Origin of the sequence: Klebsiella sp. DY2415 (assembly GCF_026314315.1) — a bacterium.
In the GTDB taxonomy this organism is placed as follows: domain Bacteria; phylum Pseudomonadota; class Gammaproteobacteria; order Enterobacterales; family Enterobacteriaceae; genus Klebsiella; species Klebsiella ornithinolytica.
In genome coordinates this window covers 1-57671 of the sequence record NZ_CP111116.1, presented here as the reverse complement: position 1 = coordinate 57671, position 57671 = coordinate 1, and the positions used below count along the sequence as shown (strand labels likewise).

Genomic DNA, 57671 nt, shown 5'->3' with positions numbered 1-57671 from the left:
TGAGCAACTGGGCATGTTGTGCGTCGACCGTTTCCGGCGTGACATTCAGGCGTAAGGCAACAAAACTCAGACCTAACTGCTCAAGATAAGAGGCATCCGCCTGGTTCTGCGATACAGCAAACGGCGCACCGAATAACATCGGAGTGACAGCCACTTTCTGTTCTGTCTGAAGGCGGTAATTATTAACACCCTGAATAATATTGGTGGTCAGACTGAGGAGAATGACTGCTCCCATACAGATATATCCCAGCGCAATGACACGCGTAGTACTGAGTCGGGCACCATGTTCCATGTGTTATTTCTCCACGACTTTATTTGATCCACTGCCGGAAACAGGAATCCGGAACATCATGAAAAAAGCCTTTAAGAAGGGAGGTCGGCAGATACCAGTAAATCAAATCGCGTAACCATGAACTGCCCCGCCCTTTTTTCAGTTTCTTGATACCCCAGAAAACCAGTGCCGCTGCAGCCATACCAAATATGAACTTGCTGCTCCAGAAACCCCAGCCGAGACAAATAACGGCCGGGATAAGTTCATCGAGATATAAACCAAACCAGCGGCTCTGGTTAGTCAGTGTTTCCGGGAAACGGTATTTCTTTAATTCGTCTCCCGTCATCACGTATTTCCTGTCAGTAGCCGGCTACAGACATACCGATGGTAATGAAGGTTGAAATGATGGCGAAGCCGAACAGGAACTTCACGTTTTTGGTCATCATATACATGATGCCGCCCGCGATAACCTCTGCCAGTACCACCCATTTGACGACGCTGGATGACTTACCAAACGTACCTTTGACAGTGGTATCACCGGATTTCATCAGGTCAGTCGTGGTGGTGGCCATCGCTACATCCGGGAAGAATGCCGCCAGAGCGGCTACCGGCAGCACAGCCTTGGTCACTTTCAGGGCTGACTTTTTGTTGAAAACACGTGACAGAAAAGACGGTTTGGTTTCTTCAGAGAAAGTATTTCCCTGAATACTTAATACAGCATTCATATTAATTTCCTTTAAAGAGAATGTTTTAAGTAAAAACCCACATCAATTTAGACTAAGTTAAATGTTATTTGACCTCCTCTTGCTTCTCCGTAAAGAGATAGTTTGGGAAACGTTTTAAATGATCTTTAAGGCGCATAGCTGCCTCAGTCGATTTGGTTCTTCCACTACGATTCTTGGCACTGACTAAAGTTGCATGAATGTCATCATCAAGATAAACGGAAACAAGCGTTCTGTTCCCCCCATCGGAATGTTTAAATGACATAAAACCCTCCAACAGAAATTTTGTTAAACCGAATCATTACACAAAAAAATTAATGAAAAAAGGTGCAGTATAGCCCCAATTTAATTTACATTATTTTAACATGACAAATTCATAAACATTTTCGGTAAAAAAATATACTTTCCTTGTCCTGTAACAATCGGCAACAAACTCACTAAACGAAGGATATATAACTGCCACTTTCGCCTTTGAACGCTCTATTCTTTTCTTTACCGTTCTTTCTGGGATATCTAAGTACCTTGATATATCACTATAACTAAACCCAAGAACATAAAATGATAATGGGACAATATTCAAATCAGTTATCTCTACCATGACTTTATCAAGATCACAAAGAGCATCTGCGTCTACACTTTTAAACTTCCTACTTGATAATGGTGCAACAATTAATAAGTTAACCTGCCAAAAAATATAAATCTCATCATCTTGAGTATTAATACACTCCATCCGAACCTGGAAATTAGATGAACCACAAGAAAATATCTTACTTAATACACACCCCCGACCTAACGCCATGCAGTCAAGTTCTAACTGGTATAGCATTAGTTCCAATTCAATAAATGAACCAGAAAAACTATTTCCATCGCCCTCTGCTTTGAAAAAATCATAAAGATGCTTGAAAGAGATGTTTGAGTAAAGTATGTCGCGTTGTTGATTTCTTACGCAAACTGAGACAGGAGAAGAATGATACAGCGCTTTTATGTGAAAAAGGGCATCTCTCACCGATTGACTTAAGGCGTTATCGCTACTACGATCCATCGCACACATAGGTGCCTCCTTCGAAGGTTCTATGGATAGTTGGTGTAGGGAGCTGATACCTCTCTACACCAATGTTTCACAAATTTTAAACTACGTTTAAATTATAAATCTCACTTCCTACAAAGTCATCAAATTAAAGCAGATCTTTATACTGAAATAACTATCAAGAAAAGAACAATAATTTTTACGATAACAATAAAAACATAATTACCAGCTAACAAGATGCATCATACGAAAAGTCTTATTCTATTCCTCGCCTTCACTCTCATCTTCAGGGAAAAATCGGTGCATGATTTCCTGAACATCCTCCTGGATATTTTGAACCATTCCCTTCCATTGCCACCGGGGATCGTCTTTAACATGGGGACTCAGGCACTCAATACCCAGAACTTTATTCACTGAAAACTGAGTCTTTATGACACTTTCAAGCAAGGCCTTATTAAAGGCCATTTGATTAAAGCCTGACTCCTTGCGCTCCAGTTGTGCTTCATATACACGCAACCCGAGTTCAAGTAACATGGATGCAATGCTTGAATAGCTGATATCTTTCTCCTTTGCACCTTCTGCACGCCTCTGAACGGCAATTGCATTGATTTTCTCAGAAACATTATCATTAACGTACACCTGAATTTTAGCCATATACCCTCTTATTTATACCCGGAGACTTAAGACATATACAACATATTGAAGAAGCGGTTTTCTGCACGATTCACCATTAGATTCATCACAACAGAATGATGAATCCCCTCACGAATCACTGTTCGATTTTTGACGAATCTAATATAGATTCACGATACTTGTAAACACATGTTTTTAGAAAAATTAGTCTCTACTGAATCGCGTGCAATTCATTAACGAATCGCTTCAGATTCATAAGCGAATCGCTTTAGCACATTAAATAATGTGCTGCACATTATTTTTTCCTTAACTCACTGTTTCAAATGCCAAATCTGCAAAATATTAATTTTGCGTGGGGTGTGGTCATTTTGTGGTGAGGAGTGCATATATGTTGAGTCTCGGTCTGGGATGGGTTAAGGTTATTCCGGGATTTGGTCACGGAGGGGAATTCATGAAGGGAGTTGCGTTTAGTATCGTCCTGTCTTTAATACCATTGTCATCAATGGCAGCAGACTGCTTTGATATGGCAGGCAGGGATTACAAAATTGATCCGGATCTCCTGCGGGCTATATCATGGCAAGAATCACGTTTTAAAATTGATGCGATTGGGCGTAATCCTGTTACGGGCTATGGATCAGGGCTGATGCAAATTGACTCGCAGCATTTCAACGAACTGTCGCGATATGGAATAAAACCGGATCATCTTCTTAGCGATGCTTGTCTTAACATCTACACCGGAGCCTATTATCTGGCTCAGGCGTTTAAAAAGTGGGGCGTTTCTTGGGATGCTGTCGGGGCATACAATGCAGGCTTCAAAAAGACCCCACGCCAGGCAGCAAGACGTTACGAGTATGCGAAGAAGATCCATTACTACTACACGGCTATCAAAGCAAGCAAACGAACTTCTTTAAAAGATCAGAAAATCGCCATGAACTAAAAAGCCTTCTGATATAAGAAGGCTTGAATTTCTTAAAAATCTACGGCATCTATACTTGGATAATAATCGGCATCACTATCAAAATGAAAAAGCAGATACCCGCCCTCCCGATGCATTAGTATGAGATTTTTGCGTAAAAATTTTGACACCCCACCTCTTTTTAGCGCCAGAAGATGGCGTTTGAAATCATACATCCTTATAACACAACCATAAGGTGTATCATGTATCCACTCTAAGTAACTATCACAAGTCAGATAATTTGTTGTTGATGAAAGCACCTGAAGTACTCTGATATCACTTTCTTCCATATGTGAAATACTGACACAGACAGCTTTAAATTCAAACATAAGTATTCCCACCATCAAAACGCCGGACAGTTGCCCGGCGCTTATCATTAGCCTTTAAGAGTGCGGAATTTCTCCGCAATTAACCACAATGCCTTATTGAGTTTGACATCACCATCGATTGCTTTTACTGGCCGGGTTGTTGTTCTTTTCCCTTTTTCAGTTCGGCCCGGCAAACCGCCTTTAATCAGATTTTCCTGTACCCTTTGGTATGTCGTCCAGATGTCATCTTTTTTATCTTCATAACGGCGAGGATGAATTATCTGTTCAATGCTGACTGGCGCTTTATTTTCATCATCGTATCGGTAGGTTAATGCAGCTTGTCCAAACAGACGCTGTTCTTCTTTGGTTAATGTAATAGACTTCATGACATCAACGCCTTCAGTAATTTTATCGAAAATGCCCAGAACTTCGTAAGCACCTTCTATGACCCTCCCAACAATATCACCTTTATGAGGTACACGAATCTCGCCAAACGACGTACCGCATACAAGGCCATTTGTGCATACAAAACGGAACATACCCGGTATCATTTGATAGCTGGACGATCCATCATGCGAGTTAAGAAGAATAATTTCGGGTACTTCTGCTCCTTTATTGGCCCCTTCACGGCGAAGTCTTACCATATGCTTAGTATGCCCCCGTTTATCCTCATCCCTTACTCGTGACTGACAGGCAAAAAATGGCTGGAATCCTTCTTCACGTAATTTATCCAGCAGTGTAATGGTTGGAATATAGGTATAGCGATCACTACGTGAATTATGCTTTTCTTCTGAAAACACAGAAGGTACTACCTTGACCAATTCATCGTTAGTCAGTGGGCGTTCCTGACGAATGGAATGAGTAAGTCCAAATCGGGATGCTAATCGCATAATATTCTCCTTCACCTGTTTAATTTTTTAACCATCACCCGTTGAGTTGCCGGGGCCGCGGTTTTGACTTTGTGCGGGGACCTGCGGAACCTGCCCCCTGGATAAAACCTTCACCCGTTTGAGAGCCGTTCGCCGCGAGGGCGTAAACGAGCACGGGCGACAGCAGCTGTCCAGGGCGCGGTTTACCGTGTGCCATTTACCCTGGACGGATGATGGCGACTGTGCTTGTCTCAGCCCCGGCGAATGGACTCAAACGGGTGATACGGCACCAGGGGAAAGGAGCAGGCACCCGCCGCAACGACGAAGAGCGCGGGCGCGAAACGGCGTTGCCCTGCAGAGTGCCGGCAGTCCTTCGCCGGCACGGTGAAAGCGGCGCGGCCGGAACGGTCGCAGCAAGCGCTGCCGTTGACCCTGACCTCAGACATCAGACACTAGCCGTCAGGCCCGAAACCGCCTGCGGGTTCGGCGGAGCCCGGCAGGTGCGAAGCAGCTGCCCTGGCGGAGTGTGGCTCGACGACTGGACAGCGCAGCTGGCCGGGAGCCGAAGGTGTCCAGTGTGGGTATGCTTTTAAAACCTTTAAGGTTTAAAAAGAGGCATCACAGCAGGGAGAAGAAGAGGAAGCAGGCAGACAGCAGGCAGCAAACAGGGAAGACGCGGAAAGGAAAAAGGGGCTACCGGCGAACCGGCAACCCCTTCATAAAGGCGCTTCAGGCATGACAGACATCATCTCCCCTTAATGGCGGGGGTTTCCCCCCGCCGGGGTTAGCTACTTAGCGGATTCGTAAGCCATAAAAGCCGCCACCTCCCTGTTCGTGTCCCTGTACCGGATTTCACAGAGTGATTTCCGGGTGAGGTAAGTGAATATCAACAGTGTGAGGCACACTATTAATACACACCCGAGCAGAGTGTTTCGCGGCAGTTTCATGGCCTTCTTCTCCTTGCCTCGCGGCATCTAAGAGGCTATCCTGATGTTGTCTAGGCATACAGGTGGCCTCGTGGGTTAATGAAAATTAACTACGGGGCTTTCTGCTTTCTGCCACACAACACGGTAACAAACTACCTTTACGTCATGAGGCAAAAAGCCTCAAGCGCCGATGTCATTATACCCTGTCGTCTCTCATCCACCCAGGACTAACAGTCTGATAACTGAATATATCCTCAAACACCTCCTGACTCGTTTTCTCTCTGTAAACCCAGCGCCTGCCGGATTTCAGCCGCCCGTTGTTCACTACCGGCGTTCTCTCCGGCGCGATACACCAGACTGATTAAGGACAGTAACTCCTCCCTGTCTTCTGAAGTCAGCTTGACCTCCAGACGGCACAATATTTTTCCGGTCACCGCATGGCGAAATACCGTTCCCACATCCTTCCGATCAAACTTCCGACTGACAATACTCATCAGAACTCCCTGTCGCTGTTTCCTGCAGACCAGTCCCTGATTTGTTCATCCAGCGCCTGAATATGCTGATCGACATATTCAACCAGCCGCTCTGTTTCTGTTTCCAGCCAGCCACTCAGCCCGTCCCATTCGCAGCTCATTTCTTTAAGTCGGGAAGAGATGGTATGCAGTTTATTGCGCTGGCTGCGGGCCACCTTCAGCTCCGTTTTGCAGGGGTTATTTCTCATCGTTTTCTCTCCCGCAACTCAAGTTTGTTGGGAACCAGCCAGCGTTCACGTTCCAGAATGTGCTCCCCGGATCCCCTGACGATAAAACTGATTTCATGCATCACCTCATACAGTGGTGCATGACTGTAACGCAGCCAGACCAGCTCCCTGAGTGAAGCGAATCTCGTCTGCCAGCGCCAGAAGGCCGGTTCTAACTCACTCGCGTCAAACTCATCGGCCCACCGGCGGTACCAGCTGATGACCGTTTCCGGAGACTGAAAATTCAGCTCCGTGACGGCCTGTCCCAGCAGGTTCTGACGCAGTAACCAGGATTGCTCGACCTGACGGGCTTCACGGCGCATTTTTCGGGTGAAGGCAATGTCCTGACGTTTCAGCCTGCGTATTGTCCGGGTATGAAGGACTTCCGGAAAAAGTTCAGCCTGCACATCCATTGTCAGCGGCAGCGGACAGTATTCCCCGTGGCTGGAGATAAGCATATCCAGCGCCCCTTCCACCTGTTTCAGGCTGGAAAGGCGGTCTTTTGGATCACGGTGAAGGCCAGGGATGCGGCGGGCAACGTCACTGTTAATACGGCTGCAGCCTGTCAGCAGGTGCAGGAATGTCCGGACGTGTGGCATCGATGGCAGACGTGCGCCACGCTGGCGAGCCTCTTCCACCGTCATGATGGCCTGCAGCGCTGCCTGACGGGCTGGCTTCAGGGAGACAAGAGCACTGGATGACGGGATCATTGTGCGCCCTCCTGTGACAGCGTGTTGATGATGCTGGCAAACGAGTAGCCACCGGCGTCAAGACACTCGATGAGATCCAGAGTGTGGGTGATGAGTTCAGGGTTGAATGCATCCATCACGCGAACGACAGAGAACGGCTGGCCGTCACGGGTCACAAAGACCACTATCCAGCGAGGATTCAGCGCCCCCGGACTGCATACCGCCACATCAAAGTGACCATGAGGGGGGGTAAAACGGATCTGGACAGGAAAGAAGCCGCCAAATTCGCACCGGTACTCAGCATTCACGGACCAGCCGGACGGTGAGGTCAGATCGCGCATGACTGCGTGGCTCAGCTCCCGGCGGAAATCTTCACCGGCTGCGCGGTAGTCTTCCAGCTCGTCGGTGGACATAGTTTTCAGGACATCCAGAGTCAGAACAGTTTTCATTTTCAGTCTCCCTTTCGCCGCCCCCGAAGGGGCGGCTTCCGTGATCAGGCGGCGCAAGCCGGGTTGTTATGATCAGTGACGTCGTCGGAATCAGCGTTTGTATCGTTCTGACTCGTTGCCAGGCTGAGTTCAGACTTTGCAGCAAGCTGTTTCTGGTTGTCGGCACTGGTCATCCATTCCGGAACCCAACGGATTTTTGAGAGGAAGTGCTCTGCATGTTCAGCGGCATCCTTTTTCTTCATTTTCGCGGCGTCCAGTGCTGCGCCTGCCAGTCCGGCCTGAGAGAGTGCCTGTACAATGTGTGGCAGCTTCATGTGCGAGAAAAGGTTATCAGCCGTCGGTTTCCACCAGTCACGAAGGTCAAACTGAATGGCGTTTTCCACCCCATCCAGCGAACTCTGGTGTTTACGACCAAATTCATCCTTGCTCTGTACACCATCAATGGAACAGGCGGTGCAGAAAGCCATCAGCGCCATCAGGGTTGCGCCATCGAGCGTAAAGAAGGTGGTCATATCCTTTCGCCAGTTTTCCGGCAGCAGGGCTTCAAGGCGTTCTTTTTCTGCCTGGATGGCCTGAAACGCAACGCTGTTTTCACCGTCAGGTGCCTCACGGGTCAGCGCGTAATGCGACACACTCACGCTAATGCAGAACGGCTCTTTGACGGACGTCGTGGTATGGAAAACCGAGTTACACATTTTCCAGACCATCAGCGCGACAGCTTTCTGCGGCTGCTGCAACAGGGCCGCCTGAACCGCCAGTGTGCGTTCAGAAGAAAGGCGGGTCAGCAACGGGACACTGACGGCGTCCAGCGGATCGACTTTTTCAGGAGCCTGATCGGTGGATGCATCCTTCTCGTTTATTTTTTCATCGGCGCACAGTACTACGCCACGCTGCACCGTCACCTCATGACCATTCCAGGAAACCACCACACCGGAGGTCTGCTTATATTCATCCGTCCATGCCCGGTATTTTGCCCGGTGCGCGATGGTCTGCTGTTCTTCCCAGACGGCCTCCAGAGCCCCGGCCACGACGTCATCATTCACGCCGGCGTTCTCGTCTTCATACTTAGCTTCCAGAGCTTCCAGCTCCGCAAGGCGTTCTGATTCTGTCTCAGAATATTCAATCGGTGGAACAGACTGCAGACGCCAGATTTTAGTGTCCTTCCCGTAGTGAGAAATCGGGTCAAGACGACCATCACACCATGACCAGCCTTCCGCTTCGCGGAGGTGCTCCGCGATGTTCTGCAGTTTTTCCAGCAGGGCGGTATCGAGCGATGCACTTTTGACATAGCCACCGTTTTCGCTGCTGAAGAGATCAACCCGGATTTCTTCCGGATTGAATGCGGCCTGTCCCACAAAGCGGAATTTATCGCCGTTTGTGGAGACCTCTTCTGAGGTAATGAGGTTACGGATCGAGGAAACTGATACTTCATTATTCCAGGACCGTTTGCGGGCGGATTCCAGCACTTCCACCTGGCGTTTCTGATCGCTTTCGAGCGCCAGTGCCTGGCAGTGTTCGGTGGTGATTTCATCCTTCGCCAGCGCCTCCAGAATTTCGGGAGCCAGTTCGGTCAGCTTCAACATGCGCTGAACATGACGGGTACCGAACCCAAGCAAATCGCCAATCTGCGCGGGAGTTTTCCCCTGCTCTGCCAGCGTGCGGAACCCGGCGATCTGTTCAGACGGATGCATTGCCATCTGCTGTTCGTTTTCTGCCATTGATGCCGCAACAGCCAGTTCATCAGGTACCTTTTTCACCATCACCTGATATCCGGCATCGATACGTTTTTCACTTTGCAGGAGCTGCAGCGCTTTCAGGCGACGACCACCTGCAGCCACACCACAGCGACCGTCCGGGAGGTTATGCACGACCAGATTCTGCAACAGGCCAATGGCTTCAATGGAATCTGCCATTGAACTGACTTTCTCCGCCGGATAGGGAATGGTCCTCACGTTCAGGGGAGACTTCACCAGTGCAGACACTGGGACATACTCGACCTGTGCGGCATCGAGAGCCACTTTAAGCGCCTCAGCTTCGGCAGACTTAAGCGTTTTTTTGCTGGTTTTCGGTGCAGTTTTTACCTTAGACTCTGTTGCAGACATAATTGATACCTCTTAGCTATTGATGAATGTCTGCCGGACAGCCCACCTGTCCGGCCTTCTTCTTACTGCTTACTTCGTTTTGTGTACTCCGTAGTCCCGGATGTAACGGTTCATCAGGTCCTCGCCGCCCGGTTCAAAATTCCAGACGCGCCAGACCATGCTGCCGTCATCCTGATGACGGACAACAAGGCGAAAATGGGTCCCCAGGTCATCTTCAATCGCCACATTCTGATACTGCGCTGCGACAACCTGAGCCTGCTCGCGGGTAAACGTGCCATCCGGCAGGGATTCAAGCGGGGACAAAACGTTATGGTCCATGTGTTTCTCCTTTTCTGCCCCGCCTGAACGGGGCGTCTTCATTGTGGTTTAATAGGGCGCTTCATCATCCATTGGTGGGTACTCATCCGCTGGCGGCTGCGGCATCTGCTGAGATGGTGCAGTGCTCTGGCTGGCTTTTCGGCCGCTCTTCTGTTTCGGGGATTTTTGCGGAGCAGCAGGTTGGGCAGGCGTGGACGAATTCTGCGGCTGTGCGGGCGGTTGTGGCGCCGCATTCTGTTGCTGACCGCCGTCACGACGACCAAGCATTTGCATGGTGCCGTTGTTGTTCACCAGAACTTCGGTGACAGAACGGGTCATATTCTGATCATCCTGCCAGAAACGGGTCCGCATCTGACCCTCGATATAGACCTGAGCCCCCTTACGCAGGTATTCGCCGGCAATTTCGGCGAGCTTGCCGTACAGGACCACACGATGCCACTCGGTGTGTTCGCGCATTTCGCCGTCCTGCTTGTCACGCCATGTTTCTGATGTGGCCAGGGTGAAATTGGCTACTGCGCCACCGGATGGCAGATAACGCACATCGGGATCCTGACCAAGATGACCAACCAGAATGACTTTATTAACGCCACGTGCTGCCATAATAAATCTCCTTAATCCGTTGTTTTGCCTTTTAAAACCATCACCCGTTGAGTTGCCGGGGCCGCGGTTTTGACTTTGTGCGGGGACCTGCTGAACCTGCCCCCTGGTATTAACTTCACCCGTTTGAGAGCCGTTCGCCGCGAGGGCGTAAACGAGCACGGGCGACGGCAGCTGTCCAGGGCGCGGTTTACCGCGTGCCATTTACCCTGGACGGATGATGGCGACTGCGCTTGTCTCAGCCCCGGCGAATGGACTCAAACGGGTGATACGGCACCAGGGGAAAGGAGCAGGCACCCGCCGCAACGACGAAGAGCGCGGGCGCGAAACGGCGTTGCCCTGCAGAGTGCCGGCAGTCCTTCGCCGGCACGGTGAAAGCGGCGCGGCCGGAACGGTCGCAGCAAGCGCTGCCGTTGACCCTGACCTCAGACATCAGACACTAGCCGTCAGGCCCGAAACCGCCTGCGGGTTCGGCGGAGCCCGGCAGGTGCGAAGCAGCTGCCCTGGCGGAGTGTGGCTCGACGACTGGACAGCGCAGCTGGCCGGGAGCCGAAGGTGTCCAGTGTGGGTATGCTTTTAAAGCCTTTAAGGTTTAAAAAGAGGCATCACAGCAGGGAGGAGAAGAGGAAGCAGGCAGACAGCAGGCAGCAAACAGGGAAGACGCGGAAAGGAAATGCGGGCGGCGCGTCAGCGCGGCCCGGCTTTTCTGCGCCGCAGGCGCGCGGCCTTTCGAGGCGCGGCCAGACGGGGACAGATGCCCCCGCCGGCTTAACGTGTCATCAGACGGTTATTCTGAGGATGGCGGTCGCTACCTCTGTATACGTGAATGTTCCTCGCGGCAACGGCTCCCAGACGTCCGCCAGGGACTCCAGCGCCTTTTGCTGACGCGGCCCGTCCAGACATATGCCAGTCAGAATCCCGCCAGGTTCAAGCAGAGTTAATGCCCGCCGGATATGCCGGATATCATCACCGCGATGAAACGGCGGATTCATGATGATTCGGGTATACCGGCGATCCGGATGGTATTCGAGAAAATCCCCGCACCAGGTCCGGACCTCCGGGAAACGTGCCTGCAGGTGGCTGACTAATCCGGCGTGCAGCTCCACGGCGTCACACTTCGCCCGGGGGACTGCATCCCTGATCGCCTGCAGTATAGCGCCCGTTCCGGCGCTGGGTTCCAGAATGCGATCGGTTTCCCGGACATCAGCCAGCTCAACCAGCCGGCGACATTCCGGGGAGGGGGTAACAAAAAGCTGCGAGCTACCCTGAATTTCAGCGACAGGGGCGCGCCCCTCCAGTTTGTCCCGCATCGCCTGAATACGGTGTTTAAGGTCATGATGCATGAATATACTCCCTGACCTCCCCGGCAAGATGCCGGGGAGCCTTCCTGTCATTTTTTCGGAATTTCAACGGTTTTCATGTCTGTGATATACACATTCACGAGCGTACAGCCGTGCGTCATGCACCGGCGGAAGCGGTAAGCGCCGTGTGTTTCAGTTTCTGCAGCACCCCGCACGCCTTTATAATCAGCGGGTAATTTCGCCCACTCGGCCTTTGTCATTTCCCGGAACCCTTCCCCCGGATAGTTGACGATCGGTGGGCGCTTCGCCGCTTTCTTCGCGTCGCTGGCTTCCTCCGCTGTCGGGGCTTTGTAGTCCGTGATACGGTCGGGCGTGAGTTTCATCGTGCCGCTGTAGCCCAGAAAGCGATAACAGGGCGTTTCGACTGAACTCACCTCCCCCTGACTCCGGTTAACCCGGAGAATGGTTAACCATTCTCCCCGGCTCAGTACCTGCCCGCCTGGTTCAAATTCCTCTGTTCGGGTGACAACGCCACCGTTTTCATTGAGCATCGCGCGTTCGTAGGCCAGGCGGTTCTGGTAATGATTAACCCAGCGCTGTTGGTGGCTAATCGTGCGCTCATGACAGCGGATCGCAATATCCCGCGCCTGTTCAAAAGTAATGATCTCCTCAGTCAGGGCGGAATGGAGAGACATCGAACCCTCATACTGGCTTTTCTCTGCCGGGCGGGGGTATTTGTCGAGCGTGAAGCTGGCATAAATATGGTCATAATTACTGACCAGTAACGCCATATTCAGATCGAGCGTCTGCGCACGCCACATCGTCATATACTTTTCAGACCGGGCAATGTGCTTTTGGGACTTGCGTAATTCCGCCTCGATTTTTTTGATACGGCGGTAACGCACATCCGGACGCTCCTTGTATTTCGCGTGTTGCAGAGAGGCCTGCGCGCGCTGTTCCCAGTATTCCGCGCGCTCGAACAGCATCACCGCACGTTTCATGCTGTTCTCAATTTTCTGCGCATGCCGGCGCGCGCGGCGCTCGCTGTGGTGGCCAACAAGGATCGGCTGTCCCAGCGGGACAGCCGATGCCAGCGAATCAACATGCGCAAGCGCCTGCTCCGATTCAACCGCCCGCCGGTCACTGTAGTCACTGAACCGCCCGGCGCGCTGCTCCTGGCGATCAAACAGGGTGCTGTCCTCGTCCTCGATATCATCGGCGAGGGAAAGCAGGACATCCTCCCGCCCCGGCGTCCAGGCTGGCGCCACAAAGAGTTCCTGTTTGGGCGCCCAGCGAAAGCCTGCTTTGTTGATCAGAGAATACGTTTCCTCATCGAGCCGTAATGATGCGTAAAGTCGCAGTTTGTTGTCATCGGGTGAATAGGTTGCCCGGTAGGTCTGGCCTGCGGTGTTTTCCGTCATGATCTGTGCGGTAGTCGGTGCCATTGTGTTTTCTCCTTCCTGCAGTTGCCGCCCCTCGCGGGGCGGCTCACCTCATCAGTTAAATGCGCGTTTCAGTTCCAGCGTGCGGAGTACCTGCCCGAGGGCGGTATTTTTCATCGCGGGGATGTGGACACCGCGCCCTTTGCGGTGACTTCTGGCGATATGACGCCCGAAAGCTCTGAGAGCGGGATCAATCTCCGGTGCGGTGATATCTACGCGCAGAATGCGCGAATGACGACGGGGCTTTACAGCGCCTGCGGAAGATGAAAAAATAGAAACGATCATAGAGTTGACTCCTTATGGTAGTTAACGAAGCCGTAAAAACCGTTCGTGCGATTTTTACGGCGTGGGAGAAGCAGGGTTTACCCTGCTTTTTTCATATCTGCGGTTTGCTTCCCGCCTCTTCTTCCTCCTTCTGAATCTGATCGGTAATGTCTTCAGGTGCGCCCAGAAACCAGCCTTTGACGGGTTCACAGCGTTCAATAAACGCTTTTATCGCCCGTTTTCCGGTCGTGGCCTGCACCCGGGTAAACATCGGCAGATTTCCGCTGGCATTGCTTCCCAGAAATGCGATCCGATACGTTCGCAATGAAGGATCCTGCATTTTTCTTTTTCCTGATTTTTAAAGAACATCACCCGTTGAGTTGCCGGGGCCGCGGTTTTGACTTTGTGCGGGGACCTGCTGAACCTGCCCCCTGGTATTAACTTCACCCGTTTGAGAGCCGTTCGCCGCGAGGGCGTAAACGAGCACGGGCGACGGCAGCTGTCCAGGGCGCGGTTTACCGCGTGCCATTTACCCTGGACGGATGATGGCGACTGTGCTTGTCTCAGCCCCGGCGAATGGACTCAAACGGGTGATACGGCACCAGGGGAAAGGAGCAGGCACCCGCCGCAACGACGAAGAGCGCGGGCGCGAAACGGCGTTGCCCTGCAGAGTGCCGGCAGTCCTTCGCCGGCACGGTGAAAGCGGCGCGGCCGGAACGGTCGCAGCAAGCGCTGCCGTTGACCCTGACCTCAGACATCAGACACTAGCCGTCAGGCCCGAAACCGCCTGCGGGTTCGGCGGAGCCCGGCAGGTGCGACAGCAGCTGCCCTGGCGGAGTGTGGCTCGACGACTGGACAGCGCAGCTGGCCGGGAGCCGAAGGTGTCCAGTGTGGGTGTGCTTTTAAAGCCTTTAAGGTTTAAAAAGAGGCATCACAGCAGGGAGAAGAAGAGGAAGCAGACAGACAGCAGTGAGCAAACCGGAAAAGTAAAGATGCAGGCTGGAGAGAATATGTTTTTCATGCCGCCGGAAAGAAGCCATGATAAACCGGCGGCATACAAGACGGGGCGTCAGGAACGGAGCTTATTTTCCTTCCTGAACTGCGCAATGCTATACCAGACAGAAGCCAGGAAAGCGAAAACGGTGATCAGGACGCGTAATTCGTCACCCGGCTCTTTCCCCTGCAACATCAGCGTTATGATGATGCCGGCAACGATAATCCACGCAATGCCACTCCAGAGGCGCAGCTTATCCGCCACGACATTAAACAGAACAAAAGCAACGGCCAGGATAGCCCCCCACAGAGCCGGAACAGGCTGAAACGGAATAAAAAAAAGGTTAATACCGGTTAAAAGCGTCACGGCAGCAAACATCAGAGACATACGCACAGATTACCCTCCCTGGACACACTGAGTAAGAGAATCAATTCTGCTGATCATCGCCCGGTTTATTATATTCGGGCGCATTTGCGCGCGGCAGCTGCTGACTGTTCAGTCGATGTACGCAGAGCCGTTCACGGAAATATTCGCGCAGGTGTTCAGGCTGTTCCCGTTCAACAAGTTCCGGCATGACGGGCTTGTTCATGCGTTCCTGCCAGGCAACAGCAGCGGCCACCTTATCGACGGCAACTTTGTCCTGCTCCTCTTTTGAAAAAGAGGCAATATTCCACTGCGACATACGCAAATTCCGCAAAAGAAGAAAGGGTACGAAGATATTACGCTCTTAATTCTTAACTGGCGACCTGGTGAGGCCTGTACGCAGCGCCGCAGGCGTGGCGAACCGCCTCACCGGCAGGCGAAGCCTGCCAGGATTTTCGCGCGGCCGCACCGATCTGCGAAGCCGGGTAAGCTCCCCACAGATCGTGCCGTCTCAGACCTTAAACGGGGCGTCGGGCGCCCCGATGTAGTATCAGTCAAGAGCAGCGTAAATAGCTGCGCATTCGTCATGAGAGTCAATGAAATTCCACAGCTGCGATTCCCGCAGCATCAGGTGGCGTGTCAGGGCAGCATCACCGCGTTCATGGTGCAGCCAGATACGGCGGTTGATCGCCAGTGCCGTAATGATAACTCCGGCCGCATCCGCGCTGACGGACCGATCAAACCAGTTATCCGGGTTAGTCAGATGGAAACGGTCACCGTCAGGCATCATGTAGCCGCCGCCCTCCGGAATTCGGATGAAATGCCAGAAGCCTCCGCAGTAATCGGTGATGTGTTTCTCAGCGAGCGCATAGACCTGCATCTCTCCGGCCAGAAAATCGTTACCAAACAGATCCGGCAGGAACGAGAGACGGTCGGACTCCTCAACATTCAGCATGGTTTGACGGGCATGATACATAGCAACCTCCACAGGTTCATAAGATTGCGGCACCGGGTAGTGCCGTGCCGACACGACAGCCCGGCGGAAAGCGGAAGATGCAGGGGCGACACCGGAGGCCGCAGCGCAGAAAAAGCACGAAGCTGATCTGGACGGTTTTCGAGCGAAACCTGAGCGAGAAAACGACGGGAAGAACCGCGAGCATCATCAGTAACCTGCGACCGGGCGAGGATGGCGGCGCCAGCGAACCCTTGCATCTGCAGCGGCCGGGCTAAAGTGAAGGCACGGCACTACCCGAAGCGATGCAGGAGAAACAACATGAGGTCCCCAGTCACGGTTTTCGAGCGCAGGGAGAAAAGCGGAAGCTGGCATCGCGACGCGATAGCTGCGTATAAAGGCCGCAGACCGGAGGGAGGGGGCCGGACAAAGCGGAGCCGGCGGCAACGACAAGCCGGCGACGTCCTTATCCGGTGTTGATGGCATGGCGCCGGTTTATCAGCTGCCCGTCACCAGGCGGTCCGGGAGACCTCTCGTTCTGAGCTTACCGGCGATCTGGTTTATCACTGGCCACGGAGATACCAATATACATACCGCTTCCCCAGATAATCTGGGAGAGCACAAATATCCACTGAGGGACGTCAACAATCAACAGCGGAAGGAGAGCAACCGTCACGATTAAAATCAGGCGGCTACCGAATTGCCGGCGCACCGGTTCAGCGGCGTCAACCGGGACGCCTGCATATCGCAGAACCTGCCTTAAACCCGTATTCATAATCACTCCACTCAGAATAAATGCACTGTACTTCAGTATATTACATTTTATTAGATAACGATTCTCCGGACTGGCAGCGATCCTTCTGAAATTTCCCTGTTTTTGCAGGAACAGCAAATGGTTACAGACAACGGCAACAAGATGACTTGAAAAAAAAAGGCCTCCGCAAAATAATACTGTATATATATACAGTTTTAAGCGAGGGAAAAAACGATGAAGTTCATTCCTGCAGTATCAGAAGCCAGCATAGTAAAAATTCCTTTGTTCACAGAGCGATGCCCTGCGGGTTTTCCGTCACCGGCAGCAGACTACACTGAGTCTGAACTGGATCTGAATGAGTACTGCATTCACCGGCGCCACTCCACCTATTTTGTCAGGGCAATTGGCAACTCAATGACTGATATTGGCCTCTATTCCGGCGATCTGTTGGTCGTGGATAAAGCAGAACAGCCGCGGCACGGGGATATTGTTATCGCGGAAATTGAGGGTGAATTTACGGTAAAACGCCTGCTTCTGACGCCGCGGCCAGCCCTGCAGGCGATGAACCCGGACTTCCCTTCCCTGTACCCGGATCCGGAAACGCTGCAAATTTTCGGTGTGGTGACGGCCTTCATTCATAAAACCCGGGGGGCAGACTGATGTTCGCCCTGGCCGACGTCAACTCCTTCTACGCCAGTTGCGAGAAGGTTTTCAGGCCGGATTTGCGCGGCAAACCTGTCGTCGTTCTCAGTAACAACGATGGCTGCGTTATTGCCCGGAGTGCTGAAGCCAAACGGCTGGGTATAAAGATGGGAACCCCCTGGTTCCAGCTCAAAGAGGCGCAGTTTCCTGAAAAACTGTACGTTTTTTCCAGCAACTACGAGCTCTACGCGAGCCTGAGTAACCGTGTGGTCGCCCTGCTGGAAGAGCTGTCGCCCCGCGTCGAACAATACTCAATTGACGAATGTTTCCTGGATGCCCGGGGAATTGGCCACTGTATGGATCTGGAGGATTTTGGCAGGCAGCTGCGTGGGCATGTTCTCAGTGGAACCGGACTGACGATCGGTGTCGGCTTCGGCGCCACAAAAACACTGGCCAAATCGGCGCAGTGGGCGTCAAAGGAATGGCCACAATTCAGGGGGGTGCTGGCGCTGTCGCCCGAAAATCCACGCAGAACGGCAAAATTACTCAGCCTGCAGCCGGTGGAAGAAATCTGGGGCGTGGGGAACCGGATAGCGAAAAAGCTGCACGTTATGGGGATCACCACCGCCCTGCAGCTGTCGCTGACGAACCCCACATTTATCCGGAAAAACTTCAACGTAGTGCTGGAGCGCACGGTACGTGAGCTGAACGGCGAGAGTTGCATTTCCCTGGAGGAAGCGCCGCCGCCGAAACAGCAGATTGTCTGCAGTCGCAGCTTCGGGCAGCGGATCACCACCTACGAAGAAATGCGCCAGGCCGTCTGCCAGTATGCCGAGCGCGCGGCGGAAAAGTTGCGCGGTGAGCGACAGTACTGCCGGCATATCAGCACCTTCATCAAGACATCCCCTTTTGCGGTTAATGAGCCGTATTACGGTAACGTGGCCACGGAAAAACTGAACACCCCTACCCGTGACACCCGGGACATTATCGCGGCAGCGGTCAGGTCTCTGGACAGGATCTGGCTCGATGGCCACCGCTACGCAAAAGCGGGGATAATGCTCAATGATTTCAGTCCGAACGGCGTCGCGCAGCTGAATCTGTTCGATGACGTGCAGCCACGGCCGCACAGCGATGCGCTGATGAAGGTACTCGACGGCATTAATCATTCCGGACTCGGGAAAGTCTGGTTTGCCGGACGGGGTATTGCGCCGGACTGGCAGATGAAACGGGAGATGCTGTCACCGGCATATACCACCCGCTGGAAGGAGCTGCCGGTTGCCCGTTTCTGACCGTCGAAATGACAGACGGGACTTGCCGCCAGAGCTTACTTTACCGATCATACAGATGACTTGTCTCAGGAGGGAACCATGACAAACATCATTCTGTGTGATGTGACTGCCAGCGTCTGAGAACTTAAAAACGATCCGGTGGCCACCGCCAGTGCCGGCGGCGGCTACCCGGTCGCGATTATTGACCGCAACCGCCCTGTTTTTTATTGTGTGCCCGCGGCTCTGTATGAACAAATGCTCGATGCGCTGGACGAAAAAGACCTGGTGCAATTGTTGACATCCTCCCCGCCCTGAAGGGCGAGGATTCCTACAGCGTTCAGACCGGAGCCTGACTCGCCTCGGTGGGTTCCTGCTTCAGCGGGCGGCCTGACTGTATCATCCCTCCACAGGCAAGCACGGCATGTCCTGCCGCTAAAATGTTACGTGCTCCGTTGATATCGGCGTTCTCGGTATAGCCGCATACCTGACACACGAATTTACTTTGCGTTTGACGGTTTTCTTTCGCCGTATGACCACAGCAGGCACAACGCTGGCTTGTGTATGCCGGAGGTATCGCCAGTACCTGACCACCACGCCAGAGCTGCTTGTACTCAAGCTGTCTGCGCATTTCGTACCAGCCCTGATCCAGTATCGAAGGTTTAAGCCTGATTTGGCTCTGATGTTTCGTCCGGGCCGCTCTGCCGTACCTTTTGCCGATTTCGACATGTTACTGACCTTCAAGTCCTCAATGACGATCATCGCGTGGTTTTTGCTGATTTCACTGGTGACTTTGTGAAGGTAGTCGCGCCGGATATTGGCAATGTGTGAGTGCAGACGCTGGATTTTTTTCTTCTGTTTCTGCCAACTGGCACTGAATTTAACTTTGCGGCTTAACTGCAGTTGAAGCATAGCCAGCTTACGCTGGCTTGCTTTGAAGCTGTTGACTGGCTGGTATACGGTGCCATCAGAAAGCGTGGCAAGTTTCGTGACTCCGGCGTCCAAACCGACCATTGACGCTGCCTTATGAACCTGTTCAGGCACTTCGTATTCCGTCTGGATGCTAACGTACCATTTGCCGCATGACTGGATGACCGTGACGTTTTTAACTTCGCCGATGACTTCACGGCTATTGCGATAGCGTATCCAGCCCAACTTAGGAAGCGATATACGATTGTTGGTCTGATCGAGCTTCACGCCTTGCGGGCATCGTTTTGGCCGCGTTTCTTGAAACGAGGGAATGCTGCACGCTTCTGGAAGAAATTCTTGTAGCCGCGCTCCAGATCTTTGAGCGACTGCTGCAACGGCTGTGATGGCGTGTCTTTTAGCCACTGGGTATCAGGGTGTGATTTCCACTCAATGAGCCATGAAGCCATTTTGGTGTAGGAAACATATTTGTTCCCCGCTTCATGGTTTTCGTTTTGAAGCGCCAGCGCACGGTTAAAGACGAAGCGACAAGCCCCAGCGAAGCGCCGCATATCGCGCTCCTGCTGACCATTCGGTCTTAACTGGAATTTGAAGGCTTGAAGTCGTTTCATGAGGCTATTTTAACCGAAGTTAGTCGGAAAACCGCGCCTTATATCCCCGCCCTGAAGGTCGGGGTTTTACGGCGCACTGGATAACAGGGGCCTCCTTGCCGTCCCCCAAAAACAAACGGTATGTTTATGCGCTGTGATGATTCCCCCGGATTCTTTTCATGGTCCAGTGGTGTCTACAAAGTCAATTAATACGATAACGTGACGGACTTTCAATATGTTACCCACACGGTTATCCCCCGTTACTGTGGATAATCAATATATTGTGTCTCTGGCAGTTGCTTTTCCTACCATATGTTGTCCCTCCCCGTTCTATTTTGTGATCGGACAGTGTGAAAAACGACATCACAGTGGAGACGCTGCTGACGGGATGATGTTCATCCAGGGTCGTAAGATCGGCCGGTACTGGTTACCCGCCGGACGAAGGGCCGGCCAACGCGCAGCGTCGGTAGCTGGCTTTAAAAATGCCGGCGGAAATTTAAAGATTAAGCTGCATACTCTGCGAAATTTTGCAAATTTCACTCAACATGCTTCGTTCAGATCCCAATAGAGCTTTCACCATCGCCTGTAATAGCCGCCCTGCTGCGTGATTACTCCGCTCATCGGGTTGCTGGCGACAAGCCAATACCTGTTCGTGACAGGCATTGATTGAACCGTTATCCCTAACTAATAATGTGCCGACGATGCAGGTGGGACCGTGGTCCCAGGCAGATAACCTGACCGGCGATACAGGTGGAACCGTGGTCCCAGGCAGATAAGCTGACAGATGACGCAGGTGGGACCGTGGTCCCAGGCAGATAAGCTGACCGACGACGCAGGTGGGACCATGGTCCCAGGGAGATAACCTGACCGACGATGCAGGTGGGACCGTGGTCCCAGGGAGATAACCTGACCGGCGATACAGGTGGGACCGTGGTCCCAGGGAGATAACCTGACCGGCGATACAGGTGGGACCGTGGTCCCAGGGAGATAACCTGACCGGCGATGCAGGTGGGACCGTGGTCCCAGGCAGATAAGCTGACAGATGACGCAGGTGGGACCGTGGTCCCAGGCAGATAAGCTGACCGACGACGCAGGTGGGACCATGGTCCCAGGCAGATAAGCTGACAGATGACGCAGGTGGGACCGTGGTCCCAGGGAGATAACCTGACCGGCGATGCAGGTGGGACCGTGGTCCCAGGCAGATAAGCTGACAGATGACGCAGGTGGGACCGTGGTCCCAGGCAGATAAGCTGACCGACGACGCAGGTGGGACCATGGTCCCAGGCAGATAAGCTGACAGATGACGCAGGTGGGACCGTGGTCCCAGGGAGATAACCTGACCGGCGATACAGGTGGGACCGTGGTCCCAGGGAGATAACCTGACCGGCGATGCAGGTGGGACCGTGGTCCCAGGCAGATAAGCTGACAGATGACGCAGGTGGGACCGTGGTCCCAGGCAGATAAGCTGACCGACGACGCAGGTGGGACCATGGTCCCAGGCAGATAAGCTGACAGATGACGCAGGTGGGACCGTGGTCCCAGGGAGATAACCTGACCGGCGATACAGGTGGGACCGTGGTCCCAGGCAGATAAGCTGACCGACGATGCAGGTGGGACCGTGGTCCCAGAGAGAATATTCAGGCCAGTTATGTTTTCTGGCCTGTGAGAAAGGAAATGAAGTAAAGGGAGATCACCGTAGACTAATGCGTGTCCGCATCAGACTCCTGGTTTCTCAAGCTCCTTAAGAATGGCTTCTATTTTCTCTATACACTCCGCAGGAATGCGGGACTTATCCAGGTTAAGCACCATTTTATCGCCCTTATACAATGCTGTTGCCCCTGGAGCAAACTGATGACGTGAGTTCAGATTAACTCTTGATGCGGGAGATTGTTTCAGTACGGATGTTAAAAGACTAATGACCTCTTCAGCTTCAAAGATTAGTCCCGCTTTCTTCTGATCGTGGAGAGTCTCAGCCTGCTGCTTCAGTAATTCTTCTTTATCTGCAAAAGCCTTCTGAAGGGCTTCACCTGACCGGGCAGACAGTTCTCCAGGATGTGCAAACAGGGCAACAACGGATTTAGGCAGTTTGGCCGTATTAATACAGCGGGTAATGATCTTACGAGAAATGTTTTCCGCATCGGCAAGCGCAGAAATATTTCCTGCAAACTCATTCTGCAGCCGGCTTGTATAACGCAGGCCACGTTCATAAGCACTCGTCGGCCGATAATCGTTACCCAGTCGGGACAATGCAGCCATCTGCTCATCGTCCAGTTCACCAACCAGAACGCGATAATCACTTTCCGTCAGGATTGCGGCTTTACGGCGACGGCTGCCGTCTGCAATTTCTATGACATCAGAAACCCGGCGGCCGAAAGCTGGAGTCTGCTGACCGGTCAGTAAAAATGAAGGAATGAGATCATCCAGAGCATCTTCGGTAAGTAGTTCCTGATCGCGCTCATTGCCTGACCATACGCGTGAAGCGCTCTCAACAGAGTCTCCCCGGAGCACCTCAAGGGTAAATTTTACTTCCCGTCCACTTACCGGAAGAGAGATTGCATTACCGCGGGCCATAGCACCCACGCGCGCAATTAATGAATCCACCATCGGCGCGGCCGGCGCCGGTGATGAAGTATTTTCAGTCGATTGAGTATGTGTGGTATGTCTTGGAATGACAGGAGCACGCTTCATTATCTAATCTCCCAGCGTGGTTTAATCAGACGATCAAAAATCTCATTGCAAACAGGCTCCCAGATAGAGAGGGCATTACGCCAGGCACCGGTTGAAGAACGTTGATCAATAGCCTGTTCAAAAACGGTTCTCATACGGATCTGACCTTTGCCGACTTCATCCGTTTCGCGCACAACATTTTTAAGGACCATGCTTCCCCAGGCATCCCGAATTTGTTCTTCCATCCACGGGGACTGCGAGCCATTATTATTACTGTATTTGGTAAGCAGAATACGGACATCTGGCTCGAAGCCTTTAAGATCCACGTTCTTAAGCAGGTCACGTAGCATATCGAAAAACTGCAGTGCGGAGGTGTAGTCGAACAGCTCTGCCGGAGTAGGGACAATCAGAACATCAGCAGCGCATACAACATTTATCGTACCGATACCAAGGTTGGGTGCGCTGTCGATTACTATCACGTCATAATCATGAGCGACAGTTTCAATGGCCAGACGGAGCATCAGGTGCGGGTCAGCAGGTAATTTGCCTTCGTCAAATTTCCCCATCAGCTCGGTTTCAATGCGGTGCAGTGCCAGACAGGACGGGATGATATCAAGGCCAGGCCAGCAGGTGGGCTTTATAGCGTAGCTGGCGTCATCCTTTTCCCCAAGATAAAAGGGCAGGAGAGTGTCCTCAGCATGAATATGAAGATCGGGCACCCATCCGTGATACATAGAAGCAGTTCCCTGTGGGTCATTGCCTTCAACAAGCAGAACACGGAGTCCTTTCAGAGCAAGATCCTGAGCCAGGTGAACGGATACTGAGGTTTTGTAAACACCACCTTTGTGAGCAGCAACGCCAATCACCGGCGGAAACGCATCTTCAGCACGGCGCAGTCGTGTACCAAATACATCCCGCATGTGATTGATTTGTTCGATGGTATAACCAACGCGTTGCTCAACTCTCCCACGGGTTTCCATATCAGGGTGCGGCAGCCGGCCAGCTTTCTCGGCATCCCTGATAGCCTGAGATGACACGCCAACTAAATCTGCTGCTTCACCAATCCTCCAGCGCCGGGTTATCTTCCGGGCTTCCGGACTGTCATCATTAAACTGCGCAATAGCGATTGCTTTCGTCATTTCATGACCAGCACTTATGCACTGGTTGAGTGTATCCATGAGTCCCATACTGAACATCCTTTAATCATCACTTTGCATTGTTTTATTAAATCTTGGAATTTATTGCAAAGCAACAATAAAAACGCAAAGTGCACGAAAAAGTGCAAAGTGAACCGCATTGCGTAATGCAAAGAACGCAGGGGATTACAAAAGAGTACATACCGCAGTCAATATTAATAACTGCCGCTCGCCGCAGTAAGCGATCTCACGGAGTGAGAAAGCGGCGAGGAAGCGGAAAATCACAGAATTCACAGATTGCACGTACGTCGGGTTGCTAAAGATGGCTCGGGATCAGCCAGTTATAATGAAATTGACTGCGGTATGTAATATATTGACTATGGTATGATGCTTACCGCATCTGTGTCGAGAAAGAGGAAAGACGACTCAGCATACCGCAGTCAATGTTTTATTGTTGTACCTGTAGATCTCAATCTTCCAGAGCGTATTCAGGAAAATAAGGCCAGGGTTCTGGATATCTGGTGTGGCGCTTCCGGCCTTGTATCTGGGTTATTCATGGTCTCGATCCAATAATTGATCCCAAGGAGATCATAATGAGATCCAAAAGAGATCCCCGGATCGCTCCAGCATGCGCTGTAACTGGCTTTAACGTCTGTCTGGATCGACTGTGGAATGTAAAATGTTGACTGTTATATGCATAATCTAATACTGTGATATGCAACGGTATTTACTGAGGTATGTATATCCGTTGACTGCGATACGTATTACTATATCCTTTTGTGGATAACCGTTGAGGATCAAGATGACGAGCGAAAATAACAGCTTACTTCTGAACCTTCAGGAAGTTGATAAGACAACCGGTGAAGTTGTTAAGCTGGATGTCAACAGCACCAGTACCGTGCAGCCAGTAGCGCTCATGAGACTCGGTCTCTTCGTCCCAACTCTGAAATCAACAGGGAAGAGCAAGGCGAACCGGAAAAACGTTACAGACGCGACTGAGGAGCTTGTACAGCTCTCCATTGCCAAAAGCGAAGGGTACACTGACGTTAAGATCACCGGTTCGCGTCTTGATATGGACACGGATTTTAAAGTCTGGCTGGGGATAATTCGCTCCATGTCGGAGTATGGGGTAAGAAGTGACACCCTGGAACTGTCGTTCGTCGAATTCGTTAAGATGTGCGGATTTGACTCCCGTCGTTCAAACAAAAAAATGCGCGATCGCATCAGTAATTCCCTGTTTAAACTCGCCTCGGTTACGCTGAAGTTCCAGAGCGAGACCAAAGGATGGACCACCCATCTGGTGCAGTCAGCCTATTATGACATCAACGAGGATATCGTTGAGATCAAGGCTGAACCTAAGCTGTTTGAGCTTTACCACATGGACAGAAGGGTACTGCTGCGGCTGAAAGCCATTGACGCCCTGCAGCGCAAGGAATCAGCCCAGGCGCTTTATACCTACATCGAAAGTCTTCCCCAGAATCCTGCACCTATTTCCATGAAACGGATGCGTGACCGGCTGAATCTCACCTCAAATGTCTATACGCAGAACCACACGGTGCGTAAGGCGATGGAGCAGCTGCGGGATATTGGTTATCTGGATTACACCGAGTTTAAACGTGGCCGAGCCACCTATTTCAGCGTGCATTATCGCAACCCCAAACTCATCAGTGGTCCTGTGAAGGTTCCGCGCAAAGAGGAAGAAGAGAAGGCGCCAGAGCAAAATTATGACGAAGTCATTAAGGCGCTGAAGGCTGCTGGCATCGATCCTCTTAAACTGGCTGAAGCCCTCTCAGCGATGAAGCCAGAAAATTGACTGCGATATGCATATCATGACTGCCATATGCCGCTAAGGACATTCCATTGACTGTGATATGCATCACGCATACCGCAGTCAATATTTATTCTCTATCATGTCTGCCCGGATCGAACAATATTGACTGTCATATGTGATTTCGGGTCATGATACGCAGATATTGACTACGGAATGCGGGTTTAATGGGGGTAATCCCTGGTCTGTTCACCATTCCATGGGGGATAACATGCCACAGTCAATTTTTCAGTAACGCTCTATATCCCTTACGAAAATCTCAATCGGGTGCTGAGACGGTCATGTTACCTGACGGTATCCGTTCCCCTGTGTACTGCAGGTTTAGCCCGGCAGGATGAGACTGCAGCTGTCTGTATAACCCGGCGCCAGCTTCACACTGTTAAATGCGATCAGGAAACGGGAGCCGAATGGCAGAAAGGTGTTGGCTAGAGATGGTGAATGACTTTCGCCGTTAACGGGATGATTTGCTGAGCTTCCAGGAAAAAACGCACCGTGGGATGCACGGGCAGAATGCCTGCATTTTGCCCTGTCTTGACTGCGGTATGTTGATGCCAGCAGGATTGCAGCTCACCGGGTAAGACCTCGGCGTTTCAGCCATCAGCATGATGGCCTGGTGTGCTGGAGCAGAGAGTGGGCTGAATGCGCTCTGCTCCTGTATTTCGTATTAGCGGAATACAGGACGTCATGCCAGGGCCGTCAATCTCAGCCGGCCGGGGGCAGGGAGCGAAGGATCTCCGCGGCATCTCGCCCATCACCGGTAAAGGGAACGGCCAGGGTGGCAGCCATGTCCAGCGCAAATACCCGGGTATAGACTTCCATCGAGCGCGGATCCTTATGCCCGGCCAGTGCCTGGATGACCTTCCTGGGCTGCCGGTGATAAAGCATGTGCATAATATAGCTGTGACGGAAAGTATGCGGCGTCACGGGGATCGAAAAATGCACGCCGTCAGCTTCAGCCCGCTTCACCGCCTGTTTCAGCCAGTTGCGCATTGTCTCATCCGTGACCGGCCATAACGGCTCACGCCGGCGGGGGCGGGTGGTGACCATCCAGCTTTCCATCTGACGCACAAAACTGGCATCCGTCAGCGGTACCAGACGCACTTCATCTTTTGGCGGCCGGCCACGACGTGCCCGCACTTTTTCCGACAGCACCCGAACAAAAGGGCGCAGACCATCCAGGTCGAACGATTCCGGGGTGAGCGTCCGGGCTTCACCGATACGGATCCCGGTATTCCACATGGTGGCGAACAACATGTGGTGACGCTGGTCAGGCATATACCAGAGGAGGGCGCTCACTTCTGGCGCCAGGAGGTAAGCCGGCGTGGCACCTGTTGAGGTGGCCATCCGCCGGAGTGCCACCGCGGTCGCAAAATCAACGCCCGGGGCGATCGGCAGCAGGGAGACGCGTTCTGGTGAATTCTGCAGGGGAATGATGCTGTTCATGAGTTATTTTTCACGTAGCGCACGCACTGTTTATGGATACAGGTATTTTGCACCTGACGGGCCGATCCTGCCATGACAATAAATCGCAGCGCGCGGATCCTTTTGTTGTCTTATCCCGCATTATTGCGGGTAAAACCAAATACGTAAAGGAACCTTTTTCTGCTCAGATCCTCCATGAAGCCAGTAATGACGCGGGTTGATGGCTGTTTTACGGTTTTTGGGAGAATTGGAGTAATGCCAGGATGTACATGTTAGGCAGGAAACAGAAGAGAAGAGAGCGCTACGCGATTTCCGGCCTGGTACACCCCTGTAACCTTGCGGGATTTCGCGTAACGCTTTCATAAGTTTACAACAGAAGAGAAAAGATATTTGCTGAAGAATGAAGTCCGTAAGTTAAATAAAAAATCATGATCCGTCCGGCACTATGTACTTAGCTGTCGTTTAGGTCTTAGGTGTTTTTGCTAAATTACGATGGTATCCCTTGTAAGAGTAATCTGGCTTGTCCTGCACATCTTCAGGTGACAATTCAGTGCAATTTCAGGGATTAATCCTTTTGTCGTCTGCAGAATCTCTCTATAAACGGGCTGTTTGTTGGTTCGCCAGAAGGAAAAAATTTAGCGTCGCGCAGATTCAGGCTGTGTTGAACTTTTCTGTTCTGTATCAACAGTTCCTGTCTTAAGCTGATACAATATACCCTCAGTAGAAAATATTGGATAAGGAAACTATGCACCTTCCTGGACAATTTTCTTGAGCCTGTCATGCCGTTTCGTCTTGTTCAGATTCAGAACTGCCATACGTTTCTTCAGCCACTGGTTTTCATAAGAAACCATGAAGATCAAGCATTAATGTCTTTATATTTATTTGAACAGATGCGCTTTAATTGTGCCACAAAAAATAAGTCATTGTAAGTTATGGCGATTTTTAATATACAAATCATTATGCATTCTGAATACATGGAAATGTATAATGAGCGCTTCAGGTCACAGATGATTAGATGTAACAGTTCACTATTCATCATGATGTATTGGAAACTTGTTAAGTTTTATATGATTATGATTATGAGATATTGGGATTATTGAGTTCCAGGACAATTCTGATAAGATAGCGATAACCAACACTACCCTGCAATAACCACTCAAGATGAAAATTATGACAAACCATAAAGAAGAGAACAGGCTATTATCATTATATTCTATGGGGATCCTTGATACAAAATCTGAAGAACGATTTGACAGATTGACGAGGATTGCCACCAAACTCTTTGATGTACCAATAGCACTTGTTTCATTAATTGATAGAGACAGGCAATGGTTTAAGTCATGTTATGGGCTGAAGATAAAAGAGACAGATAGAAGTGATTCATTTTGTACAATAGCAGTAGATCTTAGTGAACCATTAATAGTGCCTGATGCAAGCCTTGATCCAAGATTCAAAGAAAATAAATTAGTTAAAAATGATCCTTATATCCGGTTTTATGCAGGGCATCCCGTAAGACTGCCAGATGGTGAGATAGCTGGAACAATATGTATTATTGATACAGTACCAAGAGTATTAACCAGAGATGACTTCTTATTGCTTAAAGATTTAGCAGAAATCGTAGAGGATGAGTTTAGAATAATAAACGAAGCAACTACTGATCCTTTGACAGGTATATGTAACCGGCGTTCTTTCGCCCTAATGACGGATGAATCGTTAAGAAAAGCCAAAAAAAAGAAAAAAACATTCTGTGTTCTGATCATAGATCTCGATAATTTTAAACCAATCAATGATAACTTCGGTCATTCAGAAGGTAATGAAGTACTTTGCAATTTTGCAGATATGCTGGAAGATCTTAGTAGTTCAAAAAGCGTTGTTGCAAGATTAGGAGGTGATGAATTTGGTGTTCTATTACCCGAGTCAACCTATAAAGAAGCAGAAGAATTCCTTCATAAATTGAGGGCCGGGATTACCAGCTACAATCTTAATTCTCAAAAAAAATACAACATAGATTTTTCTGCAGGGATTATTGAATATGATGAGAAAATTCATACTGAACGCTCTGCTATCATGCAGGATGCAGACGAAAGAATGTATGAAATTAAAAAGGGAAAACGATAGTATATGAAAAAATAGGGCATACAGCCCTATTTTTTTTGGTCCCTCAAAAAATCAATCAGTTGATCACCTGACAAAGGCTTCGAATAATAATAACCTTGAAATTCATCGCAATTCATATTTTTAAGCAATTCAAACTGTTCATTATTTTCCACACCTTCTGCTACTATACCTAAACTGAAAGCTTTTCCAAGAGACACTATGCTTCTTACAATAGATAAGTCCCGTGCATCGTAAGCAATACCACTAATGAAAGTTCTGTCTAACTTAATCGCATCAAATGGAAATTCTCTAAGATAGTTGAGAGAGGAATATCCAGTCCCAAAATCATCAATGTGAATTTTATATCCTTTTTCTTTAAGTTTAGTCAGGTTGTTTAAAGCTAAAGTTGAATTAGTTATCATTACGCTCTCAGTAATTTCAAAAATTATTCTGCAAGGATTGACTTCATATAGTTCAGCCATTTTGTCTATATGATTAAGAAGGGTACTATTTTCAAAATCCTTACCAGATAAATTAATCGAGAAAGAAATGCTATTCACCTGTTGTGAGAAACTGAAGACCGTTGTGATAACCATTGCAGTTATAGAATGTATTAAATCTACTTTCTCAGCTAAAGGAATAAAATTGTCTGGTGGTATGAAACCATAATTTGGATGATACCATCGTATTAATGCTTCTGCGCCGGATACATCAGAATTAATAAAACTATATTTAGGTTGATAATAAACAACAAATTGGTTTTCGCGAATTGCTTCAGTTAGCAGACCAAGCATAATAATTCTCTCTTCGTGTTCTTTATATAAGCTTTCGCTACCAAATATTACATTTTCTTTATCTATTCTGTAAGTTTGAGAGAAGGCAATTTGAACATGACTTATTATATTTGATCCTGAGATATTACAGTTGTTAACTATGACGCAACCTGCGCATATGATCGGTTTAACTAATGAATCATTACTTGTGATGGATTTTTGTAATTCCTGGAAAAAAAATCCAATTCTGTTTTGAATAATATCTTTTGTGTGATATTCAACACGCTTCAATTGCAACGAGAAAATTATAGTATCGTTGTCTTTTTTAATAACAAAATCATTTTCTGAGCATACTGCAGACAATTCCTTACAGAGGTTTTCAATAATTGAAGTAATGACATCCCTTCCGTAAACCTCACTGATCAGTGAGATGTTTCGTACAGAAATCTGTGATATAATTAGTACAGTGTCTCTAAAGTTTATTTTTGATAAAGACTGCTCAATATTTTTGCAAATATTTTCTTTATCTCTTACTTCATTATCTTCACTAGAAATGATGACAGATTTATTTTTAATATGATCGTCTGTAACGATTAATAATAAACAAATAAAATCATTTCGTCGAACGTACGTTTTACACGCTATCATCTCAACTTTAAAATTAATAGATTTATCGAGTGAGAAAAAACAATCACTGCTGTTTCTTATTAAACCATATTTCAGTTCTGAAAGCCAATTATCTATACTGATAACTGGGCTGTATAATATATCCGTTATCTTTTTTCCTTCAACCAGGTTAGCACTTAAAAATATATTCGAATCACTATGAAATGAATTTATAAAAAATCTGTTATTTAACTTAATATATATGATACCTTTTGATGTTGAATTATTGTAGTTATGTTCTTTGAAGGAAAGTAAATTTTTATATGAACTATCAATTAACTCTTTTTTTATTCGACGTTTTGCTAACCAGTAGCAACCTAAAAAATTAACCAGAATCTGTGTTAGTAACAAAGATGATTGTGTTGCCCGACTTAAACCTTCAGAAAAAAAGCACAATAAAAGTAATATTGATGATAATGATACAATCAAAACACAAACAATGCAGTCATTTTTTTCTTCATTAGTTTTATGAATAATCGATAGAGGATCCATAACCAAACCTTATAGTAAAACTAACAATGCAAGAATAAATTCATTAGGGTAATATTCCATGTGTAACCTATTCATTTTATTACCATTTATAATGGTTACAAATCTACATCAGCAAGGTGATAACATACGATGAATGAAAAAGGTTTTTTGTTTATTATTCATGCTCCATGACACTGAATGGATTAGAATAAAATTAGCTATTCATACCCTGAATTAGCCAGAAAGTATTACCAGATATTAAAAAGTATTATGTTTTTATAGCAGAACAGTAACTATTACAGCAACGATTTTGAAAAAAATGATAAGTATGGCTTGTACGGGGCATGTTTACCCCATGTGAGAGAAACTTAGACTGGCTGGGGCTTTGTTGAATAAATCAGATTTCGGGTAAGTCTCCCCCGTAGCGGGTTGTGTTTTCAGGCAATACGCACGCTTTCAGGCATACCTGCTTTCGTCATTTTGTTCAGCGCTCGTACCAGGGCCATAGCCTCCGCAACCTGACCATCGTAGTCACGCAGTGTCAGTGAACCTCCGAACAGCTGTTTTACCCGGTACATCGCCGTTTCCGCTATCGAGCGACGGTTATAATCTGTTGTCCATTTCCACCGCGCATTACTCCCGGTCAGCCGCTGATTCGCAACAGCACGGTTACGGTCTGCATATTCACCGGGCCAGTAACCCGCGCCTTTTCGGGGCGGGATAAGCGCGCTGATTTTCTTACGCCGCAGTTCATCGTGACAGAGCCGGGTGTCGTAAGCGCCGTCTGCCGATGCTGCCCTGATTTTTCTGTGAGTCCGCCGGATAAGACCCGGGAAGGCTTCTGAGTCCGTCACATTGTTCAGCGACAGGTCTGCACAGATGATTTCATGTGTGTTGCTGTCAACTGCCAGATGCAACTTTCGCCATATACGACGGCGTTCTTTGCCGTGTTTTTTGACTTTCCATTCGCCTTCACCAAAGACCTTCAGCCCGGTGGAATCAATCACCAGATGCGCGATTTCACCCCGGGTGGACGTTTTGAAACTGACATTAACCGACTTTGCGCGCTTGCTGACACTGGTGTAATCCGGGCAGCGCAACGGAACATTCATCAGTGTAAAAATGGAATCAATAAAACCCTGCGCAGCGCGCAGGGTCAGCCTGAATACGCGTTTAATGACCAGCACAGTCGTGATGGCAAGGTCAGAATAGCGCTGAGGTCTGCCTCGTGAAGAAGGTGTTGCTGACTCATACCAGGCCTGAATAGCTTCATCATCCAGCCAGAAAGTTATGGAGCCACGGTTGATGAGGGCTTTATTGTAGGTGGGCCAGTTGGTGATTTTGAACTTTTGCTTTGCCACGGAACGGTCTGCGTTGTCGGGAAGATGCGTGATCTGATCCTTCAACTCAGCAAAAGTTCGATTTATTCAACAAAGCCACTGGCTGGTTGTTTTTTAGCTAAATGATTTTGGGTAGTGAAATAATTGTCACATTTCATCCCACAGGCAATAGGATTTTTCTTACTCCTGTTGTATATTACTCCCGCTGTGAATTTTGGAAAACAACAACATCTACAACATCATCATGTGAGGATAAAATGGAAACTCTGTTTTTCCTGTGGATAGCTATCGTTCTTTTCGTTATTTCAATTGTATCCCTGTTCTCATACATAAGAGACAGAAGGAGAATCAGAAGGATATTCATTAGTAAAAGAAGATAACCCACAAGACATGAATAAGGTGGTGATGGTTAATTCAATCACTGCATCTTTAATAATAACATAAACCAATAAAAACAGGGAGTGAATTAAAAAACCAAGACTCTAATCAATCACTGCAGGTTTATAACGATCACTATAAATTATTATATCGATGACATCTGTTGCAGTAAATTTAAAATAAATAATTTGCAATTTTAACATTCTTTTTATAATAATTAGGCTTCTATTGATTGTGTTTTTAATAGGTAACATTAGCCTATAGTTACGCTGGAGAAGGATATTACATAGTATGCCAGATATCGGTATATCTGGACGTAGAATGTCTACGTTACAGAAAAGAATACTCATTGTACTTGCCGCTTTGGATGAGCGTAAGCATATGCCAGTAGCCACTAAGGATATTGAACGAGTGCTAGCACAAGGAGGGGAAAAACCGGTATATGGTTCAAACTTAAGAGCTGCATGCAGAAAGCTCGAAGAAGCAGGATTTCTCAATACACTGAGAGCACGGAATTTGCAACTTGCTGTCGAACTAACTGAAACGGGTAAACTTATAGCACAGCCTTTACTTGAGAAGGAGAAGAATGATGAACTGGATAAAAAAAGGATTAGAGAGTGTCATGTATTACCCCACACCATGGCTTCATGGAGGGAAGTTGCGCATAGTATCGAGATAGATGGTAAAACATATTCTGTATTCCGCTGTGCATACGTAATTCGTTTGAATAAAACAAACTGTCTACAGTTATGGACAAACACAAGGAAAATACTGAAACTTGAAGGAGACGCATTACAAATCGGCGAATGGTATCAGAAATGTTACGATGCAGGGATACATTGTCACATTCAAATTAATGAAGGCGAATGCTTGAGCAAGAGGAGTGTGGAGTATCTCAATTTCAAACATGATTTATTCACTAAATAGGTCATGTAATCGATTACGTATTGATGAGGACATTATTTGGATTACATGGATGTTTCATTCGACGACGACCTTCTGGAATCAGTGATAATTCATCAAAGGGATTATCTGGCTGTAAATAGTAAAATCCAATAACGTTGGCAACGAATCATTTCGAAAGATGTTTGAAGTAAAAGTATAAGTCATTACTAAGAATGCTTTCATTTATGAAGCAATAATTAACATTTTTAAAAAAAATAGCAATCCCGCACATTCAATTCATAATCAAAAAAAATGATGACTACCTGCTCGGTAAAGATGTTGTGTTTTATGAGACCGTGTCGGGTGAATTATTCTTACCTAATGCCAAATTTATGAAATGTAAACCAGCCAGGATTTTGTTTATATTGCATGATTATACTGATGGCTTTTGTTTTGATGATGTAAAACGATTTGAGAATAACACTTTTACTTTCTCAATGAAAAATAATACTGTTGAGCAACTAATGATTACTATCAAACATGGTTTGATAAATTACACACATTCGCAATCTTGTTCCATTCAGGAAGAAAAGATTGAAAAACGTGTACGCATTAATTTATCTAAAAAACAGTCAAAAATTACTATTCAACTGGCGAATGGACTAGATCTTAAGACAATATCTTCACTAAACAAAGTTACTGTCAATACTATAAAATATCATATAAAAGAAATAAAGAAAAAGATGAAACTGGCTAGCACATATGAGTTGTATCAATTCGCGCATATGTTAAAATCCCTCACGGACTCGACCTAATATCCCTTTTTAATTGTTAACACAGGTATTTTTATGTTATTCTATGTTGTTTTATCTATTTCGCTGGTTTTATTATATGGGATGATAATAAAATATAAAGTGAAATCAAGGAAATCACAGGGCACTGTAAAAAAGCCTATGGCAATCAGGAATAATAGAAATCTAAAGTAGATTCAAAGAGAATAGCTTTCGGGTATAAATGTAGTTATTCCGTCTTCAGTAAGTTAATGATAAATACTTTACCTCATGTTATACAGGACGAGTTGTTCTCACTTTTATCTAATGTGTCTTTATATCTAAAACTGAAGTCATTGATTCCAGACAGGGCGCGATGACGGTAGTTATCCCGTCTTGTCATTGCACAAGAATACTGAAAATCTACGGCCAATCCGACTGACCAGAATAATCAGAATTATTATTGCACAACAAATTTTCTTTTCCTCACTTCACTGATTCTGACGTGCGTTAAGTAAAAACTGAGAAGATCTGCCAAATAATATATGATCTAATGTAGCTCTATATTATTTTTCCCGGAAATTAGCTGCAACAGATATATTCTGTCTTTCTCAATGAGAGCTGGAAATGTATCGCCAGTAGCTGCCAGCAGAGACCATACTTCCAGGATGGCATAGGCCTTGGTATATTCAAGTGCGAAACCTAACCCTTCCAGAGAACCTGCTCTGCGAATATGTTCACATATTGCATTTTCACATACTCGTGTCAAGGCTTCATAGCTGAGCGAAAAATCATATTTTTTATCCATCTTAAGCTATCTCCACCCAAATGCAGATATCTGGTTACACATTGTAATGCGAAACATTATTAATAATAACCCGATTATAACATAATCTTTCGTTTTGTAATGCCGGCACCACACAACATTTTACTCTGTTTTTTTTAAAAAAATAGTACCTTTGTTTTGGTGCACACCTTAGGGAGCGATCGCCCAGCAAAAAATCAATATTCGTTCTATAATAGCGAGTAAAAAACCGCATTACATGCATTGCCTAAAAGTTGCGCAATAAATCTGGAGCCTTCACAAGGCTATTAATAACGCATGAATTATCTCTGTAAATCATAACCAGTATCTATCCGAACCATGTCACATTATTTGATTCATACCCGTGATGAGTAAGGCAAGAATAGGTATACTGGAATAGTATGTTCAGTGCCAGCTAATCGGTCAGTGAAGTTGGCGAAAATATAGCTTTATATCTTTTCAATTTGAGGGGAGATCTGCATGGTTAGTCGTAAGCTGGAACGTTTGATTAGCCCTGGAAAGTGGATACATAATCTATCAGTCCTCTCTTTATCGATTCTTTCAGCTGGTATATTTTTTTTTGTATTATCTGAGAGCGTAGCTTACCTGATTTTTCGGGATAAAATTAAAGACTATACTTCCGATGTGCTTGTTCGCTCTGAATCGCTCCTAGTTCAGACTGAATCTGTCAAGACTGCTGCAAAGTCACATGTGAATATAGCAGACAGTCCATGTACTAATGAAAATATCTTACATCTTCGGGTTGTAGTATGGCCCTATCCGTTGATTAAAGATGTTGGCTACATCATAAAAGGAGAATTAGCCTGTAGTGCTCTGTGGGGGAGTTTACGTCCCACCTTAAGTCTGGAACATTTTGATAAAAAATGGCCTTCGCGTGAAGGAGTGTGGCTTTTTGGTATTAAGCTTATGGATGATATATCCGTCAATGGATATATTTCTGAAGGTATTATGGTGACCCTATCACCATTTGTCTTCAGACGATTCGAAACTGATATGTATTCAAAAAACTTTAGCGCTGTTGTCGGAAATAGTAAGCATGACAGGCATTACTTCAATATAGGACCTGATGCTCCTCTTCTTGATCGGCATGATAGCGTTCCACTAAGGTTTAGAGTGTTTAGGGCATGTAGCCTACATTATGATCTCTGTGTTGCAGGAGGTGGGTATTTTACGGGGATATTTTCAGAGCACTGGAGCATACAAATGTTATTAGTAACAGTGTCACTACTTTCCGGTTTAATGATTTATATTCTCATTATGAACAGAGCAGAACTCAATAGTTCACTATCTGCAAGGTTTGTAAAGGCTTTGAAAAATGAAGCCCTGTCGCTGGTCTATCAACCTATTTACAGAATTGAAGACGGACAGATCTGCGGATTTGAGGCCTTGCTCAGATGGAAAGATGAAAGACTCGGGAATATTAGCCCTGAAGTATTTATACCGCTTTCTGAAAGGGAAGGGTTGCAGGAGGATGTGACTTTATTCGTCATTAACCATGCTATCCGAGAATTTATCCATACTGCTATTCAGAATGAAATATTTTTGAGCGTAAACATTAATCCAAGCGATCTTGACTCAGAAAAATTCAGGGATAAACTACTAGGATTAATTTCTGAATATAACATCCCATATAAAACAATCCTTCTTGAAATTACGGAGCGTCAAGGAGGGGATTTTGAAGGTATGAAAATTCACATTGATAAATATAAAAATCATGGTGTCAGGTTTGCCATCGATGACTTTGGGACAGGATATTCTAATCTTAATCTGGTAGCTGCGCTTGATGTAGATGAAATAAAAATAGACAAATCGCTAACTAGTGCTATTGGTACTGAATCTTTACGATATGATCTTCTTCCCGGACTGCATGAGATGTTCCGCTCCATTGCAGATAAGATTGTGTTTGAGGGTGTAGAGACTCAGGAGCAGGTGAACTATCTGAAGACGTTCTGGCCACAGAGTTATGCTCAGGGCTGGTATTACTCCAGAGCGCTTCCGCTGGAAGAAGCGAGAAAACTTACCATCCGGGAATTGAACTGACCGGCACTTTCAGCGCAAACACTCAGCAATTGCTTGCCGATCAGCTGGTAGAAATTGAAGGGCAGTGTAATCACCTGCTGCTGGCGCAGGGGAAAGCGTTACTGAAAAGTCGTTCTGAACTGCTTAAATAACAGAGAAACCAGGATGTGATTTGATGCAAAAACACGGAACACCGAATGTAATATTTACTGAGATGAGCGAGCTTTGTCTCATAGTACAGAGGAGTCGGGGCTGCCAGTATCCGGTAGATAGCATTATTCGTCTGCAACATAACTCTGCTGGTTGCTGCGGATAACTACTCAGCGCCTTCCAGAGATGGCATTGATGAAAGTAGTAGAAAAAACCTGGAATCTTTGAAGATGTGTCCCTACCTCAGGGGGCTGGAGTGCCATCTGGCCCTAATTCAGCACAGTGCTGCAGATATGTGTTATGTACAAGTAGACACTGTCTTGAAAATCAGAAGTCGTTGAGGGTTGAATGCAATTCCAATATTTGCTTCAGCAGATAACGAGGACCGCTATCTATTGCATCTAGTGAATAGGAAGCCGTTTCCATTTTTCTCTAAAGCAACTGGTGTTGACATCCTGAATTCCTTCAAAGCTCCGCGTGTCGTCATTTCTCCGGGCATAACGCAAATCCGTTACTAGCCTGTGCGCATTGTGAAGCTTTTTAACGACTTCCTTGATGAGTCGAAAATTAGAAGATCGATGGCTGTCATTAACTTCAGGGAGAAGTTTCTTTGCCAGCAGCCATAAGGTATTCAGGTTATGGTTATCTTTTTTGTACTGGTCTGTATCCGGCTCTTCTGATAGTACCAAAGCCAGTCCGACAATTTGTTTGATAAGGAGTTCGATGTGATGCCTGTAGAGAAACAACACCGGATAAACCAGAAAATCCTGGTCCAGCCCGGATTCATCAATGTGTTTAATCAGAATGTCAGCAGCCCGCCGGTAACCTTCGGTGTAAGTTGTGCCGTGATCAGGCATGTAATTCAAACATGCGTTATTGTGCCAGTCGCTGTCGCTTGCCAGTAACCCCGGTTCTGACGCTTTTTTCTTTTTCATACTTTTATCTATACCGATGGTCTGTTCGAAATCCCGCCCTCTGTCCTTAGTCAGCGGCCGGCAGCCAGCTCTTCAGCAAGCTTCACAAACCTTTTGTGCTCAGTCTGCAGGTAATGGCTGTAAATCCGGGCATCACGTTCTGTGAGCCCGGATGGATTGCCGGTGAAGTAACGTTGCAGCACCGCAATACAGTGAATGTAGGTATCGAGATCGTATTCCCAGTTCCCCAGCTCACCGGCCGCATCCAGCTCCTGGTGAAAAGCATCATACCTCCGGCTGAGGACTTCAAGACCGAAACTGGTGGCAGCATCAACGTTTTTTTCACTAGGTACAGCGATAGCATTACGGATCTTCTCAAACGGGTAACCGAAAGTGTTTTTATCGTTCAGGGCAGTAAACATGTCCTTTCCTCAGTTGAATAGTTAGCCGTGCAATTTTACCACACCTCAATCATCGTCAGATGAGTGCCACTCTGTCGCGACAGTGACTTTCACGAAAGTGAATTTATCGAATTAAAATAATAAGCAGTAATATAGTCATTCATTTAAATTACCGAATGGCCGTTCCGGTCAGATCCGACTTTCTTTCTTATCACAACTTTCCGGAGGTGTACCACGGTCAGGGAATAAGCAAAGCGCCCTTTTCCGGTGTTGAGCGGGCGGTCACGGGGCAGGGGGTTAACACAACATATAGCGTAACCAGCAGCTGATAACACCGCTACATATTGTGTCAGGGGGCCGCAGAGCGCCGGTGGGTCTGACGGAGATCCGGAACTACCTTTTTTCGGATCTGAGTGAGAAAACACTTCTCCTGACACCTGACATAGCTGAGAACACATTGCATCAAAATTATTTTATGATATGGTAACAAAACAAACTTATAAACTTATAAACTTATAAGTTAGGAATGTGAACCTATTTTTCATTAATTACTGAATGTGAGGTGGTTATGCCTACGAAACACATAGACGACAACACCGCCGCGCAGCTGGACGATCTCTACGTCCGCTGTGTGACTCTGACCCAGCAACCAGTGAAAGAGGTGGAAGTGCTCCGTCTGGCGATCCTGAACGGTATCGGTAACATTACGGATAACGATATTCTCGCCTCGATGTCCGTCAAACCCACGGTCTGGGAAAAACAGGCCGACAATATCTGGGCTGAAGTCACACAAGGATGGCCGGCTGCGGGTATCCATACGCGTAATTTTGTTGAGAAGGCCGAACTGTATTCACCGCTCTGGAGGACCTTTACCAACGACGTCTGCAGAGAAGCCATCCGTAAGTCGCTTGAACCGCGCCTCCGTGAGCATTTATTCAATGATCTGTTTGGCTTTAGTACTGCTTTCACGGAGGAAGAAAACGAACGGGAAGCACAGGAAAATATGGAAAAGGAAAAAGAATATAAGGCACTCCTGCCCAACCTGAAGGGTAAATTGTATTCCGCGCTGTCGCCACAGGAGCAGGAAGTCGCGCTCTATTACAGCGATCATGAACAACTCGTTAGCTTCACCCCTGACGGGAAGGGGGATTTTACCGTCTGCCTGGCGGAGCCAGGTGATCATGACTGAGCCGGTTACCCCGATTCCAGACAGCGAAGAGGGCCCCGTAACCTTCGTTGATAGCGCTCTAAAAGCGAAGCCGCCACAACCTGCTATATCCGGGAGATACCGCCGGTCACACCGTGACGGTGAACGATGGTTGTGGACAGTTGTCGTCTTTTTTAGTGCGGTTATTCTGCTCGCCACCATCTCGGGACAGGCGGTGAAAAATGGTGACGTGGCTGCCTGGGTATCGATGCTGTTTAATGGTGTTATGGCCACTGCCGCGGTAGGGGCGTACCTGACCGCACGGAAATGGGTTCCACAACTGACGACCCAAGAAGGTTATAAAGTGGCCATCTGTCTGGTGAACGAACATTATATTTACCTCGGCATTCAGAATCCGCTGTTACGCAGCATGAACCAGGCGCTGTCCTGCTATAACGAATTTCTGCAAATCTATAATCATACAAGCAGTGCGGACTATGCCCGGAAAATAGCCATATTATCCCGTGCCATCCTTAATGAAAAAGAACGGAAAGACAGTATCGAACAGGCTGATTTTCGGCTGCGGACCTACGGCCTGTATGTGTCCCCGGCTTATTCAGACAGCATGAATGCCATGAAAGATGCCTTTACCCACAGTATAGATGCAGCGTGTTCTCTGGAAGCGATGCTGCAGAGCGATCTCATTCTCCAGAAGAAGCTGGAAGGGCTTGACAGCACGTCCGTGCAGTTCGTCTCAGACATGGAGAGGTTACTTGGAGCACGCGAACATCTGAAGGTAACCATCCTGGCTGACGGTGAGCGTTTGTCGCAAAAATGGAATGAAATGGTGGCGCTGCAGGGCGCCATTTTTAATACACATCCTCGCATCGGCGAGTTATTTTCAGTCAGAAACTAGTTCTTTCTTTTTCATGTCCCCCTGTCTTTCTTATGTTCCGGAACGGAACTGGCCATTTTCATGGCCGGTATCTGCTTCCGGTTTCACTGGTTTTCGGATCTTGGGAGTGGAAGAAAGCTATTGATGCTGATAACGCACTAGTGAGAGGTGATTGTTGCAAAAATCAGATATTTGTTTTTATATAAAATTAGCGGTTAATAATTAACTTTACAGCAACAATAATAGCTGAACGGCATTCTCGCGCCGTTCAGCCAGACTGGTCAGGAGTGATTAAATCTTGCCACGACGGAACCACTAATCCCGAGTTCCTGTTTCCAGCTGGTAGTCACCCAGCCCGACAGAGGGTCTTCATCACTTGCATGCCATGAGGTACTGAAAGGCTGTCCGTCGGGATCGCTCAGCATGTTAAGGGATCCAAAGACATTGTTCCGGACAAGCAGGGAGTAATATCCTCCATCATTATCCCATACCTGATAGATTCCACAGTTATTAACCCTGACTGGCATAAGGCCATCGAGATCACTCTTCATATCCAGTATGATCCCCAGTTCCGCAAACCTTTCTGCGTGGTAGCTCATCTCACGTAGCTCGCTTCCCAGATGGGTTCCGAAGAAAATCAGCGTATAGTCTTCGTTGTCGGCAGTCATCTCCCTTAAATGCTTCAGCAGTTCATATTCGTCGCGGACGTTGATTGTCCGGAGGGGCTGCAGCTGACTCAGTCCATGGTAAACATCACCAAGCAGAGTCTGTTTAATGTCAGAAACAGGTGTCAGTATTACCGAATTAGTGCTGCTGATCCCACGGGCTAAGATATCTTTGGACATGCCTCCGTTAACTGACTTGGCTGTCCACGCTATCTCCCCGCTGTTTGATGTACTGTAAGAAAATTGTGAAAGCAGTGCATCCCGGGCAAGCATTAAGGGTAGTTCTCGGGTAAGAGTAAGATCGGTATTTTTCAGCAGCTCAGTATCAATCTCAGCGTTAAGAAGCTCTGAATGCATGCTCCGGCTGAAAGCCTGAATATAGGCATCGAGGGTTTCGTTAAAACGGACAATCTTATCTTTAAAGGCTTTATCAGACATTAAATATCCATCCGATGGGCTGTCTTCACGGCGTTTGAAACACTGGAGTTGATAAATAATCTGTTCCTTCTGATGATAAGTAAACAGGTTGTCGTTCAGTGCCATCCTTACGCGCTGGGTGACAGGCAGGGACTTAGCGGAAAGATAAAAAGCGATATCTGCATAACTGGCATAAATATTCCTGACATCTTCATAGGTTCCCATATAGATACGTCCTGATATGATCTCAGTTTCATTAAATGATGAAAACGCCTTTACGAGATTAGACATCGTCTTGTACCAGGAATCCTCACTGTCGCACGGACGACATTCCAGCCTGATAATAATATCAATAATATCAGTCGAAGAAGTTAACAACGTCGTCATGAGATCATGCGCACCTGTCGGATAGACAGGTTCAGAAGTAAGAAGTCGCTTTATAACATTTTTCAGACGTACATTTTTTTTCTGCTGAACATGCGAAAGAATATATCCGGCAGTAAGCAGTCGAATATCTGTCAGTGCATTGAAAAAAATGATTGCCCGTGCAGCTTTTTCTGAATATGCATTTCCTCTGAGGATGGCCTGCCAGGCCGGTTTGTCAGATGCCTGAGTAAGATACGACGGCGTCAGGAAAAAGCTGTGCCAGCGGTATTGTTCAAAGTGCTGTTCAAACCGATTCCGGCTGAACCAGAGTAAAAGCATATCCGCACTGTGATCTGAGGCATAGCGGTCGTCTGACATCACAGCCGTCATGACTATCCGGGCTGTCTCATAAAGATGATAAAGTAGTTCGGCCGAGTCATCATCAAACCGGTTCTCGCCACGGGCCTTAATACGTCGCCACATGTACCAGCTTTCCCATTCACCTATAAAATCTTTGACAACTTCCCTGTGACGTTGCTCCTGACTGACCGACAGAGTTTCTGCATATCCTCTTTTCCAGTTGTTCAACACGTACCATACGTAGAAAAGAGATTCCATACACTGCTGAAAATCGACGATTTCACGGCTGTCTGAATCACGATATACAGAGAATGGTACATCAATAATTTTACGGAAATATTCACCCGTTGTTTCCAGTGACTTTACCACCTCGTTACTGAAACTGTAAAAATCATGATAGAATGACTGGCTGAATGTAAATGACATACCTGAACCATGACATTCATCAATATAGTTTCCATCAGCATACCGGAAGCTTTTTTTCAATGTTGTGTATGTATCAATCAGCCGGTCTGTTGCGATGATAAAGGTACTTATATTTTTGTCTCCCAGAGCATCATAAACCTCACCATAAAAATCACGGGTAATGTGTCTGTACTCTTTCCAGTTTACTTTCGGGCCTTTTATAAAACATTGTCTGAAAAAGAACGGCCACCACCCAGGGATAATCACGTCAGTTGAGGAAAACAGTGTTATTTTGTTATCCCTTTTTGCCAGGGACGGCAGAATAACAATCGAGCCATTCTTATTCTGCACAGGTTTCAGCCGGTGTAAAAGAAAATTTAGTGGTCCAAGATACACATCGCTGATTTCGATATGATCCTCAATATGGAATTTAACCGAGTCCATACTTTCTTCGCTTGAGACAGAGTAGGGAAGAATGGTTATTCCCTTTATATAATCCTTACCTATGTGTGAACCAGGATACTGTATCCATGAGTATTTAAGGGAACGCAGAATATGATTTTCTACAATCTGGGACTGAAAATACTTCAGCATGAGGTGATCGCGTTTCTTGTCATCTAAAATGTTAAGGCTGGTAATAAAGAACCATATCGAAAGTACAATATTGAAAAGCATCCAGATTAAGGCCGTAACCGCAAATGCCGTATCAAGATATTTGTCACCGGCAGATAAAAATAACCCACTTATCAGTATAAAAGCAGCAAGTGATAGCCCACTGAGTCCTGCAAACATATAACCCGAATGCAACTGATAGGCGGTCTGAATGTGGATTCGCGAGGATTTTTTCTGAAAGAGCACACTGATCAGTCCGACAACAAGTGGGAACACAATCCCGATTATCGTCAGCTGGGCGCCCAGCAGGTTTGACATCCATTCAGGAAGTTTAGTGACGTTTTTTAGGTAATTAGCCGCAAAGATACTAAATTCAGCACGAAAGCCTATCGCTATGAGGACAGCACTGCCTGCCATAGACCAGAGCAAAAACATGGCCTTCAGATAATGCGTGGAGCAGTAAACCTGCGCCCTTTCAACAAGGTTCCAGCGATGCTTCTTATATGTCTTATTTCCTTTGAGGGTGCGTTTGAGTTGTGCTCTGACTTTAGTAGTGAGGCGATTAAGCAGTATGCCAGACATAGCGTTCCTGATATGTGGGTGGTCAACCTCTTCATCATACGTCCTGTGAGAAGAGTATTTCTGTAAAAATCTCAATCTTGCATTCTTCAGGTCAGTTCAGAGTTTAGATCCGGAACTGGTATTTTTCGGATCTGCAGTGCAAAGAAGAATGATTATTGCAGGATAAACACAAAAATAGACTGATTGTTGTGAAAAGTGAATTATTGCATTTCAGTTCAGAAATATGATGAATTGTTGACGAAAATATGACTATCACCGCAGACAGATGTTTCTGAGACGCCACCGTGAAATCACATGGCAGCATAGCGATATCCTCACTATGATGGGGGAGAAATTCTCATCATAAGGATCCCCCCGGTGAAAGGTTCAGAATGGAATAAATGGGATTTACATATTCACAGTCCAGTGACATGGCAGGCCAATGGTTATGCCAGCCAGTGTGATATCGCGCGCTATGTTCAGCTTCTCGGGGAAAAGCAACTTTCCCTCATCGCCGTGACCAACTATTTTTATTTCCGGCAGAATGAGCTGGAAATGATACGGGAAGAAATTGCCCGCCAGAACCTGAATATCACGGTACTGGGAAATGTTGAGTTTCGCCTTGATCAACAGAACAAGGCCGGGGACTTTATTAATGTTCATATTCTTTTCTCCGACAGGATCAGCACTGAGCGTATTAATGAAGCCCTGTCCCGTTTCCCGCTCAGGTTAACTGACGGTGACAGAAAAGCCATTTACTGCTGCGAAAAGAGTGTTGCGGAGAGCGGTCATGGCGTGGATACCATTGTGGTGGCGTTCAGTACACTGCTTGAACACCTCAGTGCATCATTCCGGCCATTCAGGGATTATCTGGTGGCGGTCTGTCCTAACGGGTATGGCGGTTACCGGCCGGATGCGAATGGCCGTTCTGCGGCAATAGCAACCGAAATCGACCGTCAGGGACAGATGATTTTTGGCGGGAATGGCGATCGTGAATTCTTTCTGAGAACGGATCGTTATGATGGCGCCAGCGTCAAACCCGTCTTCCTCTGCTCCGATGCCCACCGGATGGAGGATATCGGCAGCCGCTACACCTGGGTAAAGGCGCTTCCGACCTTCGAGGGGCTACGCCAGGCACTGCTGGAGCCTGAAGCCCGCCTCAGGATAGGGGAGGAGTGGCTGGCAGAGCTTACGCCAAAAGCGCATTTCAGTCAGATTGATGTTGAAGGGACGATTTTTGATGGCCAGGAAATCAGCTTCAGGAAACTGTCCATCCCCCTCAGTCAGGATATGGTGGCCATCATTGGCGGCCGGGGAACAGGTAAAAGTCTGCTGCTTGATGCGCTCCGTTCCCGTTTTGCCGGGGCGGCGGCCCGGGGAAGCGATCAGCGTGATGTGAATGTTCAGCATATGAGTATTGAGCTGGATAAGGCCAATGGTGAGAAGATCCGTTTTGATGCCCGTTCTGAAGGGTATGAGTACTTGCATGTGTCTCAGGGCGAAATCAAAAAGCTCTGTCAGGAGCCGGGGCTCATCAGCGATGAGATAAAGAAAATGCTGAGGCTGACACCGGCCCATGAGGCGGGCAATACGGCCGCACAGCTGGCGGAAAACCTCAGTGCCTGGCGTGCCTGGCGTGAATTCAGCCTGTACCGGAGTGCGTATTCAGAGCCGGTGAATACGCGTCATTTTCAGCTGAATATCATCAGAGCCGCTCAGGAAAAGATTGAGGTTCTCACTAGTGACCGCAATAAGGCACTGATTGAGACGTTTCGCGAAAACAGCCGGCGCCAGACATTACTGATTCAGACGCGGGATAAACTGACGAGTGTGCGTGCGGACATTGTGACGACCGCAGAGGATCTGAATGCCAGAATTGCGGCGATTAATGCAGAGGATACTGCTCATGAAGCGATCCCGCTCGTGGATCTGTCTGCCCAGACAGGGGTTATTGAGCGCAGACTGCTGTCCGTGCAGGAGCAGACCGAACAGTTTGGTCGCGATAACGACGAGATTATCGGTACTTTCCGCGAGCAGGGGCTGGGACAGGACATTACCGGGTTGCTGGAAAAGGTACATGAATATCAGCTCCAGACGGAGCTGGCGGAAACTCATCTGCGTGAAATCGGACATCAGGAGACACTGTACCGGAGCGGACTGGAACAACGCACCAGGCTTGCGGCTGAATTCATGGATGGATTGCTGTCAAGACAGGGCGTGATCGACACGGCTTTCGCATCGCTGACCACAAAACCTCATCTGACGCAGGATCAGCAGGCCTTGATACAGGACATTCTTACGGATATCCGCATTTACGGCCAGCCTCACTTTGATGTCACTGCCTTTTACAACGGGATGCTCAGTTGTCTGAACCGAGGCCGGTTCAGGGCGGCCGGGGAGCTGACTACCCAGGATAGGTTGCGGGAGGTATTCAGGATCAGCAGCATTGATGAGTTCCGGGCCCTGCTGGCAAATGAACCCATGCTGGTTCTGCCGGAATGTCCGGACAATAAACTAACCATCGAGGCGTTTTTCTGGCGCGACGAATATTTTAACAGTCAGGGACCGGATGCACTTATCAGTTATCTGTTCAGTCCGGAGCAGATCCAGCGCTATCTGAACGTCAGGGCGGAATTTGAATACAAAGGTAAAACCGTCGAAAAACTGTCAGCCGGGCAACGGGGGACCTTCTATGTCTGCCTTAAACTGGCGACAGATGCCTTCGGATCGCCGTTTGTCTTTGATCAGCCGGAAGATGACCTGGATAATGAATTCATCATGCACAGTCTGGTCCCACTTTTCAGAAAAATAAAACAGTACCGACAGGTCATCATTGTGACGCATAACGCCAACCTGGTGGTTAACTGTGATGCTGAACAGGTCATCATCGCGGCCAACAATGATGAAGTTATCAGTTACCGTAGCGGAGCGCTGGAATACGGAGATCACGGGGCGCCGAACAGTATGCGCAAGGCTATATGTGACGTGCTTGAAGGGGGACGCCAGGCGTTCGAAGCGCGTGAGCAAAAATACGGGATGATGTGGCTTAACGCCATCTGATGAGTCTCAGGAACTGAAGGATTCAATCCCATATAAGACTTAAAAGCAGACCGTCATCAGGTCTGCTTTTTCTTCCGGTTTAACCTTTTTTCGGATCTGAAAATGAAGAAATAAGTAAGACCGAAAAGAAAATCCAAAAATCAATAGTTAAAAACTATGAAAGGTGGAGTGAGAACAAAACTTGCGCAACTTAACGATTTAACGTAGTCTATAAGACATAAAATCGAAAAGGAGGTTTTATGAACACAACAACTCAAAAACGAAACGGTAATGATCGTTCCTCCACTATGCATAATTTTTTGGACAACAGCATTGCTGCAGAGCGTCTTGAGAATTTTATTCATGACCTGGCTGAGGAAGTCCGGTCAGGTAAAACACCGATTGCTCCTGAAAGTATGGGGAAGACCGATGCGGTTTTTACCATGGATGTCATCCTGAAGTTACTTGAAAATCGCGCTGTTAACAGCCTGACGCCGGAAAAAAAACGTCAGCAGCGACGTTTACACAGTAAGGCCCTTTTCCTTCAGAGACTGGAAAATGACGGCGGGGTTTACACCTCAGCTAAAGCTGCAGAAATGGTGGGCAAGAGTAAAACCACAGTTAAAACCTGGAAAGATACCGATCAGTTACTTGCTCTTGATATTGACGGTGAGTTTTACTACCCGGTGTTTCAGTTTACGGATGAGGAAGGGACCTCGGACAAAGGCGTGCTCCGGGGTGTGGCCGAACTGCTGACTATGCTGAGCAGCTTCAGTGACCGAATGAAATATTCTTTCTTTATGGAACAGAGAAATACTGTCCTAGATGGGCTGAACCCTGCAGGGCGTTCGTTTACCGTCGCCGAGGTTCTGAAAGGCAATCCGGATGAAAAAGTGATGAATGAATTACGCCGGCTGGCTCGCAACTATGGCACACAGAACGCCGTTTAATGAAAGGGGGTGCTTGCCCCCCCCTTTATCAGTTATTCCTCAACAGGAATTCCCAGGTCATAAACAAGAATATCTGCCGCTTCCTTACCCTGATACTCAAACTGACTGAGACTTGTCTGGCTCCGGGTTGTGGCCAGCCCGGTTCCGGCCGCATCGTCATGCCATAGCACAAGGCATGGGTCACTGGTAACATTTGACGGAAACTCCATTCCGTCAAACCCTGCTGAATGAACTTTTTCAGCCAGTTGATGAGTCACTGCACGTGTTGATGTGGTTACATCATTCAACCTTAAATCACTGCATTTAATCAGCTTACTGACCTGAAGGACCCGAATATCTTTCTCAATGACTACTGTACCCATCATGTAATTATCGAGATCTGATTCCCTGAGCCCTGTTTTATGCTGAAACACTTCCTTCATTGCCGTGTCGGGAGTTTTGGCCACGTACATGGAGCCATTCTCACCATCATTAAGACTGTAACGGCAATCCTCGCCATTACGATTGAAAAAGACACTGCTTCCGCCGTGACTACCGAGCTGAAGCCGGAACACCTCAGTTCCTGATGGCACAGTCATTCCGCACCGCTGGAGCTGTTCGTCCTGTAACTTCCCGATTTTATCGAGAGATGCCACGTCCTGTTCATTCATGCCTGCATTTAGAGAAGTTTCAACAGTCTGATTAACTTCGTCGTTTGGGTTTACCCCTGATTTTAAACTCATATTTTCCGCCGCCTTTCATATAAGGATTTACATAAGCCATAGGCTTAATCTCCATCGTTTTGATGTTTTGTCCCCCGGACTGAATGCCCGGCAGGACGATGTATCTGTCGCTGTGCTGACAGACCCTCAAAGCATAAACGATTGAGAATGTTAAACAACGGCTTGTAATGCACAGAGGGGCAGAAAAATTACGATATAGGGGAAGGCTATCATTCATAAAAGAAGACGTACGGATCCGCTTAAGCCAGAAATCGGATCTGCGCGGCGGAAAACACGCAGTAGATATGATAATTAACGAACATGCATAAAATCATACTAAGAATGATATTTATCATTAATAATAAAATCATATCTAATATGATATTTAATTGATTAGCAATAAACTATACATGATATGACTTTACACTTAACCAGACATTATCAGACGGAGCGTGCAGGATGGATGAAAAAGTATACTTTCGCCTCAGCTATGAAACGATGACCGCCGACACGGAAGACTTCATTAACGGGTGTCTCGAACGAGCCGGCCGCGCAGACTGCAACAACCCCGATGCGGAGATTGCCCGGGCACGCAGTGCCATTGAACTCTGGTACCACCTGGCGCTGGCGGGGCGTGCCCCGGAAGACGTCACCGACAGAGACCAGCTGCGGCTGACTGAAATGATCCTGCGCGCCCCGACGGCAGAGCAACGCTCATGGCAGCCATAACCTCCCGCCGGCCGTCGCCACTGCAGCGGCGGATCCTGATAGTGCTGGCCGCCCTCGATGCGAAACGTCCGGGGCCGGTGGCCACGAGGGATATTGAGCGGGTGCTGGAGCAGGGCGGGGACGCCCCGGTGTACGGGCCGAACCTGCGTGCCTCCTGCCGGCGCATGGAAGCCGCGGGCTGGCTGCACACCCTGCGCGCCCCGAACCTGCAGCTGGCCGTCGAGCTGACGGAGGCCGGTCGCGGGATTGCAGAACCGCTCTACCTGGAAGAACGCGAGGCTGAAACGGCACGACAACGGCTGACAGACGTCCGGCGTCTGCCGTTACGCCAGACAGCTGCCGGTGATGCGGTGGAGCTGCAGCTGGATGACGGCTATTACACCATCAGGGAAGCGGCCTACGTGATCCGTCTGGACGGGACCACCTGTCTGCAGCTGACGGATGCCGGCGGCATACGCCGGATAAAAGAGGGCGATCCCCTGCAGGTGGCCAGCTGGTATCAGACCTGTTTTGATGCAGGCCTGCCGGTCACCGTCCAGGTGAATGAGAGCCGGGACTGATCGCCACCACACAAGGAACAGGAGCATAAAATGAAAGTCACTGAACCCGGACTGAATACGCTGATCGATAACCTGAACACCCTGATTTGCGAGGACAGCCTGCTCACGCGCAAGGAGCGTGAAACGCTGGTGCTGGCCGTCGCCGCCATCGGCGCCATGAAAGCGCGCGTCGGCATGAAAAAAGGCGAAGCGCCGACCGTTGCCAGACGGGAAAAAAGGGAGAAAAAAGACCGCCAGCCTGATCCGCGTTTTCCGCGAGCCGGTCATCCCTGGCAGGAAGACGAAAAAACCTTACTGAGTGATGCGCTCGATTCGGTCCCGGACGAAGAGATTAACAAGCATCTTTTCTGGCTTTCCGAGAAACTGGGCAGAACACCTTTCAGTGTTGCTATCCAGATAGCAGCCATCAGGGAGCTGCAGGCCGGGTGGGAGGAGCAGTTCAGGGAAATTTCTGATAAAATTCGTTTGTCCAGCCTCAGTATCAGTGACTATCTGAAAGAGAACGCCTCAGGCTTGAACACCTGAATGCCACGTGCGTTATCTACAAACAATAATATGTGGGGCAGTTATGAAAGCAGCGGTATGGGCAGTGGTTTATTCAGCGATATGTATTCTGGTCTTTTCGGGATGGGTGGCCTGCTTTGCGCAGCATGCTCCCTTCAACGGGCATGAGCATGATTTGACTTTAAAATATCTGCTTAATTTATTTTCTGTGTATGTTTTGATGGAACCCTTCTACCAGTTCTTTCAGGTGACTGAATATTTTAAAGCAATTCTGGTTCTGGAAGATAAAAGCGGCCAGTCGATAAGTTTTTATAATGAGATTCCTGTTATGTGGATATATAGTCTGTCCGCAGTTCTAACTTCTGTGGTTTATCTCATATACGCAAAATGGTTTGTTCGTAAAAGAGTACAAAGATAATAGTCCGTTGATGACTGACTTTAATACTTAGAATATTAGAATTTCAAACAGTACACAGAACCTGCAGAGAAAAAATGACCAAAAATGAATGGATTTTACGATTGAGGCGCTGTACTTCAGGGGAAACGCTGGAAAAGGTTATTGAAAAAAATAAGTATTCGCTTTCAGATTCTGAACTTGAGCATTTTAACGCTGCCGTGGATCATCGCCTGGCAGAGCTGACAATGGGGAAATTGTATGACAAAATCCCCCCTAGTGTATGGAAATTTGTGAAATAGACTAAAGATGGGGCGACGACCTCGCCCCTGTGTTTATCCTGGTAAAAGTAACTTTTACTCGTGCCCTGGACTATTTCAGCTCACTCAGCTGCTGACTGAGTGACGGAAATCCTGCCTGCGCCAGCAGGCGTGATACGCGCGCCGGAGCCGTTTGGTGCCGCTCCAGCCAGATAACCCGGAAATGCTGCTCGTCTCCATTTTCCCAGTGAGGAGGATTGGATACGCCAAACGGGCATTTCAGTCGCAATAGCGCGTCTTTAAATTCGCCATAGACAATTCCCTCCGGTACCAGGAACAAATCCCACTGCGCCGTCAGCTGCCGTATTTTTTGCGGATTTATACTATAGGTGTTCAACTGGCCTGTCAGAGAAACCGGCTGACTCAACTGTGTTGCCAGGAAACGGGCTGCTGCAAAATGGTGGGCGCCGTCGACATTGTTCCAGTATAGCCGGGCAGGCATCCAGGTAAACTGGCTGAATACCATCTCTGACAGCCGTAAGCCGTGGTGGCTGAGATTACGGTTTAACCGATCTCTGGTCAGTGGTATTGCCAATTCCTGGCAACACTGCTGCGCAAACGCATCCAGGCTGGAGAGTTCCTGGTCACAATCACTCGACGCACTCAGTCCCCCAACGGCCGTAATATCACAACAAAAACTTTCTGAGGTCTCACTGTTTATCAGACCATCCAGCTGAGGAATATGGCGCTGGAGGTAATCATAATCACCGTCGTGGCCGGGACGCAGGTAGCGAATACAGTGTTTTTCGTATTCGAGCCAGGTTTGCCAACAAACCACGGAACGCAGCCAGAACGTGTTCCGCAGTTGCGGGTGACTCACTGGCAAAATCCCGTTGTTTAGGCGACGGCGCAATGTGGCCGGATATCCCAGCGAATTTAGCCAGTCATCCTGGACGCCGTGGAGGATTTTACGCCACAGGGGCGGTGAGCTGCTTATTTCATCATCCATCATATCAATGATCCCAATTCTGTTCAGTTGCAACTGACCAACAGTTGTTGCTGGCCACCACAACCAGACTACCGCAGAAAAATTTAGGCCGAAGGGCCTCCAGACTCTAAAAGTTACTTTTAGAGAAATTTATTTTTTGGCATCATGAAATTCACGTAACTAACTGATATTTAACATAAAACGCATTAAGCGAAGTAAGTGTGTCAGCACAAAGCGTTATTGTCGTCTCAGCACAATTCACACGCGTCGTGTACGCTAAGCCTTCATTTTGCTCAGCACAGGACCGCGATCTTATGTTGGTGACTATGACAGACAAAGAACTTTACCGGCTTGGCATCATTCAGCGAGTATTTGACCGGGCTTTGCTTCAGCGCGACGCAGCAGACATACTTAAGCTCAGCGTTCGTCAGGTGCAGCGTCTTGTGCGCCTGTACCGGACAGATGGCGCAACCGCGTTTGCATCTTCCCGCCGTGGACGTCCTGCAAACAACCGGATCGATGAAGAAACACGCTGTAAAGCCCTGGATTTGATCCGGTGCCACTATTCAGATTTTGGCCCAACGCTCGCAACCGAAAAACTGGCTGAACGCCATCATATTCATCTCTCCGTTGAAACCGTCCGTAACTGGATGACAGCCGACGGTCTCTGGCGTCCTCATTCCCGCCGGCGAACCCGGGTTTACCAGCCACGCTATCGTCGCGACTGTCTCGGCGAACTGGTTCAGATCGATGGCTCTCACCATGACTGGTTCGAAAGCAGAGCCCCAAAATGCTGTCTTCTGGTCTTCATGGATGACGCCACCGGTCGCCTGATGCACCTGCGATTCTGTGATTCAGAAAACGCGTTTGACTACATGATGGCTACCCGGCAATACATTGATAAACATGGTAAACCTGTCGCATTTTACAGCGACAAGCATGCGGTGTTCAGGGTCAGCGGACCGGAAAGCCGACGTACCGGCACAACCCAGTTCGGACGGGCTCTCCGGGAACTGGCGATCGAATTGATTTGTGCCAACAGCAGCCAGGCAAAAGGTCGCGTGGAACGGGTAAATAAAACGCTCCAGGATCGCCTGATTAAAGAGATGCGCCTGCAGAACATCAGCTCGGTTGCTGAAGCCAATCAGTGGATTGAACATTTCATGTCCGATTTTAACCGTCGTTTCTCCCGGCCGGCAAAATACCCTAAAGATCTGCACCGTGTGGTCACACAGAGTCCACTGGAGCTGAATGATATCTTCGCCTGGCAGGAGCTGCGGACCTTATCGAAAGCACTGACTTTTCAGTATGATAAAGTGATGTATATCATTGAACCCACCGAACAAAATACGCGCATAGCAGGTGAAAAAATTACCGTTTATGATTACCCTGACGGAAGCATTGCTTTCCGGCATCAGCACCGGCCACTAGGTTATAAGATTTTCGATAAACTGACCTGCGTTGATCAGGGAGCTGTTGTCGATAACAAACGACTGGGTGCCGTTCTGAGGCTGGCACAGCAGAAACAGGACGAGCTGGAGGCTGAAGGAAAGCGAATGCGCAGTACAAAAATGCCCCGCAGGCGCGCTCAGGAGCGTGCACTGGAAGAGCTCAGGGCGATCAACCCGGTGCTGGCCAGTCCGCAGGATTTTATCCCCAGCCTGAAGCGATGAGCCCTTCCCTCACCTGCGGATCTGATATGGCCGACAGATGAGAGAAAAATGGACGACAACAAACCAGTGCTCCTGACACTGCACGAAGCGCTACGCCTGGATTTGATTGAAGCCTATATGGCGCGGGAAATTACGCTGGCAGAAGTGGCAGAGTCCATGGAGCTCACCCGTCGTCAGTGCTCCCGTCTGATTAAACGCTACCGCGAGCTGGGGCCAGCCGGTCTGGTCAGCCGGCGCCGTGGAAAGCCAGGCAATCATCAGTTAAACGCCACCATCAGAGACCAGACCCTGCAGCTTATTCGCTCACGCGGCCGGGGTATGAATCCGTCAGCCATCTGGCGAATACTGACCACAGAATACGGTGTCCGGATTTCAAAAGAGACCGTACGGAAACTAATGATAGCCGAGAAAGCCTGGCATCCGCGACCATCCTCCAAACCTGACTAAGATTAAAGAAGGCATTGCCCAGACTCTCCAAACGTCATCTCTGTCTGGTTTTCAGCACGACATTTCAACATTGGCTAGACATTGTATTGTAGGGGCTCAATGCTAATGTCTATTAGGGGGCTGCGGATGTTTTCCTGGACTGTTATGTTGTGATCCCAAGATGCTGCCGGTACTTCACAGGACTCATTGCACCTAATGATAGCTTGATACGTTTCTCGTTATACCAGCGTATGTACCTGTCCAGGAAGCAGATAAATTTTTCCAGCGTGATACCCGCCCAGTCTCTGCCATAGAACATTTCGTTTTTGATACGCCCGAAGAAGCCTTCACACGCAGCATTATCCGACGAGCATCCTTTGCGCGACATGGACCTTATAAGTCCGGAGGTGTTGATACGCTCGAGCCAGCCCGGCCACCGGTAATGGCCACCACGATCGCTGTGTATCACTGGTTTATCATGTTCGTTGAGCGTATCGAGTGCGTCATCGAGCATCGTATTCACCAGCGTCGCGTCCGAGCGTGTTCCTATCGACCAGCTTACAACCAGGCCATCAAAGCAGTCGATAACCGGCGACAGATAGACTTTTCCAGCCGGAAGCTGGAATTCCGTAATATCGGTCAGCTACTTCTCATTTGGCCTGCAGGAACTAAAATCCCGGGCGAGTAAATTTTCCGGTGCCGGGCCGATTTCGCCACAGTAAGAGTTGTATCGTCGTCGCCTGGTGCGCTTAACAACGAGCTGCTCTTCTGCCATCAGTCTGCGGACAACCTTTTCAGAAATAACCCTGTTGTTACCGCGAAGCATCGCGTGAAGGCGCCGATAGCCGTAACAGCGGTAATTCTCCTCAAAGATATCGGCCATGATCACGCGTATTTCCGCATACTTATCGTACAGACGTTTTGGTAAAAATAACAGCTGCGGGCAAGTTGCAGAACGCTTAGCAACTCAGCAACGGGGTACTTTTTCTTAAGGGCATCAACTATCAGGGTTTTCTCCCTGTTTTTCAGTTTCAGAAAGCTGACGCCCAGATCTTTTTTTATCAGTTCATTCGCCTTTGTCAGTATGTCACGTTCGAGCTGCAGCTGATGAACCTGCTTCCTGAGACGCTGGATTTCACCGAGTAAAGCATCCTGATTTTTATCCTGAGGGGCTGACTTTCGTTTGCGCATGGATTGATAAGCCTCGTCACTGATAAGGTCTTTCTTCCATTTGTACAGGACCGGGACGCTGACGCCTATGCTTTGTGCAACTTTACGCGCGGTTCCACGTCGGTTACAGAGCTCCCGGACGGCCTGAGACCTCTCTTCCGGGCTGAAGCATTTGTTTCGTGGGGACTGAACCAGGCTTCGATGGCGGGCAGGAACTGCCACAGCAGCATGAGTGCGGCGATGCAGCCAGTGATGACGAGCCAGCGCCGGATGAATCGATCCGGCGCCGGGCGGCTGTAGGGGTCGGGTAGGTCACGTCATTCTCCATGTTGAAATCAGCGCCAAAGGCCGCCAGTGCGCCAGCGTGGCGGACGTGGTGATACGGTCACTTCGGGGTCGAAACGGGCCGATGGAAACGGCGGCATCGCGGGCGGCGGAGCAAGTTCCAGCAAGCGCTCAATGCGTTCAGCCGTCGCTGGATGCGTGCGCAACCAGGAGGGTTCCGGATTGCCCCATCCGGGCAGCAGCCAGGCGCGCCAGGAGCGGCTCACCCGCTCGATCTTGGCGAGCGCTGAGGCCAGCCCGTGCGGGTCGCCGGTCAATTCGGCAGCGAGCCGGTCGGCGTCGAATTCGCGCACCCTGGACAAGCCCAACTGAGCCAGCAAGGCCAGCTGTGGCGCGACCGCAAGTAGAAGCAACGCGGGCCAATTGACTTCCGTGACTCCAAGCAATAGCGTTGGCAAGCTGAGCACGATCGCAAGCTGCCCCAACAAGGCCAGAAGATGGGTGAGCCGGCTGATGGAATCGGCCAAGCCCATGACACGCAAATCCTCGTTCGCAATATGCGCGATTTCGTGGCCGAGCACGCCGGTCAACTCGCGGGGCGTGAGGCTACGCAGCAGGCCGTCGGTCAGCGCGATGGCCGCGTGATGCTTCGAACCGGTGGCGAAGGCGTTGACGACCCCGCTGGGCACGTAGTGCGGTACCGGCACGGTAGGCAGCCCGGCCCGCGCCGCCAGTTCGCGCAACACAGCCCAAAGATCGGGCGCTTCATCCGGGGGCAGGGGGCGTGCGCCATACAGCCGCAAGGTCAGCCCGGAGGCGGCCGCCGGTTCAAGCAGCAGGGTGAACCCCGCAGCCGCAAGCGCCAGCCAAAGCCCGCCGTCACCCAACAGCAGGCTGCCAGCGACGGCGGCAATTCCGAGCAGGGTCAGCACCAACAGCACGGTTTGCAGGCGATTGTGCCAGCGATGCCGCGCGCCGACATTCTGCGCGTGGCGCAGATCACGACTGATCATCTGAGCTTTCCCCGGCTGTCCGGTCATCGCGCTCGCGCAGCAGCCAGTAAGTCGCCCCGAGGGCCAGTGTCGCGCCTGCAAGCGCCGCGACCTTGGCGGGGCCGGTCTCCGGGTCGAGGATCACGAATTTACGCGCCAGGGCGATCAGCCCGATCAGGATCACCGTCTTGACCTGGATGATGCTGTCGCGCCGCAAGGCCACCCTCACGATGGAATGCTTGAACTCCATGGCAATGAGCAGCGTCATGATCATGCCGAACACGGTCTGGAAGACCTTGTGATCGAGCGGATTGAATGCATCAATGATCAGCAGGCTGAAGACGATCGAGATCAGCTGCAGCAGCGAGACCACGATGATAACGGCAATGATTGCGGACAGCGCGAGCGCGATCACCTGTTCAAAGCGCTCGTAGAACGTCATCACTGCCCATTGGGCGCGAAATGTTTTGATCGGGTCTGCTTGCTTTTCCTTCATCGCCACTCCTCTCAATTCTGAAATACTTGTGCGCCCACAACTTGGTTGCACCCTTGTCTTTTTTGCCTGGTAGAGCGCGCTGTCCGCCTGCAGCATCACCTGCTCGACAGAGTGCAAACGGGGGTCAAGGAGAGCCACCCCCATGCTGGCGCTATAGCTGATCGACACCTCTCCACACACCACCGCTGTCGCCGCAGTGTCCTGACGAAATCGCTCCGCCCATACTTGGGCGCC

General features: G+C 48.8%; 59 protein-coding genes and 3 pseudogenes (1 of these 62 running past the window's edge). 22 read left to right on the top strand and 40 right to left on the bottom strand.

The window, feature by feature from the left end; genetic code table 11:
• From traE to traM, 6 genes are all read right to left on the bottom strand, one after another.
• A protein-coding gene (traE, locus tag OQV00_RS26615; RefSeq protein ID WP_154925424.1) for a type IV conjugative transfer system protein TraE crosses the window boundary here: on the bottom strand, positions 1–292 show its 5' portion. It extends 275 nt beyond the left edge of the window; 292 of the gene's 567 nt are visible here — the first part of the coding sequence; its start codon is at positions 290–292; the stop codon falls past the left edge of the window.
• 19 nt (positions 293–311) lie between these two features.
• Positions 312–617 carry a type IV conjugative transfer system protein TraL gene (gene traL / locus OQV00_RS26610; protein WP_154925426.1) on the bottom strand — a complete coding sequence of 102 codons (306 nt, stop codon included), beginning with the start codon at positions 615–617 and terminating at the stop codon, positions 312–314.
• A 13-nt stretch (positions 618–630) separates the two neighbouring features.
• On the bottom strand, positions 631–996 hold the full coding sequence (gene traA / locus OQV00_RS26605) for a type IV conjugative transfer system pilin TraA (RefSeq protein ID WP_154925428.1): 366 nt from the start codon (positions 994–996) through the stop codon (positions 631–633).
• A gap of 64 nt (positions 997–1060) precedes the next feature.
• A complete protein-coding gene (locus tag OQV00_RS26600) occupies positions 1061–1258 on the bottom strand; it encodes a TraY domain-containing protein (RefSeq protein WP_154925430.1) in 198 nt (65 codons plus the stop codon).
• Positions 1259–1348: 90 nt separating this feature from the next.
• Complete coding sequence (locus OQV00_RS26595) at positions 1349–2044, bottom strand: sigma factor-like helix-turn-helix DNA-binding protein (protein ID WP_154925432.1); 696 nt, start codon at positions 2042–2044, stop codon at positions 1349–1351.
• Positions 2045–2281: 237 nt separating this feature from the next.
• Positions 2282–2674: a conjugal transfer relaxosome DNA-binding protein TraM gene (traM, locus tag OQV00_RS26590; RefSeq protein WP_032736874.1), complete on the bottom strand. Its 393-nt coding sequence runs from the start codon at positions 2672–2674 to the stop codon at positions 2282–2284.
• Positions 2675–3104: 430 nt separating this feature from the next.
• Between traM and OQV00_RS26585 the strand changes: the two genes are divergently transcribed.
• Positions 3105–3590, top strand: coding sequence for a transglycosylase SLT domain-containing protein (locus OQV00_RS26585; protein WP_266281003.1), 486 nt, complete (start codon positions 3105–3107; stop codon positions 3588–3590).
• A 32-nt stretch (positions 3591–3622) separates the two neighbouring features.
• Here the strand turns inward: OQV00_RS26585 and OQV00_RS26580 are convergent, their stop codons facing one another.
• The 19 genes from OQV00_RS26580 to OQV00_RS26490 all read right to left on the bottom strand — a co-directional run bounded on the left by OQV00_RS26580 (position 3623) and on the right by OQV00_RS26490 (position 16696).
• The gene (locus tag OQV00_RS26580) at positions 3623–3952 is read right to left on the bottom strand and encodes a DUF5983 family protein (protein ID WP_266280983.1); all 330 of its coding nucleotides are present in this window, start codon (positions 3950–3952) and stop codon (positions 3623–3625) included.
• Between the two features lie 32 nt (positions 3953–3984).
• Positions 3985–4806, bottom strand: a complete 822-nt coding sequence (locus tag OQV00_RS26575; RefSeq protein ID WP_266280980.1) for a DUF932 domain-containing protein — start codon at positions 4804–4806, stop codon at positions 3985–3987.
• 767 nt (positions 4807–5573) lie between these two features.
• Complete coding sequence (locus OQV00_RS26570; RefSeq protein WP_223156217.1) at positions 5574–5693, bottom strand: type I toxin-antitoxin system Hok family toxin; 120 nt, start codon at positions 5691–5693, stop codon at positions 5574–5576.
• Positions 5638–5790 (bottom strand): DUF5431 family protein, encoded by a 153-nt coding sequence (locus OQV00_RS26565; protein WP_224222653.1) that lies wholly within the window; start codon positions 5788–5790, stop codon positions 5638–5640. The genes OQV00_RS26570 and OQV00_RS26565 overlap by 56 nt, the downstream gene beginning before the upstream one ends.
• Positions 5791–5965: 175 nt before the next feature.
• Positions 5966–6205 (bottom strand): hypothetical protein, encoded by a 240-nt coding sequence (locus OQV00_RS26560; protein WP_154949019.1) that lies wholly within the window; start codon positions 6203–6205, stop codon positions 5966–5968.
• Positions 6205–6432, bottom strand: a complete 228-nt coding sequence (locus OQV00_RS26555; RefSeq protein WP_154949017.1) for a hypothetical protein — start codon at positions 6430–6432, stop codon at positions 6205–6207. Before OQV00_RS26555 ends, OQV00_RS26560 begins: the two co-directional genes overlap by 1 nt.
• A complete protein-coding gene (locus OQV00_RS26550) occupies positions 6429–7160 on the bottom strand; it encodes a plasmid SOS inhibition protein A (protein ID WP_266280977.1) in 732 nt (243 codons plus the stop codon). Before OQV00_RS26550 ends, OQV00_RS26555 begins: the two co-directional genes overlap by 4 nt.
• The gene (gene psiB, locus OQV00_RS26545) at positions 7157–7588 is read right to left on the bottom strand and encodes a conjugation system SOS inhibitor PsiB (RefSeq protein WP_154949013.1); all 432 of its coding nucleotides are present in this window, start codon (positions 7586–7588) and stop codon (positions 7157–7159) included. The genes OQV00_RS26550 and psiB overlap by 4 nt, the downstream gene beginning before the upstream one ends.
• Positions 7589–7632: 44 nt before the next feature.
• Entirely contained in the window at positions 7633–9690 is a 2058-nt protein-coding gene (locus OQV00_RS26540; protein ID WP_266280974.1) for a ParB/RepB/Spo0J family partition protein, read from the bottom strand.
• 69 nt (positions 9691–9759) lie between these two features.
• On the bottom strand, positions 9760–10008 hold the full coding sequence (locus OQV00_RS26535) for a DUF905 domain-containing protein (RefSeq protein ID WP_266280972.1): 249 nt from the start codon (positions 10006–10008) through the stop codon (positions 9760–9762).
• Positions 10009–10056: 48 nt separating this feature from the next.
• A complete protein-coding gene (ssb, locus tag OQV00_RS26530) occupies positions 10057–10608 on the bottom strand; it encodes a single-stranded DNA-binding protein (RefSeq protein WP_154949007.1) in 552 nt (183 codons plus the stop codon).
• Positions 10609–11384: 776 nt separating this feature from the next.
• Positions 11385–11948, bottom strand: a complete 564-nt coding sequence (locus OQV00_RS26525) for a class I SAM-dependent methyltransferase (protein ID WP_032752071.1) — start codon at positions 11946–11948, stop codon at positions 11385–11387.
• 47 nt (positions 11949–11995) lie between these two features.
• Entirely contained in the window at positions 11996–13351 is a 1356-nt protein-coding gene (locus OQV00_RS26520; RefSeq protein WP_266280968.1) for a DUF3560 domain-containing protein, read from the bottom strand.
• 51 nt (positions 13352–13402) lie between these two features.
• A complete protein-coding gene (locus tag OQV00_RS26515; RefSeq protein WP_266280966.1) occupies positions 13403–13633 on the bottom strand; it encodes a CCDC81 family HU domain 1-containing protein in 231 nt (76 codons plus the stop codon).
• A 91-nt stretch (positions 13634–13724) separates the two neighbouring features.
• Positions 13725–13952, bottom strand: coding sequence for a hypothetical protein (locus tag OQV00_RS26510; protein WP_266280964.1), 228 nt, complete (start codon positions 13950–13952; stop codon positions 13725–13727).
• 729 nt (positions 13953–14681) lie between these two features.
• Entirely contained in the window at positions 14682–14999 is a 318-nt protein-coding gene (locus tag OQV00_RS26505; RefSeq protein WP_154949006.1) for a hypothetical protein, read from the bottom strand.
• 34 nt (positions 15000–15033) lie between these two features.
• Positions 15034–15288: a DNA polymerase III subunit theta gene (locus OQV00_RS26500; RefSeq protein ID WP_004206775.1), complete on the bottom strand. Its 255-nt coding sequence runs from the start codon at positions 15286–15288 to the stop codon at positions 15034–15036.
• 231 nt (positions 15289–15519) lie between these two features.
• The gene (locus OQV00_RS26495; protein WP_004118478.1) at positions 15520–15945 is read right to left on the bottom strand and encodes an antirestriction protein; all 426 of its coding nucleotides are present in this window, start codon (positions 15943–15945) and stop codon (positions 15520–15522) included.
• A 520-nt stretch (positions 15946–16465) separates the two neighbouring features.
• On the bottom strand, positions 16466–16696 hold the full coding sequence (locus OQV00_RS26490; protein WP_004206779.1) for a hypothetical protein: 231 nt from the start codon (positions 16694–16696) through the stop codon (positions 16466–16468).
• Positions 16697–16909: 213 nt separating this feature from the next.
• On the opposite strand from OQV00_RS26490, the gene umuD reads away from it, so the two are divergent.
• From umuD to OQV00_RS26475, 3 genes are all read left to right on the top strand, one after another.
• Positions 16910–17335: a translesion error-prone DNA polymerase V autoproteolytic subunit gene (umuD, locus tag OQV00_RS26485; protein WP_003031525.1), complete on the top strand. Its 426-nt coding sequence runs from the start codon at positions 16910–16912 to the stop codon at positions 17333–17335.
• Complete coding sequence (locus tag OQV00_RS26480) at positions 17335–18606, top strand: Y-family DNA polymerase (protein ID WP_073558207.1); 1272 nt, start codon at positions 17335–17337, stop codon at positions 18604–18606. Before umuD ends, OQV00_RS26480 begins: the two co-directional genes overlap by 1 nt.
• Positions 18607–18744: 138 nt before the next feature.
• Positions 18745–18900: a type II toxin-antitoxin system Phd/YefM family antitoxin gene (locus OQV00_RS26475; protein WP_001776126.1), complete on the top strand. Its 156-nt coding sequence runs from the start codon at positions 18745–18747 to the stop codon at positions 18898–18900.
• A gap of 22 nt (positions 18901–18922) precedes the next feature.
• Here the strand turns inward: OQV00_RS26475 and OQV00_RS26470 are convergent.
• The 3 genes and pseudogenes from OQV00_RS26470 to sopA all read right to left on the bottom strand — a co-directional run bounded on the left by OQV00_RS26470 (position 18923) and on the right by sopA (position 23953).
• A pseudogene (locus tag OQV00_RS26470) lies at positions 18923–20120 on the bottom strand (RNA-guided endonuclease InsQ/TnpB family protein).
• A 1695-nt stretch (positions 20121–21815) separates the two neighbouring features.
• Positions 21816–22787 (bottom strand): ParB/RepB/Spo0J family plasmid partition protein, encoded by a 972-nt coding sequence (locus OQV00_RS26465; RefSeq protein ID WP_003031531.1) that lies wholly within the window; start codon positions 22785–22787, stop codon positions 21816–21818.
• Positions 22787–23953, bottom strand: a complete 1167-nt coding sequence (gene sopA / locus OQV00_RS26460) for a plasmid-partitioning protein SopA (RefSeq protein WP_000523812.1) — start codon at positions 23951–23953, stop codon at positions 22787–22789. The genes OQV00_RS26465 and sopA overlap by 1 nt, the downstream gene beginning before the upstream one ends.
• Positions 23954–24704: 751 nt before the next feature.
• Between sopA and OQV00_RS26455 the strand changes: the two genes are divergently transcribed.
• Positions 24705–25715, top strand: coding sequence for a RepB family plasmid replication initiator protein (locus tag OQV00_RS26455; protein WP_003031532.1), 1011 nt, complete (start codon positions 24705–24707; stop codon positions 25713–25715).
• Positions 25716–26432: 717 nt separating this feature from the next.
• Here the strand turns inward: OQV00_RS26455 and OQV00_RS26450 are convergent.
• Positions 26433–27173 carry a tyrosine-type recombinase/integrase gene (locus OQV00_RS26450; RefSeq protein ID WP_001515717.1) on the bottom strand — a complete coding sequence of 247 codons (741 nt, stop codon included), beginning with the start codon at positions 27171–27173 and terminating at the stop codon, positions 26433–26435.
• 1149 nt (positions 27174–28322) lie between these two features.
• Between OQV00_RS26450 and OQV00_RS26445 the strand changes: the two genes are divergently transcribed.
• Positions 28323–29270, top strand: coding sequence for a sensor domain-containing diguanylate cyclase (locus OQV00_RS26445; protein ID WP_064357859.1), 948 nt, complete (start codon positions 28323–28325; stop codon positions 29268–29270).
• A gap of 26 nt (positions 29271–29296) precedes the next feature.
• Here the strand turns inward: OQV00_RS26445 and OQV00_RS26440 are convergent, their stop codons facing one another.
• Both OQV00_RS26440 and OQV00_RS26435 read right to left on the bottom strand, forming a co-directional pair.
• Complete coding sequence (locus OQV00_RS26440) at positions 29297–31180, bottom strand: putative bifunctional diguanylate cyclase/phosphodiesterase (protein ID WP_266280955.1); 1884 nt, start codon at positions 31178–31180, stop codon at positions 29297–29299.
• 416 nt (positions 31181–31596) lie between these two features.
• The gene (locus OQV00_RS26435) at positions 31597–32565 is read right to left on the bottom strand and encodes an IS5 family transposase (protein ID WP_266280953.1); all 969 of its coding nucleotides are present in this window, start codon (positions 32563–32565) and stop codon (positions 31597–31599) included.
• Between the two features lie 56 nt (positions 32566–32621).
• Here OQV00_RS26435 and OQV00_RS27215 point away from each other — a divergent pair, with 56 nt between their 5' ends.
• The 3 genes from OQV00_RS27215 (at position 32622) to OQV00_RS27210 (ending at position 34577) form a co-directional block, all read left to right on the top strand.
• Positions 32622–32879 (top strand): small membrane protein, encoded by a 258-nt coding sequence (locus OQV00_RS27215; RefSeq protein WP_305955214.1) that lies wholly within the window; start codon positions 32622–32624, stop codon positions 32877–32879.
• A 319-nt stretch (positions 32880–33198) separates the two neighbouring features.
• Positions 33199–33804 (top strand): hypothetical protein, encoded by a 606-nt coding sequence (locus tag OQV00_RS26430; RefSeq protein WP_266280950.1) that lies wholly within the window; start codon positions 33199–33201, stop codon positions 33802–33804.
• A gap of 350 nt (positions 33805–34154) precedes the next feature.
• On the top strand, positions 34155–34577 hold the full coding sequence (locus tag OQV00_RS27210) for a helix-turn-helix transcriptional regulator (protein ID WP_128206210.1): 423 nt from the start codon (positions 34155–34157) through the stop codon (positions 34575–34577).
• A gap of 505 nt (positions 34578–35082) precedes the next feature.
• On the opposite strand, the gene OQV00_RS26425 is transcribed toward OQV00_RS27210, so the two are convergent.
• Positions 35083–35340: a hypothetical protein gene (locus tag OQV00_RS26425; protein WP_023292103.1), complete on the bottom strand. Its 258-nt coding sequence runs from the start codon at positions 35338–35340 to the stop codon at positions 35083–35085.
• A 477-nt stretch (positions 35341–35817) separates the two neighbouring features.
• Here OQV00_RS26425 and OQV00_RS26420 point away from each other — a divergent pair.
• Together OQV00_RS26420 and OQV00_RS26415 are read left to right on the top strand one after the other, a co-directional pair.
• A pseudogene (locus OQV00_RS26420) lies at positions 35818–36495 on the top strand (CSS-motif domain-containing protein); the annotation flags it as partial.
• A 66-nt stretch (positions 36496–36561) separates the two neighbouring features.
• Positions 36562–37398 (top strand): EAL domain-containing protein, encoded by an 837-nt coding sequence (locus OQV00_RS26415; RefSeq protein ID WP_032693954.1) that lies wholly within the window; start codon positions 36562–36564, stop codon positions 37396–37398.
• Between the two features lie 530 nt (positions 37399–37928).
• Here OQV00_RS26415 and OQV00_RS26410 read toward each other — a convergent pair.
• Positions 37929–38462: a hypothetical protein gene (locus tag OQV00_RS26410; protein ID WP_048755964.1), complete on the bottom strand. Its 534-nt coding sequence runs from the start codon at positions 38460–38462 to the stop codon at positions 37929–37931.
• A gap of 50 nt (positions 38463–38512) precedes the next feature.
• Complete coding sequence (locus tag OQV00_RS26405; protein ID WP_048755955.1) at positions 38513–38863, bottom strand: hypothetical protein; 351 nt, start codon at positions 38861–38863, stop codon at positions 38513–38515.
• 547 nt (positions 38864–39410) lie between these two features.
• On the opposite strand from OQV00_RS26405, the gene OQV00_RS26400 reads away from it, so the two are divergent.
• Both OQV00_RS26400 and OQV00_RS26395 read left to right on the top strand, forming a co-directional pair.
• On the top strand, positions 39411–40031 hold the full coding sequence (locus OQV00_RS26400) for a hypothetical protein (protein WP_154905118.1): 621 nt from the start codon (positions 39411–39413) through the stop codon (positions 40029–40031).
• Positions 40024–40905 carry a hypothetical protein gene (locus OQV00_RS26395; protein ID WP_154905117.1) on the top strand — a complete coding sequence of 294 codons (882 nt, stop codon included), beginning with the start codon at positions 40024–40026 and terminating at the stop codon, positions 40903–40905. The genes OQV00_RS26400 and OQV00_RS26395 overlap by 8 nt, the downstream gene beginning before the upstream one ends.
• Positions 40906–41165: 260 nt before the next feature.
• On the opposite strand, the gene OQV00_RS26390 is transcribed toward OQV00_RS26395, so the two are convergent.
• Complete coding sequence (locus tag OQV00_RS26390) at positions 41166–44291, bottom strand: hypothetical protein (RefSeq protein WP_154905124.1); 3126 nt, start codon at positions 44289–44291, stop codon at positions 41166–41168.
• A 357-nt stretch (positions 44292–44648) separates the two neighbouring features.
• Here OQV00_RS26390 and OQV00_RS26385 point away from each other — a divergent pair, with 357 nt between their 5' ends.
• Together OQV00_RS26385 and OQV00_RS26380 are read left to right on the top strand one after the other, a co-directional pair.
• Positions 44649–47330, top strand: a complete 2682-nt coding sequence (locus tag OQV00_RS26385; protein WP_251891217.1) for a TrlF family AAA-like ATPase — start codon at positions 44649–44651, stop codon at positions 47328–47330.
• Positions 47331–47569: 239 nt separating this feature from the next.
• Entirely contained in the window at positions 47570–48259 is a 690-nt protein-coding gene (locus OQV00_RS26380) for a hypothetical protein (RefSeq protein ID WP_154905126.1), read from the top strand.
• 32 nt (positions 48260–48291) lie between these two features.
• Here the strand turns inward: OQV00_RS26380 and OQV00_RS26375 are convergent, their stop codons facing one another.
• Entirely contained in the window at positions 48292–48981 is a 690-nt protein-coding gene (locus tag OQV00_RS26375) for an RES family NAD+ phosphorylase (protein ID WP_154905127.1), read from the bottom strand.
• 438 nt (positions 48982–49419) lie between these two features.
• On the opposite strand from OQV00_RS26375, the gene OQV00_RS26370 reads away from it, so the two are divergent.
• From OQV00_RS26370 to OQV00_RS26350, 5 genes are all read left to right on the top strand, one after another.
• Positions 49420–49689 carry a hypothetical protein gene (locus OQV00_RS26370; protein WP_154905128.1) on the top strand — a complete coding sequence of 90 codons (270 nt, stop codon included), beginning with the start codon at positions 49420–49422 and terminating at the stop codon, positions 49687–49689.
• Positions 49677–50249, top strand: coding sequence for a hypothetical protein (locus OQV00_RS26365; protein WP_154905129.1), 573 nt, complete (start codon positions 49677–49679; stop codon positions 50247–50249). The genes OQV00_RS26370 and OQV00_RS26365 overlap by 13 nt, the downstream gene beginning before the upstream one ends.
• A gap of 30 nt (positions 50250–50279) precedes the next feature.
• Positions 50280–50774: a DNA-binding protein gene (locus OQV00_RS26360; protein WP_154905130.1), complete on the top strand. Its 495-nt coding sequence runs from the start codon at positions 50280–50282 to the stop codon at positions 50772–50774.
• 43 nt (positions 50775–50817) lie between these two features.
• Complete coding sequence (locus OQV00_RS26355; protein WP_003026788.1) at positions 50818–51171, top strand: hypothetical protein; 354 nt, start codon at positions 50818–50820, stop codon at positions 51169–51171.
• 74 nt (positions 51172–51245) lie between these two features.
• Positions 51246–51449 carry an HHA domain-containing protein gene (locus OQV00_RS26350; protein ID WP_266280937.1) on the top strand — a complete coding sequence of 68 codons (204 nt, stop codon included), beginning with the start codon at positions 51246–51248 and terminating at the stop codon, positions 51447–51449.
• Between the two features lie 70 nt (positions 51450–51519).
• Here OQV00_RS26350 and OQV00_RS26345 read toward each other — a convergent pair whose 3' ends face one another.
• Positions 51520–52479: a DUF6685 family protein gene (locus tag OQV00_RS26345; RefSeq protein ID WP_266280935.1), complete on the bottom strand. Its 960-nt coding sequence runs from the start codon at positions 52477–52479 to the stop codon at positions 51520–51522.
• A gap of 242 nt (positions 52480–52721) precedes the next feature.
• On the opposite strand from OQV00_RS26345, the gene OQV00_RS26340 reads away from it, so the two are divergent.
• Both OQV00_RS26340 and OQV00_RS26335 read left to right on the top strand, forming a co-directional pair.
• Positions 52722–54068, top strand: a complete 1347-nt coding sequence (locus OQV00_RS26340; protein ID WP_204112107.1) for an ISNCY family transposase — start codon at positions 52722–52724, stop codon at positions 54066–54068.
• 48 nt (positions 54069–54116) lie between these two features.
• Positions 54117–54515 carry a helix-turn-helix domain-containing protein gene (locus OQV00_RS26335; RefSeq protein WP_154949064.1) on the top strand — a complete coding sequence of 133 codons (399 nt, stop codon included), beginning with the start codon at positions 54117–54119 and terminating at the stop codon, positions 54513–54515.
• 142 nt (positions 54516–54657) lie between these two features.
• Here OQV00_RS26335 and OQV00_RS26330 read toward each other — a convergent pair.
• From OQV00_RS26330 to OQV00_RS26320, 3 genes and pseudogenes are all read right to left on the bottom strand, one after another.
• Positions 54658–55829, bottom strand: a pseudogene (locus OQV00_RS26330) (IS3 family transposase); the annotation flags it as partial.
• Between the two features lie 170 nt (positions 55830–55999).
• Positions 56000–56962, bottom strand: a complete 963-nt coding sequence (locus tag OQV00_RS26325) for a zinc metalloprotease HtpX (protein WP_154949066.1) — start codon at positions 56960–56962, stop codon at positions 56000–56002.
• Positions 56949–57437 carry a phosphate-starvation-inducible PsiE family protein gene (locus tag OQV00_RS26320; protein WP_004152114.1) on the bottom strand — a complete coding sequence of 163 codons (489 nt, stop codon included), beginning with the start codon at positions 57435–57437 and terminating at the stop codon, positions 56949–56951. The genes OQV00_RS26325 and OQV00_RS26320 overlap by 14 nt, the downstream gene beginning before the upstream one ends.
• Positions 57438–57671: the final 234 nt, after the last annotated feature.

Coding starts and splice junctions, on each gene's coding strand:
- traL (WP_154925426.1), bottom strand. CDS start 617: ATGACGGGAGACGAATTAAAGAAATACCGTTTCCCGGAAACACTGACT.
- traA (WP_154925428.1), bottom strand. CDS start 996: ATGAATGCTGTATTAAGTATTCAGGGAAATACTTTCTCTGAAGAAACC.
- OQV00_RS26600 (WP_154925430.1), bottom strand. CDS start 1,258: ATGTCATTTAAACATTCCGATGGGGGGAACAGAACGCTTGTTTCCGTT.
- OQV00_RS26595 (WP_154925432.1), bottom strand. CDS start 2,044: ATGTGTGCGATGGATCGTAGTAGCGATAACGCCTTAAGTCAATCGGTG.
- traM (WP_032736874.1), bottom strand. CDS start 2,674: ATGGCTAAAATTCAGGTGTACGTTAATGATAATGTTTCTGAGAAAATC.
- OQV00_RS26585 (WP_266281003.1), top strand. CDS start 3,105: ATGAAGGGAGTTGCGTTTAGTATCGTCCTGTCTTTAATACCATTGTCA.
- OQV00_RS26580 (WP_266280983.1), bottom strand. CDS start 3,952: ATGGTGGGAATACTTATGTTTGAATTTAAAGCTGTCTGTGTCAGTATT.
- OQV00_RS26575 (WP_266280980.1), bottom strand. CDS start 4,806: ATGCGATTAGCATCCCGATTTGGACTTACTCATTCCATTCGTCAGGAA.
- OQV00_RS26565 (WP_224222653.1), bottom strand. CDS start 5,790: ATGCCTAGACAACATCAGGATAGCCTCTTAGATGCCGCGAGGCAAGGA.
- OQV00_RS26560 (WP_154949019.1), bottom strand. CDS start 6,205: ATGAGTATTGTCAGTCGGAAGTTTGATCGGAAGGATGTGGGAACGGTA.
- OQV00_RS26555 (WP_154949017.1), bottom strand. CDS start 6,432: ATGAGAAATAACCCCTGCAAAACGGAGCTGAAGGTGGCCCGCAGCCAG.
- OQV00_RS26550 (WP_266280977.1), bottom strand. CDS start 7,160: ATGATCCCGTCATCCAGTGCTCTTGTCTCCCTGAAGCCAGCCCGTCAG.
- psiB (WP_154949013.1), bottom strand. CDS start 7,588: ATGAAAACTGTTCTGACTCTGGATGTCCTGAAAACTATGTCCACCGAC.
- OQV00_RS26540 (WP_266280974.1), bottom strand. CDS start 9,690: ATGTCTGCAACAGAGTCTAAGGTAAAAACTGCACCGAAAACCAGCAAA.
- OQV00_RS26535 (WP_266280972.1), bottom strand. CDS start 10,008: ATGGACCATAACGTTTTGTCCCCGCTTGAATCCCTGCCGGATGGCACG.
- ssb (WP_154949007.1), bottom strand. CDS start 10,608: ATGGCAGCACGTGGCGTTAATAAAGTCATTCTGGTTGGTCATCTTGGT.
- OQV00_RS26525 (WP_032752071.1), bottom strand. CDS start 11,948: ATGCATCATGACCTTAAACACCGTATTCAGGCGATGCGGGACAAACTG.
- OQV00_RS26520 (WP_266280968.1), bottom strand. CDS start 13,351: ATGGCACCGACTACCGCACAGATCATGACGGAAAACACCGCAGGCCAG.
- OQV00_RS26515 (WP_266280966.1), bottom strand. CDS start 13,633: ATGATCGTTTCTATTTTTTCATCTTCCGCAGGCGCTGTAAAGCCCCGT.
- OQV00_RS26510 (WP_266280964.1), bottom strand. CDS start 13,952: ATGCAGGATCCTTCATTGCGAACGTATCGGATCGCATTTCTGGGAAGC.
- OQV00_RS26500 (WP_004206775.1), bottom strand. CDS start 15,288: ATGTCGCAGTGGAATATTGCCTCTTTTTCAAAAGAGGAGCAGGACAAA.
- OQV00_RS26495 (WP_004118478.1), bottom strand. CDS start 15,945: ATGTATCATGCCCGTCAAACCATGCTGAATGTTGAGGAGTCCGACCGT.
- OQV00_RS26490 (WP_004206779.1), bottom strand. CDS start 16,696: ATGAATACGGGTTTAAGGCAGGTTCTGCGATATGCAGGCGTCCCGGTT.
- umuD (WP_003031525.1), top strand. CDS start 16,910: ATGAAGTTCATTCCTGCAGTATCAGAAGCCAGCATAGTAAAAATTCCT.
- OQV00_RS26480 (WP_073558207.1), top strand. CDS start 17,335: ATGTTCGCCCTGGCCGACGTCAACTCCTTCTACGCCAGTTGCGAGAAG.
- OQV00_RS26465 (WP_003031531.1), bottom strand. CDS start 22,787: ATGAAGCGTGCTCCTGTCATTCCAAGACATACCACACATACTCAATCG.
- sopA (WP_000523812.1), bottom strand. CDS start 23,953: ATGGGACTCATGGATACACTCAACCAGTGCATAAGTGCTGGTCATGAA.
- OQV00_RS26455 (WP_003031532.1), top strand. CDS start 24,705: ATGACGAGCGAAAATAACAGCTTACTTCTGAACCTTCAGGAAGTTGAT.
- OQV00_RS26450 (WP_001515717.1), bottom strand. CDS start 27,173: ATGAACAGCATCATTCCCCTGCAGAATTCACCAGAACGCGTCTCCCTG.
- OQV00_RS26445 (WP_064357859.1), top strand. CDS start 28,323: ATGACAAACCATAAAGAAGAGAACAGGCTATTATCATTATATTCTATG.
- OQV00_RS26440 (WP_266280955.1), bottom strand. CDS start 31,180: ATGGATCCTCTATCGATTATTCATAAAACTAATGAAGAAAAAAATGAC.
- OQV00_RS27215 (WP_305955214.1), top strand. CDS start 32,622: ATGATTTTGGGTAGTGAAATAATTGTCACATTTCATCCCACAGGCAAT.
- OQV00_RS26430 (WP_266280950.1), top strand. CDS start 33,199: ATGTCTACGTTACAGAAAAGAATACTCATTGTACTTGCCGCTTTGGAT.
- OQV00_RS27210 (WP_128206210.1), top strand. CDS start 34,155: ATGAAATGTAAACCAGCCAGGATTTTGTTTATATTGCATGATTATACT.
- OQV00_RS26425 (WP_023292103.1), bottom strand. CDS start 35,340: ATGGATAAAAAATATGATTTTTCGCTCAGCTATGAAGCCTTGACACGA.
- OQV00_RS26415 (WP_032693954.1), top strand. CDS start 36,562: ATGTTATTAGTAACAGTGTCACTACTTTCCGGTTTAATGATTTATATT.
- OQV00_RS26410 (WP_048755964.1), bottom strand. CDS start 38,462: ATGAAAAAGAAAAAAGCGTCAGAACCGGGGTTACTGGCAAGCGACAGC.
- OQV00_RS26405 (WP_048755955.1), bottom strand. CDS start 38,863: ATGTTTACTGCCCTGAACGATAAAAACACTTTCGGTTACCCGTTTGAG.
- OQV00_RS26400 (WP_154905118.1), top strand. CDS start 39,411: ATGCCTACGAAACACATAGACGACAACACCGCCGCGCAGCTGGACGAT.
- OQV00_RS26395 (WP_154905117.1), top strand. CDS start 40,024: ATGACTGAGCCGGTTACCCCGATTCCAGACAGCGAAGAGGGCCCCGTA.
- OQV00_RS26390 (WP_154905124.1), bottom strand. CDS start 44,291: ATGTCTGGCATACTGCTTAATCGCCTCACTACTAAAGTCAGAGCACAA.
- OQV00_RS26380 (WP_154905126.1), top strand. CDS start 47,570: ATGAACACAACAACTCAAAAACGAAACGGTAATGATCGTTCCTCCACT.
- OQV00_RS26375 (WP_154905127.1), bottom strand. CDS start 48,981: ATGAGTTTAAAATCAGGGGTAAACCCAAACGACGAAGTTAATCAGACT.
- OQV00_RS26370 (WP_154905128.1), top strand. CDS start 49,420: ATGGATGAAAAAGTATACTTTCGCCTCAGCTATGAAACGATGACCGCC.
- OQV00_RS26365 (WP_154905129.1), top strand. CDS start 49,677: ATGGCAGCCATAACCTCCCGCCGGCCGTCGCCACTGCAGCGGCGGATC.
- OQV00_RS26360 (WP_154905130.1), top strand. CDS start 50,280: ATGAAAGTCACTGAACCCGGACTGAATACGCTGATCGATAACCTGAAC.
- OQV00_RS26355 (WP_003026788.1), top strand. CDS start 50,818: ATGAAAGCAGCGGTATGGGCAGTGGTTTATTCAGCGATATGTATTCTG.
- OQV00_RS26350 (WP_266280937.1), top strand. CDS start 51,246: ATGACCAAAAATGAATGGATTTTACGATTGAGGCGCTGTACTTCAGGG.
- OQV00_RS26340 (WP_204112107.1), top strand. CDS start 52,722: ATGACAGACAAAGAACTTTACCGGCTTGGCATCATTCAGCGAGTATTT.
- OQV00_RS26335 (WP_154949064.1), top strand. CDS start 54,117: ATGGACGACAACAAACCAGTGCTCCTGACACTGCACGAAGCGCTACGC.
- OQV00_RS26325 (WP_154949066.1), bottom strand. CDS start 56,962: ATGATCAGTCGTGATCTGCGCCACGCGCAGAATGTCGGCGCGCGGCAT.
- OQV00_RS26320 (WP_004152114.1), bottom strand. CDS start 57,437: ATGAAGGAAAAGCAAGCAGACCCGATCAAAACATTTCGCGCCCAATGG.